The sequence below is a fragment of the Microbulbifer maximicatervae (SeqCode) genome (genome assembly GCF_052467065.1).
Map to the genome: position 1 here is coordinate 5,159,761 of NZ_CP174299.1, position 57,671 is coordinate 5,217,431.

Sequence of the window (57,671 nt, forward strand, 5' to 3'; positions counted from 1 at the left end):
TGCAGTAGTCCACAGGCCGGCCTCCAGAAACACGAGCGAGGCCGGCCATTTTGTTTGATCTATCGAGGCCTGTATCTCAAGAGAATGACTCCCGCCACCCTATTTAATAGCCGTCAAAATATTACATACTTATACGGCTCAAGCATAAATCCACTCGTAGAGTTAAAGTTGTATTTCAAGATTCAACTCTAAGGCCAGGGATACTTACCAGTACCCTCTTTCTCAAACTGCTCCAACTTCTCTTTAGCCTGAGGTAAAAGGTCATAGATTGGCGGATTATTGGATATAAAACCGATCTTGAATTGTGGGGGATACTTAATGAGTTCTTTCATATAGTCTCCCGCCGATGTCATCACTGGTACAAGCATTGGCAAATGACGCACACCGATACTGACATCTTCCTGAGGATTGGAATAAAGGTTAAATAATATTGCCCCGCCACTCTCAACAAAAATGGGACCACTGAACCCGCCCCAGTTTCCCCTCTGTACGACACCATTTTCGATTTCTGCCGTCCATACATATTTGAACTCATCAATACGCATGGCAGAAAAATACTGATTTATCGTATAGGGCCGACTACGGCGTGCAGACTGGCCATTATCCGCCAACAGCATTCCCGTTTGATCGATACCATCGATATATCGATCTTCATTAACAAAACTTGCCACCTCCCTACCGGGCTTGCCCGCTATTGAAATGGCTGTGTTAAAGAGATCAGCCAGATCAAACAACCCTTCAGTTCGGCGCGGCTTTATCATCCCCTTCCAATAGGCAAATGTCGGCACTCTTACTCCACCCTCCCAGCTCGTACCTTTACAACCCCGGAAAGGGGTTCGGCCATAAGGGGGAACCTCGCACTCGGGGCCATTATCCGAGGTGAAGAAAATCAGAGTGTTATCCAGCTGGTTTGTTTCCTGCAAAGCACTAAATAGCTGTGCAAGTACATAATCCATATGAACCATACAGTCGCTATATACTGTACGAGCCCTGGATTTTCCTGCCCACTTATCGGATGGGTAGTTGTCAAAGTGACAACCACGGGGAGCGTGATACAGGAAAAAGGGCCTTTCAGCGTCTTTCATCTGCCTAATGAAGTTTACGCTGTATTCCATCCATTGATCATCAAGCACTTTGATAGTGTCCAGGTCAATCAGATGGAGATCTTCACACCGCTCCGTGTCCTGCGGCGTGCAATGAACCTCACTATGACTAAATGGCTCCTTCTGCATCATGGCAAAGCGCTCTGGAGACAGCGCCACTTCTGGATTGAAATAAACGTCCCGCCATTCCGTATACATATCTGATACACCGAGAAACCCTCGGTAATCGTCATAACCAACATTCTGCGGTAGTGAGCCCTTATTCTCCCCCATATGCCATTTACCGACCCCCTGGGTCACGTAGCCTAACTTTTTGAGTACCGCCGGCATGGTTACTGCTCCGTCCAAGCCGCCAGCCTCACCGTACATTGGGGGGCGTAGGATTCCATGGTGTAGCGGATTTTGGCCGGTATGAATAGTAGCCCGTGTTGGCGAGCATGAAGGTGTTGAATAGGCAGAGGTTAAAATAAGCCCCTCATTCGCCAATTTATCCATGGTGGGTGTGGCATTGCCGACAGCAATTCCTCCTCCGTTAAAACCAACATCCATCCAGCCCACATCATCAAGTAAGAAAATCAATATGTTAGGCTTTTTGCCAAACTTCTCCTCCAGAAGAGCCAGCTTCTGTCTAGCTTGCTTTTCCTCTTGCGGATGCTGGATTACGGGATACATATTGTCAGCCAGCTTTACAGGCTTTAAATGCAGAAATTGATCCGGATGGCTGTATCCTGGTGCAGAAGTTGGCCCCGTGGTACTTCCCCGTAAATTCTCTGCCAGAGCAATGGGGCCTGACACCATCAAGATTACAGCAAGAGATACAACAAGAGAATTATCAGCCAAGAACCGCAACCAAGACAATTTCATATCCGAGATCCATTTCGTATAAATTTACTATTAGCAATCTCTAAGAACTCAGCCCTTCCTGAGCCGCCAATATTAAACGGCTAACAACCCATACGAGTTAACATCGCTAATACTTGTTGAAGGATAGCCCCGACCACTCGCCTTATCCCTTGCAGTCAACATTTAGAGAGAATGAAAATAGGAAACACGCTCCTAAAGACCGATAAGAAACCGTATTGCCTAAGAGGAATCTAAGCAGCGCGTCAATTACCTTCTCTGGGGCTCCTGAAAGAAGAAAATTGCAATCAAGAACCCTATAAGGACAATAAATCCATCTACCAGTAGTGCCCGGTTCACACCGGTGGCAATATCCGGCGCTGACGCCAATATGGCTGAATTGATCCCCAAACCCACAGCACCACCTAAAAAACGGAACATATAGACAACAGCACCAGATAAACTGGATTTACAGGCCTCCACAGAGGTAATTGCAGCGGTCACAGCGGCAGGGCTAAATATACCCAAGCCACTACCAATCAATAACATACCCGGTACAAAGACTGGGTAGACAATATGATTACCGTGAACCGAAAGCATGAAAAGCCCCAGACTCATCGCCAGGGCGCCTGAACAGAGCAGTAATTTGGGGCCAAACCGCTCATGAATTGCTCCAGAAACAAATGCAAAAATGCCAGAAGAGACCATAGCTGGCAACAAAGCCAATCCGGCCTGAAATGCAGAATACTGATGCACGCTAATAAAAAGCAAAGGGATATAGACAAGGGTTGCAAAGAAGGCGATAGCGACAAAAAACACACTAACTCCTGATGTCATAAACACACGATTTCTCACCAAGCTCTCTGGAATAAGAGCATCATCTGCCATTCTAGCTTCAACAAAAGCAAAAGTTATCGCAGCCAATAAAGATATTGCCAGAAGACAGAAAACCAAGAGTCGAGAAATACCTGTCTGAGTTATTAAATCAAGAGCCAATAAAAACAGGAAAAGGGATACGGAGAGAGTTAACACGCCCAAGTAATCAATTCGTTCGTCTTTTTTTTCAAACTGCTCTGACGGGTACTTCAATACGTAAAAAACGACCACAAAGATAGCAATGGGGATATTTATAAATAAAATCCAGCGCCAGCTCAAAAAATCTGACAACACTCCTCCAATAACAGGCCCGCAAGCAGTAGCCACACCTAATGCAGCCAAAACAAAGCCCCCAACAAATCCTGCGCGATCAGATGGCAACAGTGTGTAAGCCATCCCTAGCATTGCCGACCAGGCTAATGCACCTCCCAACCCCATCAATACCCTGGCGATTAACAGTACCCCTACCTCACTCGCAAGCCCTCCCAATAGCGATGAGCAAGAAAAAATACCAACACCAATTAAGAAAACAGTTTCACGCCCATAGATATCCGCCAAACGCCCACTGGTCACAATAATGACTCCATAGGCCAGGGCATAGGCATTCACTACCCAGTGAACGAATGATATGCGGACGGAAAAGTCTTTGGCGATAGCGGGGAGAGCTGGTGAAAAGGCGGTAAAATCGCTGGCGATTAAGAATACTGATAAAAATAGAACTGATAGCCCCCAGACCTGTCCCTCAGAGATACTCTTCACATTCATCATATTTACTATACATGCTCTATAAGCCAAACTACAATACAGTTTAGCCTGTAGCACAACATCATTCTTTTACCTATAAAATGGGACCAATAATCTATAGCACTATGCAACTCATTAAGAAGGCAACTATGAATACATCTACTTTCAGGCCTCTCCTAATGACACACATATCCAAGATTAGAAAACTAATTCGAAGGTAATACCTTTTAGAAAACTATCAGCATCTCATAATTATCTCCAACCTAAATAGACTCTACAATCTTACTCAATTGTATTGCTACCCATCTATTGGCAGCCCAGACTTTAACATCTAGATTTAAATGCCGAAATAATGGTAAAGTTTCGGACCAAGAAAATTAAAGCCAAGGTACGCAATGAAATTTTTGAAAACGGTATCTATTGGATTGTTGTTTATATCTGACCTGACAACTGCAGCAGAAGATCTAAACACCTCCACAATAGAAAAGATAGTATTCTTTTCAACCGCATCATCTCGAGACGGTGAAGTTGTTATTAAATTAGATAAAGAGACGGAAAACTGCCAACAGTACTGGTTAAGTGCAAAAGACAGCCTGGGCTATCGAAACACTATATCATCAGCATTATCTGCATATCACACGCAATCAGAAATATTAATAGGTGCCGATACAAGCAGCCTATGGACTGGCAGCAGTGTTTACGATACTTGCGAAATAATTCATTTTCGAGTGCTTTAATCAGGCTCTCTCAACTCAAACCTAAACTGCCTTAAAAAGGTGGGGGAGTATGAGTCGAACTGATAGTTGAGGCCTAATGTGGGAAAAAGGCCCAGCTTGCGCCGGGCCCCAAAATCACAGCTTACCAATTATATTAATAAACACCCCGTGACTGTCATAGTCCAGCTGGGTGAGGTCATCAGAGAAGTCGGTAAAGTTGTATCCCACCCCCAACTTAAGGTGGTCGCCAACATGGCGATACAAGCCGATTAAGGCGCCGCTCTTGCTATCCTGGGCATCGGGTAAATCGAGCAGACGTGCTTCCAAGAGGAGGTCCCAGCGCTTGATAAAATGCCAATCGGCACGCAGTACATAGAGACTCGCACGGCTATCGAAAAACTCTGGGTCTTCCGTATCCATGCTCAACTGGCCTAGACGATAGGCGTACTTGCCACCCAAAGTCCACTGTCGATTGAGGTCGTAACTGGCGTCTATCGAAAAGATATGACTCTTCTGGATAAATTCAGTGGAGGTATTTTCAACAGTAACCTGATCCTGAGTCGGCACATTATAGAAATAGGTGTACTTCATCAGGGTATTCAGGCGGTCATTGTTTATCGGGCGGTAGGCATAACCCATTACCGCTTCAGTGAATTTACCATCGTAGAATTCACCTTCCGAACTTTTGCTGTCTGAATAGTTGAGTTTGCCAACCAAGCGCCAGTCCGGAGTGAACTGGTAGTTGAAGGTATTTTTTAATAGCCAGGTATCGCGCTCAGTTTCCGATACAATATTTTCGCCCGATACCGTTTCCGATATATCCGTACGGTATTCCAGCGCGGATGCGATGCGTATAGCATCCAAACCATAGCCCACATTAAAGCCCATGGCATTGCGTTCGGTCTTGGCTCCTGTATCCGGGTCTTCGAGTGTGCCCGCCTCCAGGGTAGTGCCATAGGTCCAACGGTCATTGGGGGCCAGATCCATACCCAGGGCGTGGGTCAGGCCAGTGGAAACATCACCGTGACTGTAGCGCTCCTCACCGTAAATATTTAGCGTATCAGAATAGCGACTGCGGAAGCCGGTACTCATATTGCCCTTGCGTGCACGCACACCGGTATCGCTGCGCTCGTTATCCAGCGCATAATTCATATAGAGGCTGGTTCTGTCAGTCACCAGAAAGTCCGTACCGAGTCGGGCAGCTGTGCCAGTATCACCACCGGAAACTTCACTGTCCATTGTCAAACGGTCACTTACCCGATAAGCGCCACCAAGGCCGATGCGATTGTTCTCTTCGCGGGTACCGGTCACTTCCATCGTATTCTGAACAAAACCAAAGGCGCTCCAACTCTCACCGGAATCATAGCTCGCCTCGACAGCAACATCTGTGCGATCCCCTTCTGTCTGGGTAGCGGCGACAACTTCGGATTCATCTTCACGGCTATCATTGCGAACTGCGGAGGTGAGTCGCCAGTGATCATTGATACGGTAGCCGAACATCAAGTCCATGGCATTGGTTTGCAACCCCTGCTCTTCCTCTTTGGTATCGGCTTTGATTCTTACATCAAAACTTTCGCCGATCGGCAGGTTAACGCCACCGCCATATTGGATGGTATCGCCATCCACAAATTGGCCTGGACCGGAAAAACCCGCTTCACGCTCTTGATGGTAAAAACTACCAGAGCCACGCAAACTCTCGAAGAAATCTCCCAGCTGTAAAACGCCTTCCACTTTGGTTGCACTGGCAGCAACCGTGGAATCCAGGCTTTCATCATCAAAGGTGTAGCCGCCATCGAGCGAACTGACGCTATCGAGATTGCTACCCTCGCTATCGGCCATTTCAATTTTCACCCAACTACTGGCACTTTTACGCAAAGTCAGGTCAATACCCTGCAAGGAACTTTCATTTTCATCTTCGTCTTGCTGAATACTGCTGAAGCCCAATTTGACGTGATCGCCCAACCAGTAGTGGGCACGCCCACCAACAGCCAGGGTGTCCATTTCTTCAAAACCTGGGGTGTATTCGTAACGTGCTACCAGGTATTGGGGATTACCGTTGTAAGCACCATCTTCAATGAGCAGTTCATCATTTGCCAGGGAGGATAAGGGGCTGTTAAGCAGGATACGCCCTTGGATATAGTCGATGTCGTAATCAACTACTGCGGTAAGGGTCTTAACTGCGAGCACCAACCCGGAATCTTTATCCCGGACTTCTACCCGTAAACTTTCCGAGCCACTGGAAATGTCCTGGTGGCGGAGGTAATACAGGGAGCCGCCGGTTCCACGATACTCATCGCGCCCGGCAATGGTTCCCGGCTCTGCTCCAAAGGCATCTATTTGAAAGCGCTTCTCACCAAAGCTGGTCATCGCATCGGTTTCAAAGTGACCACTACCGCCGTAGAGCGTTCGGTCAATTTGAGCGAGCTCATTATCGGCGTAGTTGGCTTTGAAATTACCCCAGAGACCGTAGTCATCGTACTTGGACAATTTCACATAAAACTTGCCTGACGTGGGGGCGTCTTCAACTACGGTGGAGTCATCGCCAAACGTCGGGTAATACAAATCACTATCCAGGCGGCGGAACAAGGCATCGGGAGACTTTTCCATAAAGTTGGAAAACAGATCCTCTACCGGGCCCTCTTCGGTATCGGCACTGGCCGACAGGCGCCAGCCTTCCCCGAAACCGCCGTTGGTGTAAAACGCCAGACGGCCATCGTAGCTTACTGAGTTGTCATAGTGAGTTTCATCACCGGTAACCAGGGCTGCTGGGCCATTGGTTTTATCGTAACCCACAGTAAGGTCGGCAATACCTACAGTAAACCAGTCGTTTTTGGCAAAATCCAAATCCCGCAGGAAAAGTTCACCATTACCCTCATTATCAAGTATCGCCACTTCAACCGTATGCATACCCGGCTCAAAAATTTGCTCGGCGATAAACTGGCCTTGACTGTCGACCGGTACCGGATTGCCCGCTAACCACACGGTGTGCCCGGACGGCACCTGAGTGCCATTAACCAATACACTGTTACCATCCAGAGGGATGTTCCGCTGTGCTAAGCGGTTCTCGCCGTAGCCTACTAATAATTCCCTACCGATATCTTCATTTTCTGCAGACTCTTCAATTTGATCTACCAACCACAGGGTCTGTTCCGTGGTCTCGTCATAGCGGCCCTTGTTGTCATAGGCACGCAGTACATAGTGTAATTTTTTTAAAGGCGCCTGGAATTCAGAAAATTCTGCATGCCATTCCCCTTTGCCAAAGTGATCCAGCGGTACAATTGCCAGAGGTGTATCGCGCAGAGACTGTCCCTCTTCGAACAATCGCACTTCGGTGCTTTTAATAAAAGAGGGATAGTTGGTATAGCTACTGAAAAATACCCGGTTCTCTGCCAGGTCGGTATCCGGGTTATCTGCGTAACGGATGGTATTGGGCCACGCAGTCACATTCAGGCGCGGTTGCATTTTTTTATTGTCGAAGCGAAATTGAATATTCGCTTCTTGCAAGGCCACATCAGTACAGCGCTGTAAGTCCGCCGAGTTTTTATAGGGGTCGTATTCCGGGCTGCCGTCGACAGTAATACGCATCAAGTTAAGTGCGTAGGGATTATTGGCTATGGCTTCACGATTAATGCGCTCGATTTCCAAGCGATCACTTTCAGTGAGAATTGCCAATTCATCGTACAGGATTTCGACCTCAACCCTGGCGCCATCCCGCTGCTCAAAGCCATTGCTCACAACATCCGCAGATTGGACGTAGCCGCGCCCCTCAAACTCCACCTGGGTGTCTTCGAGATTCAATAATTCCTGTACCTGTGCCATAGCGCGCTGAGCGCGGGCACCGGACAGTCCCTGGTCATCGCCGTAAACCATCGCTTCGCGGCGATCCATACGCTGGTTATCGCTGTAGCCAATAAAGCTCAGACGAACATTCGCTTTATTGGAAATTTCAGCCATGGCCGCGCGTATCTGTGTCAGCTGTGCCTGACTGATAATCGGATCGCCATTATCAAAACGAATCGGCGACAGTTTTCCACCCGCAGATTCATAGGCAATGGTGAGAGTTTCCGCAGCGGCAGCTTCCGGACAGGCCTGAACAGAATCTGTAGCGACTTCCAATGGGTCGTCATACCAAAATTCCACTTCTACCCGACGGTTGAGTGCTCGGCCTTTCGGCGTATCGTTGGCCGCTATTGGTTGACTTGCCCCCTTGCCACTGCTGGTGACCATGGCCGCAGGCAAATTCAGTGCAGAACCCAGGGCCTGAGCGACACGGCGGGCTTCGCTATAGGATCGCTCCTGATAAGCACTCTGTTGGGCTTCCGGATTTTCACTCACGTCCAGGGGGCGGGCGTCGGTATGACCAATAAAGTGAATAACCAGATTGTTTTTATCCGCAAGGTTGGATCGAACCTCGCGGATACGGCGAATAAAGGCTTCCGGCAATTCTGTTTGCCCGGGCTCCATCCTCAGTGGCGTCACCAGGTTTCTAAGGCGTGCCCGCTGTTCACTGCCTGCGGCATAAGTAAGCCTGCATACCGTTTCCTGGCGGCATACTTTCACCCGGTTGAGCAACAATGCTTCCGCACGGGCACGGTCCGCCATGGCTTTTTCATCCAGGGCGTCATAGGTTACTTTTACCTGTACCCGGCGATTCTCTTCACGACCTGCGGTAGTAATATTATCCGCTGTGGGTTCTATATCCCCTCGCCCTTCAACAACAATCATTTGCTCAGGCAGTTCAAGGGCCTCTTGAAGGAAGTCCGCCACGAACTGGGCCCGCGCCAAAGTAAATTCTTCTTTGCTGGCAAAGTCTGCTACCTGTTCCCCGGTAAGGGGATCGGAATCTGTATGGCCAATAAAGTGCAATTTAAAATTGGGCGTCTCACCCAAGTCATTCAAACTCTGGCGCAGTAACTCCACTGCCTCCAGAGGAATTTCATCCTCAACGCCATAGAACAGGATTGGGTCGATAAAATCTTCCACCACAATCGGGTCCAGCGGTGCAACAAATTGAGTCGCATCCTGCAACCATTGATTTGTAGGTGCGCGCAGCAGCATACCTTCAGTATTACTACCTATCGACTGCTCTTCGAGTTCAGATTGGGTTTCACTTTCTTCAGAACTCAGGCTTGGAATGTTTTGCCAGACCTGCCACCAACTAGGCTCATCTACTTGCGCTCTCGCTTCCTGGGCCTGCGCTGGAAGTGTCAATGCCAACGCGATCGCGGTGGCGAGACGGCAGTCCCGCCGGGGGAAAAAGCGGGTCGTCTTCGCGGCAGTATTTATCGAGCAAGCTCGCTGATCACGATTCCGTTTTGCAAAGGACATCACTCCAAACCTCCTTTACCAGGAGGCGCTCCACGGCGCCAGAAAACTTCAGTTTCTATGGTCAAATCGTAGTCACCTTCACGGCTCTCCCAGTCCTGGGCGACCTGATCTTTAATTGCCTGCAGACGCTCGTCCACCAGATCCGGATCTTCATTCTCCCCAAGATAGGCAAGGCGTAAAACAGAGGGAGCTTCACTGAGTTTTTCCAACAATAAATCCATTCGGGAATGCCATTGCGGGCGCAATTCTGTTGTGCCCGGTTCAAATACCGCTTCGGCAATATCCAGGCGCACTACCCGGTGCAAGCTGGCTCCAAAGTTGAACTTCAGCATCTTGCCTCGGGTGGCTCGCAGCACACGCGGGTTTTCAGTGGTGAGACGATACCCGCTTGGCAAGCTGCGATCGTCGAGCTTGAGCACAAAATTGGAACCTCGATCCCCATTCGGCACCACTGCGCAGGTAATATGGAATCGACCGTGGGAGTCCGCTGTAGCATTCAGGCCGGTAGCAGTCACCACTCGAGCACCCGGTAAACCACCCTCTCCTTCATCCTGGTAGCCATTCATATTTTTATCGTCAAACACTTTGCCGATAACATCGGTACAGTCGAAGGTGGGATCGGGCACCACGCGCACAGTGGCTGAGGCCTCACCAGAGGCTGCCTGTCCAGAGAGCTGATTAAACATACGGGCGCGGTTCACATATTTGCCCTCGCCCACACCGGAACCCACAACCAATAGCAGTTTCAATACACGGGTTTCTTCCGCTTCCACGCGCAGATCTGACCACCTCAATTGCAGGCCTTCGCTTTCAGGCTCAACCGCCTCTCCATCAAGGCGCGCCGAGCCCGCGACATATTTGAAGCCTGCCGGGAAGTAATCGACTAGCTGTAGATCTGTCAGTGGAATTGGCAGCGTATTGCCAAAAGTAATGGTGTAAGGAACCAACTGACTGCGGGTTACGTTGAGCATGGCCGCGGTTTTGGTGATGGACAGCGCCCCTTCCAACTCCGGGTCCATGGCGACATGGTTGTTGAACAGCTGGCTTTCCCCTGGAATCTGACCATCATCCAAAGTCATTCGCAGGTAGTAGTCCGTTGCCGCATCCCGCGCCTCGACATCAAGAGAGGGATGAGAGAACGATTCTTGCACCTCACAATGATTTGCGGTCGCAGGAACCATATCGGCGTTGCTGCCCAGGCAACCGGCCACATCAAAACCGGCAGTTTCGCTGTTTGTCTGAGAAGGAATTACCAGTGATTCACCACCCACATAATCCTCATCCGCGATATCCACCTGAATCAGGTAGTCCGCGTTGGATGGACAGGCTGCATCGCTGAAGTTGATATCAAACTTGTAGTAACCCCCAGACTGGGTTACCTGCCCTTGTTGTTTCTCATCATCAAAACAACGCGCAGGCAATTCCTGACCGGAACTCACCCTCAACATAGTGAGGGTGGCACCCTCAATGGCGGAGCGGGTTACTGAATCGTAAACCACGCCATTGGGTGTTAGAGGCAAATTCAAATCCTGCGGGTTCGCTCCCGAATCTACATAAATTTCACTAATGGACTGCGGGCCGTTGGTGAAATCAGAAATAGAGTTACCCAATGAAGCCGTACTTTCCGTAGCATCTGGTGCGGTGTAACGCATTTCATAGCTAAGGCCACCATAGCTGTTCGGTACCAGCCCCTGGAACTGGAAGTAACCATTTTCATCAGACTGAGCTGTTTCCATCAATTCGTCATTGAAATACAGGTCTACCGCCCAATTAAGCAACAGGCTCTCATCCGTATCCAAGGCATTATTGAAATTCACATCGTGCCACAGATAACCAGCCAGGTTGGCAATGCCCGGGGTACCGCCAACGTCAATGGCAACACTGGCCTGAGCGCTGGAAGCCGGATCATTCCACTGTACTTCTGCGGTATTTAATACAGTAAAACCATAATCCAGGTTTTCTGACATCTGCGCCTGGAATCGCAGAGTAACCATCTCTCCCGGTTCCAAGTCACCGTAAGTTGTGGCGTAGTCTGCTGTGATTAGCGTGTCGACAACCGTTATTCCATCGGTCTGCCCGTTGAGCATGGCCGAATCGGCGATATAGGTAAGAACTCCATCTCCAGCTATAGCCAGGTCATCGGTGATCTCAATATAAGTTGCTGGGACACCGCTGATATTTTCGACGGTTACCAGGTATTCCAATACCGCACCCGCTTCTGCGGCACCGCCACCGACAACAGCAACCTCTTTCACAATGGAGAGCAACTGGGCATCACCCACGACAACGTCAGTTGGCTGTGCACCATTGGCTGGGTTGCCATCTGCGTCGGTCAGGGTAAGTGCCAACTCATCTGCTTCAACACTACCCTGGTTACTGATAACTGTGCCTGTCGGAGTGCCAGCATTCACCATTACCTCAAATGTGACAGTGGCAGTTTGACCCGAGGTAATAATGCCTTCATTGGCTCCTGGTAGCGGCGGTGTCAGGTCATCGGATGAAACCGGTAGGGCAGAATCCAACTGTGAATTACCACCACCGTTATCCGCGACTACTTCACCATTTAAAGTGGTGGAGCCGGCAACATAAGTAGTGTCATTTGGTACCTGATCGGTAAGCGCTACTTCGAGAGCATCTACACCACCCATATTGGTGATTGCGATGGTATAGCGAAGTACATCACCCGGATCGACAATCCCTGCGGAAATATAGTCTTCGGCAATCTCCACAGTCTTGTGGGCAATTAACAGGGGTACATCGCCAACAATATCGACCGTGGGATCATTGGGAGCATCGGTATTCGGGTCATCAGAGGGCACTTCATCAAAAGTACCGCTACCCGCACCTTCACCATTTACAAACGCTTGGTTTGAAATAACGGTGCCATCATTAACATCATTAATGGTGACATCAAAGGTGATGACCACTGCGGCTGCACCATTGGCCGTTGCGCCGATAAAACCATCGGCTTCGCCATCGGTGTTAATGCTCATACCTGCAGCCAGAGGAGAGGTGCCGCTGACATCAGACAATGTGGAGCCATTCAGGGTGGTAGAGCCACTGACATAAGTTGTATTAGATGGGATCTGATCCAATATCAGGGCATTGATCGCATTCTCATTACCGGCATTTTCCGCGGTAATGGTATATCGCAGGGTATCCCCAACCATCAGCAGATCTGCATCATCAGTCATATCTGCCGACGTTTTTTCTACCACCAGTAATGGCTCTGACTCAATCAGTACTTCTGTGGGATCTTCATCACCCGCCGTATCCGGATCATCGGTGCCGTTGATGTTGGGATCATCACTGTCTTGCAGTAATTGCCCGGGAAGCTGAACCTGGGCCTGGTTGAAGACTTGGGTCCCACTATCAATAACTGCTGCCAGGGTAACTTCATAAACAATCTGGATAGAATCTCCCGTGGTACCGCTCGCCGTAAGATCCAGATTACTGACTTCCAGATAGCCACTATTCCAGGTACCGGCAGAAGCATCGATAGCACTGCTGTCACTGCCAGTCGGAGCACTTACCAACTGTAAAGTGCCCGATTCAAACAGTGCAGAATTATTTAATCGACCCAGGTCATCGGTAATCTCGACTCCGCTCACATCAACACCACTCGTATTGGTCAGAGTCAATGTGTAACGTAAAACTTCCGTGGGGCTGGCGGCAGTGGCCGGGTTTTCTCCTCGGCTGATATTTTCCACTGCTTTGTAGAAAGTCACTGTCGGTACGGAGGCGCTAACCGAATAAGCATCCTCATGATCCAGCACACCGGGAGTGCCATCGGTGGGCGCCGCACGGGTGTACTGGCGAACTTCAGTGAGGCTGCTATCCCAGCTGTGCCACTGAGTAACACCAGCAATATTCGTCAGCGTATCCCCATCGACGGTGTCGGCATCCAAATAGGCATCGTAACCAATCAGCAGATGGTAATCCGCATCCAGCATTGCCACTGAACCAATGGAGGTGATTGTGAGGGTACAAGTCGCGTTATCGAATACCGCGCTAAAGTCGGAACCCTCTGCCAGGGTGGCCGTCGTGGTGCCGGCGCTGTCAGTAATTTGCGCGGTGAAATTGGCCGGGGCCGTTTCACACATTCCACCGGGATTATTATCCGGCAAAATATCGGTAACACTAATATCCCAGGCCTGGCCCGTACCGGTATTGTGCAAATCTAAAGTAAAGGTACCGCCTACACCGGACTGGACACTGGTGGGGCCAGTTTTAGTCAGGGTAATAGCCGTGGGCTCTACTACCGTCATGTCCGCCGTAGTATTGCCGCTACCCGCACCCTGCCCTGCAGAGGAATTATCATTATCGTAGTTGTAGCTGTAGCTGGCACTGGCGGCAAAATTCAAACCGTCCACATTCGGCGGGTCCATATCCAGCAGTCGCAGTGTTACATCAATAACGACTTGCTCGCCGGCGGGCACATCAATTCCGTTAGTGCTATCTGCAATACTGAGACTGGTGGAGCTGCCGTTATTTTCCGGAGTGAAAGATGCACTGCCAGATACTTTACTGGCACTGACAAATTCCAGATCCGCAGCAGACGCAGTCAGATCCATCAGCACAGTGACATCGTGAAGCGCCGTGGTCTGCACCGTTTCCGGGATGGTAATGCGATAGTTAAACGGCTCGCCAATGGAAGCTGTTAATTGGGTAACTTCAATCAACAGTGGCGCGGCATTGGGAGTATTAAATTGGACACTCACCGGAGAAGTCGGGCCATAATCCTCACGTAAATCGTCAGTGACCGCCACGGAATTCAGAGACGGCAAATCGTTATCATCAAGCGAATAATAAACTTCAACGTAGGCCGCATTTTGCAGGCTAAGTCCAGCCCCTAAATTAGAATCCGCTTCAACGCGATATACCATTTCCATGGATTCACCGGCGTTGATTCCGTAGCCCGTACCTGCGGCAAAATCCCAAACGGCTTCGCCATTACTACTATCGAAAGTAGGCGCAACCACTGTTGCTGCGGCACCATTTACCGTGAGGGACTGGACACTGACTCCCCCTTGGCGCAGACCTAAAGGAATCACATCGCGGAATACCGGATCATAGGCTGGTGAAGAACCGTTGTTGGTAATCGTAACGGTATATTCAATGGTATCGCCGGCGGAAAGCGTACTGCCATCTGCGGGAGTTGAGCTAATAGCTACGGCGAGGTCCGGCTGTAACAGGTCCAATGTTTCGCTATCACTGCGGGTTTCAGCTCCTGTGGCAGCATCAAAACCAAACTCTGCGGTATTGATCAGCGCGGTGTTCGTTGCCGGCCAGGGGTGGGAATCCTCATTGAGAACCCGCACAAGGTAACGCACAACAAATTCATCGTTGCTGGTATCGTTATCACCCGTGTTGACCAGGTCGGGAATGCTCCAGGTAACCGTAGTGGCACCAGTAGAAGGATCACCGGACTGCACTGGTTCTGCGATATCGGTGTGGGTAAAGGGCGCCGCAGCAGTAAATGGTGCTGAAGTCTGGCCATTAATTGAAAGAGTGCTTACAAACACCAATCCCTGGGGCAAAGTATCGACAATAAGCCCATTGGAGGCCGTGCCCTCTGGTAGGGAGAGGGTAATCTGGTATTCAACCAAGTCGCCCACTCGCAATTGCTCATCAGCGCTACCATAACTGTCATCTGAACGAATTTTGCTAATTGTGCTGTCATTGGCAGCATCTAGCTGAGCAGCAATATTTTCCAGTAAGTAATCATTCAGGCCACCGCTACCATCAGCACCGTTACGTTCATAAATACTGCTGTTATCTTCATCGAGACTGGTCCATTCCACACTGGCAGTTGCGGACAGCGCAGCTGCTGGCTGTACGCTGTCGAGTACCACCACATCGAAGACCAGTTCACTGTTATCACCTGCGGCGATATCCAGATCACTATTAGCCCGATCCCAAACCAGGTTTTGCGCAGTAGTAATTCCGTCACCAGTTACGGTGGGATCTGCCTGGGAGGCTCCGGAAAAAGTCACGGTGCCCGGTACAAACTCAAGCCCCAGGGATAACAACTCATTAACCGAAAGATCGTAAGCTGCAGAATTTTCCGCATTACCCGCAGCACTGAGGTCCAAGGTAAAACGCAGTACATCGCCCGCATCCGGATCGTTACCGGGGTTGGTTTGATTTGCGACAGAGGCAATTGCACTTATTTCTGGCTCGACGATGGTGAGTGTCGCTGCAGTGCCGGTGCCTCCGGACTGAGAAGTGCCGCCATCAGTCGCGGCATAAGAATAAGTCACCTCATTTTCAAAGCTGTGACCAGCCTGGGCTGTGGCATTGTTGGCAACCCGGGCGCGAACTTCAAAAATTGCCACGGTACCGGCTGGGATAATATCGACTGCCAGATCGATATTATTGCCACTGGTATTATCGGTGTAGGTAAGCCCATTAATTTCCTGCAATTGCACCAGCTCTAAGCTGGGGTCTAATACATCGGAAATTTCAATATCGTAAATGGCCGAGGTGGTGCCGCTACCGGGGACCTGTATCTGGTATACAACTTCGTCACCGACAGCGGCAGTAGTCGCTGTTTGCAGTGTTTTTTGTGGAGCAGTCACACTGGTCGCAACAGTGCCCATCGGATAGGGAGTGCCCAAAGTAACTGCGGAGTACTGTTCACCATTACTAGCTTCCAGCGACCAGAATTCATCGACGGTAAAAGTGTTAACCCAGCTTTCACCGCCACTAATATCTGTATAGAAACCGATCTGGTAACTGATTTCCAAGCAGGTACCCGCTTCGACCGGTACCAGGAAATCGAAGCCCATATCATCACCGCGTGTTGCCGGCGCACTATAGGTGTAATCTGCTCCCTGTGTCAGTACAGCGCCGTCGAGGCTCACCTGGAGATTGGCAATGGAACTCTCGTCCATTTGCGTCGCTAAATCGTCAGTTAGCAATAGGTTGTAGGCGGGGGCAAGACCCGAGTTACAGGCCTGCAGGGTAAACTGCATAATATCGTTGGCCGGGTCCACATTCATATGGGAACTGGGCCAGGTAGCATCGGTCTTGTTGAGATTGTCGATCACCGGTTGCAGTACAGTAATATCGGCGCTGTCCTGCAAGGTACTGGCGGCACCGGTGTAATTTAGCTGGGCCGTATTGGTCACGGTTGCGGTAGGCGCGGTGATTCCCGAACCCGCCACTACTTTAGCGGTGTACTCAATAACAAAGTTATTGGTATTACCGAAATTACTGGTGATATCTCCCAGATCCCAGGTCACCGTGCCAGTATCACCGGCACTGGGAACCGAAATCGCTGAATAGGTAAAGTCATTCAGGCTATCGTCGTAGGGAGCAGTGGTATCCCCGTTCACGCTGACAACAGTGTCAAATTCCAAACCACTGGGCAGCGCATCATCAATAGTTACCGCTGGTGTTGTTCCCGCCTGTAAATTCAGGGTGAGCTGGTAAGTGACAGTATCGCCAACACGCAGGGTACCCACTGCAGTTGCGGTATCTGTGTCGGCAATTACTGCTTTTGTAATGCTGGTATTGTCTACCGTATTAATACTGGCTTCTGCAGGACCAACACAGTAATCATCAGGTGCGGAAATACTGGGGCATCCAGCACCGTCGCGCTCATAGGCCTGGTCATTGATACTGCCATCGTCCAGGGAGGTCCAGTCCAGCATCACACTGTTGCTGATAGGCGAACCAAAAACGCCTGTAACCTGGGTTCGGTAGGTGAGCACCAGAGTTTGACCCAGCGCTAAATCCAGACTGTTATCGCCATTGTCACGACCCCATACGAGTGGACCTGCTGGAGCTGCCGCTGGTGTGGCAACAAAGCCGGATACTGCGGTACCGCCTATTTCTGCGGTAGGTGTAAAGCTGCTATCAAAGGTCAACTCTGAAGGCAGCGTATCGACTAAATTCAGCTCATAAGCTGCGGCACTGGAGCCCGCATCATGCTCCACGGTAATAACATATTCCAGCACATCACCACCCACCGGCAGATTGCCGGGGTTGGTGGCATTACTCACTGTCTTATTAATCTCGAGTAACGGCTCTACTACCGTTACACTGGTTGTGCTGTCGTTGATATTTTCTGTGCTGCCACTTTCCCCATTGCTGTAAGTAAGCGCGGCACTATTTTGGCGATTGTCACCATCATTAGTGGCGAGATCATTTTCGATGCGGGCAAAATAGGTAATTCGAATCAGCGGAGCAATTGTGCTTCCGGCCGTGTCATTTTCACTGCTGGTATCGACGGTGCCGATATCCCAGGTAGCATTTCCGGAAGTATTATCCCCCGGAAAACTGTTAAAGGCCGATTCAGATGGCGCGCTGCCATTAATAGTTTCAATACCGACAAAATCGTAAGTGATATCGTAGTCAGTATTATGAGAGAGCACATAACCCTCAGGGCTACCCAGCTGATCAGTGATAACTACATTTTCACTGATACCTTCCGGTAAACTAATCTCCAGTTGGAATTGTTTATGGGCACCGATGGTGGGAACTACCGAGGTGTCCAAATCCGTTTTAGTCAACGCTAATGAAGGTACTTCGGTCTGGGCACTGGCAGTGGTTTCATAATCATTGATAGGATCGCCGACATTGGGCAAAACACCAATACGCATACCGTCAGCGGCACCATCAATGCCAATAGAATTGCCACTGTTAAGTGCAACATCCGAGCCCGGTAGGGACTGCCAGCGGGCTTCAACGGTGTTGTCCAGGATTTCATGGGGCTCAACGCCCTGCTCTACCTGGACTTCAAAAGTGAATGTTTTTGTATTGCCAACCGCAATAGTGTAATCGCTATTGCTGCGATTCCAGCTAAAGATGGGGGCATTGGTGCCCACCGTAGTGACATCAACATTATTGGGAGGATCGTTGCCGCCCACATTGCCCAGGTAAATAAGATTGCTACCGGTGAGATCGTCGAGCACCTGCAAGTTGTAGGCATCGGCACTGCCAATATTTTCTGCTGTAACCGTGACTGTCAAAATATCGTCAGCATCACTATTGGTAACAGCAAAGGATTTGGTCAGCTGTATTTGTGGCTCGAGTACTGTTATTTCATGGGCATCAAATGGCACCGCCACCGCCGCACCGGACTCATCCACATAGGTAACTTGCGCAGTGGTATAGCTGCCGCCATTACCCAAAACATCACCGTCATTGGTGTTACTGCTGTTTTCAATACGGGCAATAAACTCTACCGGAAAATCAAACAGGCTACCGGATACGGTGGTGAGTTCCTGATCACCAAAATCCCACTCAACGTAATCTGCAGTACCCGTGCTGGTACAGGTAGCATTAAAAGTACCTCCCGGTACAAAGCCAGCGGCATTGTAAGGGGAGGCACTTAAATCGATGGTCTCCCCTTCGATACAGCGCATACCTGCCGGCAATTCATCACGAATCACAAAGTCTCGCAGTTTCGCTGCCGGAATCTGTGCTGTCAGTTCGTAACGTACCTCTTCACCGACAACCGCTGTGTCACTGCTGGTTCCACTGGCCGTGCCGTTGGAGAACTCAAGGGCTTCCTTCGGCTCTGCCTGTACTTCAATAATCCTCATCTGTGCTTCGGCATCGTCGGACTGGTAGTGGCGCGCCCGACCGGCTGCAGGAGTGCCGTCACCGACACCATCATTGTCCGTGTCACTGTCAATTTGCGGAGAAGTCTGATTACCAAAATCGCCTTCCAAACTGTCATAGCGAGCGAAGAAAGTATTGGTAAACAGCTGCAGTGGTGCCACTGACTGATGTGGTTTCACACGGTAATACAGGGTTACGGAGTCACCCGGGTTAATTCGCTCAAGGGCAGTGGAATGCTCATAGGAAAAAGTGATAATAGCCGGGGTACCACCATCACTGCAGTGGGTAGCTTCTGAATAGTTATTTGCACCGGAGGTAATTCCCACCAAGCCATCGTCGCCACTGACAGTTTCCGAACTGCCATCAGCATCGTTATCCAGGCTATCGGAATCCATTGCCTGCACACACATCTGGCCGGAAGAATCCAGGGTATCAGTTACGACAACATCGTATGCGGGAGCGCGATCAACACCTCTATCCGCAGCCCGGTTAGTCACCGTGAGACGGAAGATATAAGTCTGGTCCCGGTGCCCTTCATCGGTAAAATCCACAAAATTGCTACAGCTTGTTCCAGTGCCGTAGAGATTTTCATTACAGACTTTTTTATCGACTTCTATCGAGGGTTCAGTAACAGTGACAGATTCCGACCATTCAGTAATATCTGGGAAACCGGGGACCGTGGTTGGAACACCATCAATATTGGTCAGGGTTCCACTGGTATTGTAGTTATCTACGATAATCGTTTCAGTATCAAAAACCGCCGTAAACTGGGCGCGGGCGTAATCGATACTGTCATTTGCATGTTGGTTCGGATCAGTATTTTCTGTATCCACTGGGTCATTCAACAAGCGGGTTGTCATATCCGCAAGGAACCAGCGATCTTTCGCTGTAATATTGGTAGTAATATCCCACTGTAAATCTGTCTCACTCAGAGAGTTATTCAGACCACCGCCCTCAACAATATCACTGCTCGAAATAACCACACAATTTGCCTGTGAGGTGGGATCAGGAAGGCTGACGTCTGAACAATTTAGCGGTGAATCCGCAATATAGCCCTGGCCGTCGGGAAGGTCATCGATAACATCAATGTCCTTCACTTCTATCAAAGTAAATCCCGGTGTATCGAACCCAAACCAACCACCGGCTTGAATTTCAAAACTACACTCTTCACCAATCAATACACTGCTATTTGGGAAAGCAGTTTCACTGGTCAGCTCGGTACATTCATCGGAACGGTCCTTGACCAGGTTAAAACCCATTACCCGCGCGCGCATACCATCAAGGGTGTAATTATTAGCCAATTGCTGGTTTGGTGTCGTATCCGTTAGAGATGCAGGACTGGGGAAACTTAGCGCGGTACCATCATATAAGGTGATTTCACCTACGACATCTGCACGGAACGTCAGGTCGTCATCAGTGGCCGAGTGATTCTTTTCAACCACAAAAACCACTCGCTCTGTATCACCAGGTCCAATTTCACCCCCCAAATCACCACTATCACACAGGTACACCCTGGAGGAACCTGGCAAATAATCAGGCTGGTTCCAAAGTGGGTGTCCTGGCACTGTGCCCAGATTGGGATTTCCCAGGGCCGTACAGCTGCGGTCATTGGACAGGACCGTCATCGCCTCACCGAAGGTGACATACACGGAATAATCATCCGCGTCGTGGCCACCGTTATTGGTGATATCCACCGTCAATTCTGAAGTGCCACTATCGCGAACAATATAAAGTGGATGAACCGTGCTGACGTCCAGATCTTCGGGGTCGGGAGTAACCGACTGGGCTTCTACCTGAGTAGCAGGAGTGGTTGAAGAACAGAAATCCTCGTAATCAATAGTGAGGACATTGTTTGCAAGGGCGATATTGCTATTTGGATCGGTACCGGTAGTGGAAGACTCTTCCTCTATATCCAGGTCAGCATCCAAGTCATAGAAGTCCGGCTCGATCGTAACGATGCGGAAACGAATTTGAATTTCATCTCCATGTCGCATCATGTGCTCTTGGTCTGAGTATACCGAGTGAACTGTACTACTCAACAAGCGGAATTCCGGTTGGTTGTTATTAAGTGGATTTGTATCCCATTGATTCCAGTTAGAACCCACACGCCATTCCAGCGTATCGACTTTGCCATCGTAGGTTGAGCTATAGTTAGCGCCGTGGCTATCAATACCGCGACGCTCGCGGGTAATTTCCGGTGTAAAGGTGGTATCAACCACATATTCGTCGGGCAGATCGCTGACAAACTGGATATCTCTTACCGAGCCACCTGTCCGGTTATTTACGGTTATAGTAACGTAACCGGAAGCACCGAGCGGTTGATTCAAGTTGGTACCAGTAATCTCCTGGGTAATAGTGAGGTCTGATAAAACCTCAACACGCATTGCCGAAGTATCAGAGCCCGGAGCTGAGGCTTCTGCGGGACTGGAAATACCGCCAACACCCGTATCACCATCAATCTCACAACCCCATTGTAAATCTGACACTGTATTGGTGCCATTGGTACAGGAAGTATTTACTTTACCTACCAAGTAGATATCCAGGTTGCCACCAGACGGAACGTCAGTGCGCCCTGAGCCATTGGAAAAGTTACCATCCAGCTCAAAGTTATTAATAGAATTACTTGCGGAAACGCAGCTACTGCCACCGGGCGCAACACCATTATTATTGGCAACAGCTTCAGCGGCACTTTCACTCGGACAAGCGTAATTGATATCCATATTGGGGTTGGACATCAAATCATCAAAACGCGCATCCTGCATATCCGCGTCACCATCATTGGAGATACGAATACGCCAGATCACATCATCTTCAATATTGCCATAGACATTATTGGTGTAGTTCGTTTGCGCCGCATCAATATTACGGCCGCGCTTGTCCATGGAGGGTTCTGGCTCACGGATAGACAGCTCCATACTGTGAGTATCTGTAGTGGTCGGGTAACTGCAGTAATCGAAAGTTGCGGTCGCATTTAAGGTGCGATTATTAACAACCAGCTCTTCCTCTTCTTCATCCTGGCTGCGCACGTTGAAGGTGATAGTCAGGGTCGTATTTTCGTCACGCTCTGCAAGTGCTGACAGGTCATTTTGATCCCAGGTAATCGTGGTGCCACTGATAGTGGGCTCACCCAGAACAAATCCAGAACTCACTGAAGTAGAGCCAGTCACATACTCGAGACCGGAGGACCCGAAGTTCTCCGTAATAACGATATCCTGAATAGACTGGGTACCCGATAGGCCACTGAAAATACTGGGTACATCAACTTCGATGGTTACCTGTCCATCACCACATAAAACGCACCAACTTTGGCCTGAGCGGTGACTGAGAATATTGAACCCTGCAGGATCATCGGTAATAGAAGGACAGTTGGATTGAGCAAGTGCCTGCGGTGCAGTTAGCAGGACCACCGCACAGACCAATAAAAATCCAATAATCACAGACTTGCAGGATTTTTGCTCAACAAATTCCGACTTCATTATCACTTAACGGCCGCCACTTTCTAATACAGATGTTTGGAGATAAATCGGGCATTTACACCAGACACTCCACGGTGGGCGAACTTTAATTACAACCCACTTAGGTAGCCGTGAAACAAGTCATAATTAGCCAGCTGACAAGTGGAACTTTTGTAGGGATTGCCAAGTGGTTCTCAGGCGGGCCCTCAGTGAGGGAAAATTTTTGTCCAGAACGGACAAAAAATAATTGAACAGGTATGACGAAAATTTCATCACCATGAAACGGCCGGAACCCACTATTCAGTGGGCTCCGGCCAATTATCAGCCTAGGTTGGCGGGAAGAAGTCAATCGGATAAAGAATGGTAATGGTCGGCACTCCGGCCTTTTCACCAAAGTTAAATCGTTTGACCCTAGCCACAATTTTTGCATTGAGCGACGGCGAATCCACATCACTGGAATCTACACTCACGGCAGAAACCGATCCGCTGGGTTCAATAGTAATCTTCAACACCATCTTACCTTGCAGCGCGGGATTATTACGCAGCTCACGATTGTAGATACGGTACAAGGTGGCCTTGTAGCGATCGAAAACAATCTGGATTTCCTCATCTGTCCGCGACGGACCAGCACCATCACTGAGAGGACGGTCCTCACCAGCAAAGTCACCTTCAGTACCGATAGAACTCTCAACTCGTGCAAAGGCAACGCCACCCAAGTCCGAACCAGATCCACCCACATTGCGACTCAGCTCTGCCGTATTGATACCACCACTACCCGCGGTAGATGCTGCAGTGATCAGTGAGCGCTGACTGCGGTTCTCTTTTTTACCGGCCGTGCTCAGCTGGGTTTGCTGGCCGAGGCGGTTATCCAGATCATCTTGTATCAGGTCCTGGAAGTTATCCTTAAAGGCGAGAACACCGGATCGCTCAGCTTTTTTACGCGCCTGCTTTTTCTCCGCCTTGGAGGGTTTCGGGTCCTGCTTGGCCACCTTCTGCTCAGGCTTCTTCTCTGGCTTTTTCTCCTCTTTCTTAGGCTTGGCCTTTTCTGGCTCCGGCGGTGGCTTGGGCTTGGTTTTCTTCTCAATAACCAGCTTGGCCAAACGCTCGGGAATTTCCACTATTTGAGACTCGGGCTGGGGCACCGTATACAGAGGAATCAGGTAGCCCAGCAAGGCAGCGACAAACAATGAGGCAAAGACACAGCGGCGAAAACGCTTCTCGTCCTCGCCCTGCTTGTGCCATGGCATCACCATAGGGCGGAACTTAGGCTGTTCGAATTCCCGTGTTATCTCGAACTCGAACTTTGACTCTTCCTCCTCGCGGCGCAGCTCATCCGCGCGCTCATCCAGCGCAAAGACCTCTTCCTGGCACTCGCTTATGCTGTTCTGTATAGCACTGCGCTCATCGCGCAGCTGCTCCAGGCTCTGGTTGAAACTGCGCGTCGACTGGCCGATCCGCTCGATAACCTGCGCAGAAGCATTCTCCCGATAATCTTCCGCCCAGAACATTTCTCCCGCGCCCGCTTCTTCAAGCTTGCGCAGGCGTTCGGAAATCTCGTCGAGCAACTGGTACTTGGACCCCTGGTCCTGCAATCCAGCCAGCTTCTCTTCGATCTGGTGCCGCTCATCCTCGAGCAGCTGCATGCGATGGTGAACCGCCTCAAGCGCCTCACCTACCGCCCGCTGTTGTTGAAGAAAATTACTCACAAACTTCCATTAACCCTGAGATGCTTTCTGAATAACCGCCAGTGAAACTTTGGTATAGCCAGCGTCTGTACAGCTGGACATCACCTTTTTCAGCAAACTGAACGGAATGCCTCTGTCCGCGAGAATATTGACCTCCGGTGGTTCTGGATCCTGGCCTCCCTCGACGCCGCCCTCACCTGAGTCTGCCGAGGCCTGGGCAACACCAATTGCCTTGGCCAGCTCCGCAACCATCGCTTCCTTAATGGCCGCAATAATGGTTTCCTCACTTTCCAACACTTCGGAAGTGGCAATTACCGAGTTGGATTCCACCAGGATTTCATCATTGGTCACCATCAAGGTCACCGTTTCCCGGGGCTTGGTCTCCACCACTGAGTCCGGCAAGGTAATCACCTTGGGGGGCTCCAGGGCTTCATTGCTGGAGGTATTAGTCAGCAGGAAAAACACCAGGATCGTAAAAACATCCATCAGGGAAGTCAGGTTCATACCTGAGGTTTTCTTGCGCTTATGGCTTCGCGCCATACGCTTCATGCGTCGGCTTTCATTTCTCATGGCGCATCTCCTATGGAAATATCAGGAAATAAAACCACCTTTTCCACCGCATCCAGATCACTGGGATCACTCCCCTCAACCCGCACTTCAGCTCCGCGCACAGTATCCATAATGCCCACCAAATGCTCATAGGCGATTGTGGGCTCCATCAGGATGATGGAATCAGTTTTTTCCGGATAACTGGCCTTAACTTCCAACAAAAACTGCGTGAGCTTCTTTAGGTCATACACCTCTGCTGTGGGCAGCACAGCGAGAATCTCAGTCTGTTCAGTATCTGCTCCAACGGGAGCCTCAATAGGAGCATTTTCACCCTCGCCATCGATATTCAGGTTGGGGAAACGTGCGATAACCTTTTCACCATCACTGATTTCCACGGCCTGTTCTCGCACAACTACCTCCACCGTAACTGTGGGATCATCCGGTGCTCCACCACCGGCACCACTCGGCATATTCAGTTCGAGAATTGTCACCCGCGAAAATACCGCCGATACCAATAGAAAAGGCACCAATACCACCATCAAATTCAAGAAAGCAGTGATATCCAGCTCAGGAGCTTCTTTATCCCGCCCGTGGCGCCGCCTTCTCATTACGCAGTTTCCGCTTGCTGTGCTACTGGATTGGTTTTTGCTGGGGCAGTTTTTTCACTAGACGGCTTGGATTTTGCGGGCTCCACTTCAAAGCGGCGACGGGTGGCACCATCAATCAGGTTGGATGCTTTTACAGAGACCATCTCCAGGCTATCGATAATTTCACCGGTGAGTGAGTTCAGCAGTGCGTGGACGATCAACAACGGGATACCAGTCATCAGACCGAAGGCGGTGGTGTTCATCGCCACGGAAATACTGGCGGAGAGCAGGTCTGCCTTTTCTGCCGGGTTAGCATTGGCTACCGCTGTAAAGGCTTCGATCAGACCCATAATGGTTCCCAGAAGCCCGAGCAAAGTTGCGATATTGGAAAACAAAGCGACGTAAGGGGTGCGCTTTTCCAGCTGTGGAGTGATCTCCATCATGCTCTCTTCCATCGCGATTTCGATATCTTCACGACGGCGAACAGCCCCCTGCCGGGCCAGCCCCATAGACAGTAATTTACTCACACTGGACTCGTCCTGTTTTACCAGGTTGCGAGCGCGATCGAAGTCTCCCGAAGCTAATACCGGCTGCAGCTTATCCCACATATTGCGGTTGCTGCGGCGCTCCAAATGCAGGCGGATAAAGCGCTCGATAGCCACAGCACCACCCAGTGCGGCAACCACGAGAATCGGGTACATGAAAGTACCGCCCGTCTGGAAAAACTCGATGACGTTATTGAAAAAGTCCATTACAAACCCTCTTGAGAAATACAGCTAAAACTTGGTGCTACTCCGGCGACAGCCAGAATCAATATGGCGTTAATCGCCGGACAGGCTGAGTTGATAGAACTCCAACTCACGCATGAAAACTTCCTTGTCAAGCGGTTTGAGTTTGTCGTCCATCAAGCTGGAGACAAGGTCGCTTTCGACACCCACTTCGGAACTTTTCCAGGGGACAATATAGAGAGACTTAGGGGCTTCCTTGTTACCGATAATAGAAATACCCGACAACTCCTTAATTTTTGAATCCACCTTTTTATCGGTGGATTCTTTTTTCTCCTCTCCCTCAGACTGAGCCAAGGCATAAGGAAAAACCATAAAGCTGGCCACGAATGGCAAAGCCCAACGAAGTTTGATCATTTACCAGCCCTCCGTTGAATATCAGCTAACCAGATAGTGACATCCCGGTCCTCTGGTTCCAATTGAACATATTGTTCGAATTGTGCCAGAGCACACTGGAGATCTTGCAGATACAGATCACACAATATGCCCAGATTTTTTATCAAAGGTAGATATTCTGGATTTTCTGCCAAAGCATTCACATATATTTTTCGCGCCTCGGCAAAGCGCCCTTGCTTTCGGTAGAGAACGGCCAGTTCATTAGTTGCCACCGGATGCTTTTCGTCCAGCGCCAATGCCTTTAAAAAAGCCTCTTCCGCTTTTGCCTCATTGCCACTTTTGTAGTGGGCAATACCCAGATTGATATAGGGTGCCGGAAGGCGCTGCTCGCGCTCCACCACTGACTGCAGAAGTTCAATAGCACTCGCATAATCCTGCTCGGCAAGATATTCCAGGGATCGCTCAAAGTCCCGACTCACACTGCCCGATACCCGCACCGAAGAATAATCAGAGATTTTTCCAGACTTGGTTTGGGTACTGGCGCAAGCTGCTAACAACAAGGCTAAGCCCACCAGAAAAAACAAACGCATTTGTTTTTGCATAACTTTCCACTCCAAAAGGCAAATGCCTGTTATTACTGACCCGAAACTGCTGATCCCGCTGAAGGCAATTCCGGCTCTGGCGGCAGGGGTACAATAGTCTGGAGATACTCACCAGCCTCTTCCGCCCGTGCATAGCGAGCGGGCATTAAATTGGCAAGCTTGCCAATACTTTTATCAACCCAGGGGTTATAAATACCGACGCCCAGCAACTCGACATTCTTCTGGTGAACAGAAATGGCTTTTTCCTCGAAGGGATAAATCTGCTCCTCCAATGCCAACTCATACTCTTCCAGCTCCAGGGCATTCAGGTTAGTTGGACGTTCAGAGTCCTTCAGGGCCACGCTAAAGTGGAGATAAATTTCAGCCAGGTAAAAGGTTGCCGCAGCGGTCACATCGGCCACCTGATAATCAATCAGGTCAGTAAATGCACGGGTGGCTGCTTTCATACGCTTGCGCTTGAGGTTGAGGCTTTTCTCGATAGGCGCAACCAAATCCACCTGGGTGAAAGCCTCAAAGCTGGGTTCAGCCAATAGCAGGGCCGCATTACCTGCGAGATAACGGGTGCGGTCGCTGCGCTGGGAACCACCGCGGGACTCAACTTTCACCAGTTCACGAAGCTCTGCCATGTAAAGCTTTTGATTCCCGGACACTTTGTAGATATCGGCAATTTTCTGGCGAGTCTCCAGCGCCGGCTCCATGGGTTCGGGGAAATAATCGACGTAGCGACGCAAAACAGACAGCGCTTTAGCGCTATCTTCTGCCGCTGCGTAAAGATCTGCCGCCTGGGTTAAGGCCTCACGGCGTATTTCATCGTCCTCGGATTCCCGCTCAATACGCTCAAATTCCGCAGCTGCCAACAACAGCTCACCGCTCTCCTGGTAAACTACTGCCAACTTCTTGGTGACATCTTTTGCCAGCTCATGCTCCGGGAAGTGACTGCGGAAGTTATTTAATACCGTTGCCGCTTGTACCCAATCCTTAAGCACAATCAATGATGCGGCAGCATCGTACTCCGCCGTAGCCAAAATGGTCGCACCGGGTGCAGCGCCTCGAATACGCAGGAAATGGCTCGCTGCGGTTGCATGATCCTCCTGCTTACGGGCCATATCACCCTGCTGGTAGATAGAAGCCGCCAGGTTATCTACCAGACCCGCCCTATCCTTTGCATCTTGGGCAGTCAGCGTCAAAGTTTCACCGTAAGCGATTTCTGCATCCGCAAAGGCCGCAGTATCGAAAGAAGCGTGAGCCACCAGCAGCCAGGCAGAACGTCTAATCTCCTGCTCCGCAGTGGGGAACTGCTCCAACAGTGAACGACCATTGGCGATTGTCGGGGCATAGTCTTTTAACCCGTAGAGATCCTCCACCGCTCCGAGCATGATCTGAGGGGCTTTGGCATGCTCAGGGAATGTAGCTGCAAAAGTCAGCGATGAACGGATAATTTCCCGCAATAGTGGTGCACGCTGCTCATCCGTTGCATCTTTTAAGTTATTGGCCAGATGTTCGCGATAAGCGTAAACCGCTGCGTAGCCTGCTTCGCTGGAATCCTTATGCGCAGGATATTCATAGGCCGTGCGCTCGTATTCCAGAGCTGCACCATGGAAATCCCGGTTTTCCAACATCAATCCGGCAAGCTGATAATTGATTTCCGGTGCGCGCTCAGTTTCCCGGAAGGAATCGAGATAGCTGCGATACCAGTGAATCGCCTCGCGATAATTCTCGGCCTTCTTATCTTTTAACTTCTTGTTCTGGTAAGCCGCATGGTAGTGCCCGGCGAGGTCGATCAGGTTGGTCTGCAGGAAGGCAACCACCTCTCCGTATTCATTAATATCGAAGACAGTCCAGTAATCGGCATTAAGTGCATAAGTAGTGGCAAAATCCTTCTTCGCTTCCAGCACCAGCTTGGGGAAGCCGCCTTTACTGTAGATTTCAATAACACGAATTGAGAAATCCGCAGATACTCTGTGCAACTGGTTTCGATCAACAAACGCAATATAGGATTTTGCCGCATCCTGGTAGCGACGCTTCTCCAAATAATATTCACCCAGCTGGCTGTATACCCGGAACTCGTAATCTCTATTGCCCTTGCGGGTGAAGTAATCGACAACCGAATCAGGGCCTTCCAGGTAAGAAAAGCTCAAGCTGACCACGCGGAAAGTATCGTCAATATGCTTGCGCTCGCCCTTATTGTTTTGCTGGTCGAAGTCATATCCCTGGGAGACTTTGTAATCCAGCATGGCGATATAGTCATCCAGGGCCATTTCATACATATCCTGCTTAAACAGCGCCCAACCGCGTTTATACAGGGCAAGCTCGTAAAAACTGGATATCACACCAATATCAATAACTTTTCCGTAGGACTCTTCCGCATCGAGAAACTTCTTGCGGGTAAAATAGTATTCGCCCAGCCGGAACCAGGATTCATCGATATGTCGCGAATCCGGATAGTTAGCCACCAGCTGGCGCAATACATCCACCGCTGCATCAATCTCTCCCGCCTCTTCATAAGCCCGGGATAACTGATACATCACCTGGTCGTTGCGGTGGTATAGGGGGTACTTTTGCAGCAATTTAATATAGAGATCGATGGCCTCGCGGGCATTGGCTGACATCATCTCTTCAGAATCAACGCCCGGCGCTTCAAGCGGGGTTTCATCTGCAGCTATTTCTATGCTGCCACTAGCCCGGGTTTCAAACTCCTCGTCGGACTCGACAACCCCAGGATCCTGCACTTCAGTCACTACCGGCTCTACCTTGGCCACCGGCGCTGCCGTCTCTGGAGCATCCAGGGTATTTTCAGCCATAGCTTCTGACGCATCGACAGAGATCACCGCCCCGCTTCCAGCAGCTACTCCAGCAAGGTTATCGAATTCTGCATCTTCAGCGCGGTGTGCCTGCTTGATTTTCAGGTCGGCAATCCTGCGCATCGCCTCGGGGGTCAGCTTGGATTCAGGGGTTTCCTGCAAGTACTTCTGGTAGCTGGCCAGTGCCTTCTCCAGGCTGCCATCAATATGCTCTTCCTTAATTTCTACTTCGACATTTTGAAGACTGCCGATGGTCTTGCCGCTATTTCCCGCACAACCCCCTAGCACTATAAGTGCAGAGAGAAGACCGGCGGCGCGATTGAGAGATTTACCAGCTCGAGATTTAGATTTGAGCAACTTACTCACGAATCACCTCCCTCTGCTGATTCTTCTTCCTCCACCGGCTTCATCTCCGGCGGATTGTCCTCAGGGATTTGCTCTTCCAACAGTGCTTTGTGCTGCTCTACCTTGAATTCATCTTCACGCTGCTCCTGCAGCTCATTAGCGCGGTCGTAGCTGTCTGCCAGGGCGAAGCGGGCTTTAATTTGATAACTTTCCAACTGTGCGCGACGGCGTTCCAACTCAGCAATTGCCAATGCCTCAAGCATGGTGCCCTGGCGCGCCATCAGGGTTTTCAGTCGCCGCTGGGTTTGCTGGATACGCGCGCGCAAACGAGTAATATCGCGGTCGTAACCGGTATAGCTGTGAGTTGCCGCCTGGCGACTGCGCACAAAGGAATCGTAAACAGACTGGAGACTTTCGATCTCCTGGTTTAATTCCGCCAGGTGTTTGTAGGCCTCGGTCAAACGCTGGTCGTACTCAAAGGAAAGACGCAGGTCCAAAACACCTTTGAGCCGCTGTACCCGCTCCAAAGTAGTTTCAGTAAAGCCCTGGGGATGCTCAGCAATTTTTCCGCTAAGTTCCAGGAGCTTCAATCGCGCTTCCTGCTCTTCGGCCGTTGCCAGGTATTCTGGTCGGCGGGAGACCAGCATCTGCTCTATACGATTGGCAAATTGGTCACGCTGCTCCATCCGCAGTTGGATACGGGCATCGAGTTCACGGAATTGCCTGTCCAGCTCCGGCAACAGGGGTTCGTAATAGTTGCGGCGAATACGAATAATATCTTCGTAGGCTGTCAGGCTTTTTAGCCACTCTTCATTGCGCTCATATAAATCGTTGAGGTCGCGATAATTCCGCAGAAACTCCTGGTAGTCATTGGACGCCATCAGGTCGAGTAAGTAATGGGTCTCGGGGGCTTCCGGTAAATTGCGCAAGGCCACTACCCAGTTCTGTACCTGGGTGGCCTCTTTACGACGCAGCGCCTCAAGAAACTTACCTTTGCGAATACTATGAATAGACTGTGTGAGGGTATCGATCTCACGTCCGAAAGCGTCTAAGGCGCGGCCGTAATTAATTGCAGCAGTACTGTGGACATCCAGTTTGCCGTAGGCATAGGGCACCGCCAACATGACCTCTTGCACTGGCTCATTGGTGCCTTTGCGGTCTTGCAACAGCTTCCAGGGCACCAGTGCCCGATCATAGCGACCCGCGCGGGCCTCTACCCAGCCAGCACCCAGCAGCGCCCTGTTTGAAAAAGGGCCATCGAGGTTTACACGATCAAAATAGGGGCGCGCCAGTTCCAGCTTGCCCAGCTCCATTAAATGGGAGCCCAATAAGAGGTTGGTTTTATCGTAAAGGGCCTGCAGGGCCGCCTCTGAACTGCGCTTTCTTCCCAGTGCAGTCAACTCCAGAACACCGCGCTCCTCTTCTCCCGCCTTCAGTTGGGCAATACCCAAATTGAAGGAAACAAAGCCCTCTAGCGACTCTTCACCCTTCAGGTCTTGCAGCAGTTCTACAGCCTCCTCGAATCGACCGAGCTGCATATAGACTCGAGCACGCAAAAACTGCTCATCTGCACGGACCCTCTCGGGAACCCGCCCGTCAATCATTTCCAGGGCGTGTAAGGCGTTGCGCGGCTGTTGTTTGTGATAGTGAATTTTTGCCAGTCGATACGCGGCTTCATTGCGCACCGGCTGGGAAACATTTCCCTGCAGTACAGCCTCAATAGCCCGCCCGGCCTCCCTGTGCATTCGGTAGGACAATTCCAAGTCACCCACCGAAAACTCAGCTTGCCCCAAGTGCGCACTGAAAGGATCGAGTTCGGGCTGATCTAAGCGGTGATACTGAGCAAGTTCTGTGTCCAGTGCCACAATCGCATCAAAATAACTTTCCTGATGGGCATGAAACATTGCCGCACCGAAAAACAGGTCTTTAAGTTCTTCCTGCGATTCAGTCGCCGCTGCAGCAGGGAGAGCAGCCAAAGAACAAAGGGATAGAGCACCAAGCATCACCCTGGTTTGACAGGACAACACATTTACCAGGGACCTGAGCATGATTACCAGTCCTTGAAGTTTATCGTGGACTCGGTTCCCAGAACCTTAATCTCGACAAATTTAGGACCCACTGCTTTCTCCACGGTGTAGGAAGCTGTAGCCCGATACTCTTTTCCTGATGGGGTTTTACCGAGAAAACTAACCTCTAATGGATGCCCACCCACTTGCACATTGCCAGTGTATATTTTTTGTACCCCACCTTTTTGCAGGGACTCAATTTCCCGGTAGGTATAGAGATGATGGGCAACTAATTTGCCATTCAGTGTGACCTCAACCGACTCCAGCTCGAAGGGCTTTTCATCAGCCACCGAGACAAAAAGAGCTACCTGCGTATTAGAGGGGAATAAGAGCTTTTCCTCCAGCTGTGACAATTCAGCAGTGAGATCAATTACATCTTTCTTAACATCCTGGATCTGCTCATCCAGGCCACGGATATCATCTCTATCAATAGTCTGAGCATGCCCAGTACTGGCCAACAGAAAGAAAAGTACAATCTGAAGAATTCTGAACATGTGGCCTACCTCCGACCCAACCCTAAACTATCAATTCCTGCCAGAGAACCTGGAACAGGACCACAATAAACCCAGGCACAACAGGGCCTTGAGCTGCGGCATTGTATTGAATAGAGGGCTAATCAGATGTGAGGAAATTCAAATCTCACAAAAACTCAAAGAATGGATAAATTTTGAAAAAAGCACTTCAATTAGATAAAAGAGATCTACGACACAAAAGAAGTGAGACGTGCTTCACTTGCAATCAAGAAAGCTCTCCACTTTGGCTCTCTGGCCTACCGATCACAAAAAACATACAGACAATCAAACCAACCAAGGCTAGGTAAGCATTTACTGTAAAAGCTCTATCTATACCCGAAGGTATATCTGGAGCAAAGGCGATAATTGTAGCATTCATACCCAAACCAACCGCACCCCCACCAATTTTAAACATATAGAGGATTGCGCCTGCCAAGCTGGCACGGTGAGGTTCCACCACCGTAATACCCGCAGTCGTACTGGATGGATTGAACAGCCCAATACCCACTCCCAACACGATCAAGCCCGGACACATATCCAGAAAGCCCGTGTCCGAAGTCAAGTTCGAGAGCATGAACATTCCAACACTCATCCCCAAAATACCTAATGAGACGAGTAATTTTGGCCCGGCTACCTCATAGAAACGACCGGAGATAATAGCAACCAGCCCCGATACAACCATTAAAGGGACCAAAGACAAACCGGCCTGAAATGCCGAGTAACCACGAAAATTCGCCAAAAACTGGGGGACATAGAGAATTGCCGATAGGAATACTACGGAGATTAGAAGTGTTGTAACGCCTACCGCTAGGAACTTCCGGTTCTTTGCAATATCAGGGGGAATCAGGGCATCTTTACCAACTCGATACTCCACGATGGTAAACAGACAGAGCAACACCAGGAACACAACGATCAGGCTGATAACCACAGGATGCTTGAAACCAATCTCCGCGGAGACATCCAGTGCAAAAAGCAAACAAAATAGCGAGGTGCATAGTAGTAGCACACCGAAGAAGTCTATTTTTTCCTCGGTGTCACGCGGTTTATCGGGGGGTACTGCCCACCAGCAAGCCAGCATTGTTGCCAGAGTGAGGAGAATATTAACGAAGAAAATCCATCGCCAACTGAAAAAATCTGCGAGCACCCCACCCAAAACTGGTCCAGCTGCATTCGCTAACCCACAGGTGGCCATCAGGATACCACCCGCCAACCCTGACCTTTCATAGGTCAACAAGTTAAAAGTCATTGCCAAAGTGGACGGCCACATCAATGCCGCACCCACTCCCATCAATGCGCGGGATATCAATAACATCCACATATCCATTGCCAGGCCACCCAGCACGGCAAAGAAAACGAATATTCCCGCTCCAATCATAAATACTCTGCGGCGGCCATAGATATCCGCCAAGCGGCCACCGGTTATGATGAAAACACCAAAAACCAAGGCGTAGCCGTTAATGATCCACTGGGAGCTAGTTATGTCTGCATTGAATTCTCTTTCGATGGCAGGTAGTGCGGGGGCAAAAGCGGTATAGTCATTACTAATAAGGAAGGCCGCGAGAACTAATGCAGCCAACCCCAAGTACTGATCTCGTGTAATTTTGCCGCTCTGTTTAGCCATACTGCGTAATTCACTCGACACCCGAGCCGCTCAGGTAATCCTTCAGAACCTAATTAGCTTGCGATATATTTTTAATACTCCCGCCTAGAGCCTAGACCACTCGCTAATTTACACGCCTTTTGACTAGTCAGTTTTCACTGTCGATACCGATCATCATCTGCCTTGTAACTGGCAGCTCATATCTTATGCTTAAAGGGCATCCAAGCGCCGGAAAATTGAATTAGTGATTGGATAGCCTACTGAGCCCCCTAAGATCACGCTAATAGATGAGATTAGTAAATGCATAAGTTCATTGTGCTTGTCTTGGTTCTGTTGACTTCTTCTACATTCGCCCAGGGATCTACGGTGAACGACCTAAAAGATTTCCAGTGGAAAAACCGCATTCTATTACTGAATATCCCGGAAGATCCCAATAGCACAATCAATGAATTACTCAAGTTAGCGCCGCAGTTTGCAGAGAGAAACTTAATATGGTTCCTGTTCTCTAACGGCACCCTTGAGACTAACTTCCCCGGTAAAGTCACAGACAATTTTGCTAAAAATGTACGGGAAAAATATCTGCAAGGACCAGCAATGCAAGTACTTCTTATAGGAAAGGATGGGGAAGTAAAGTATAAAGCCAATAAATTCTCAGCCGTCGAAGTTTTCCAACGTATCGACAGCATGCCCATGCGACGCAATGAGATGCAGCAAGGATCTGCACAGTGAACAATTATTGAACATCCACAATCTGATAGAGAATTTTTGTATCCCCCAGTATTACTGAGGAATCCCAGAGTTAGATTTCCCTCAATTAATTACGCTTCGGCCTTCTTTGCTCACCAGACACCCTTTCCAGCTGGCAACTTTTAACAAACATAGACATCTTTGCGCTAAAGTACGCTATTAGCCTTGCGAACTTATAATCAATGGAAATCGACCTCCAATGACCAAAAGAGCCATTATCCTCGGAGCTACGGGCCTTATCGGTGGCCATCTCACAGAGCAACTGGCTGGTGAAGAAGTCTTTGATGAAGTACTTACCCTCACTCGACGCCCCAAAGCCACTGCAAGTCAAAAAATACACAATCATATTGTCGATTTTGATCGATTGGAGGAGGCTGCCCCTCTTTTTCAGGGAAATACTCTATTTTCCTGCCTGGGAACCACTCGCAAGCAAGCCGGCAGCCTAGCCGCCCAGTATAAGGTTGACGTTGAATATCAATACAAAGCGGCCCAATTGGCAGCGGAGGCAGGGGTCAGCCATTACGTACTGGTTTCATCCAGCGGGGCCAATGCCAATAGCGCCAGTGCTTACTTACGTATGAAGGGTGAGCTGGAAGAGAAAATCAAGAAACTTCCATTTAAGCGCATCAGTATTCTGCAACCCTCCCTACTTCTCGGAGATCGTGCAAATGCCCGCCCCGGTGAGAAAACCGGAGGCATCCTCCTACCAGTAATTTGTATGCTGCCGGGGCTGAGACGTTATAGGCCCATTGAGGGGCGTGAAGTAGCCAAAAAAATGGTTTATTTAAGTCGACAAGAACGAACAGGGGTTGAGACCCTGCGTTTGGATGAGCTATTCAATACTTAAGGAGCCTCTGAATAATTCCGTAATGTCTCGGCGAATCTGGGAGGCTCCTTAAACCCCAAAGGTTAAATTCGGGAGCTTAAAACAAGTAAAACGCTCCCGAATATTGCGGTTATTCTTTTATTTTAATCCCTAGCCAATGCGGATATTGAGTCAAAACAATAAGGACAATTGCATCGTAGACTGCGTGCCAGATTATTACTCCCAATAAACTTCCGGACACTTGGTAAACCACACCTAAAACCACACCAATTCCCAAAGTCAGAAAGAAATTGGTCCACGATGAGAAATGAAGTAGCGCAAATGCAATTGCGGAAATTAGTAACCCCAACAATGGCGAGCTAAGTTCTGACAACCAGGACTGCAAAAACCCCCGAAACAAAAGCTCTTCACAAATTCCGACTACAACAGAAACCAACAGCAGTTGAAAGAAAGACAATCGTGAAAATAGTGGAATCAGGGCGATCGATTGACGCCGCATTGACATGCCGAGGGTCGTTTCTGAGCGAGTTAACGACAACATCACACCATAGGTAGCCATCGCTCCAATGATGCCAATTATTACTTGTAACCCTACGCTATCACCAATGATCACTACCTTGGGTGAAGCCAGATAAAAGCCCAGAAAGGCCAGCAACAAGCAAACAACCTGAGTGCCAATTAATAAAAGAAAAACTGGTGGATTCCCTTTTGTTTGGTCAACAGCTTCCATTTGTGACCGTCCTTTTTATTAGTAGTTTATCGAGGTAGTCGAGTGGCTCAGTACCTAAATAGACTGCCTTAGGATTCCGTATCAACTAGAAACCACATCGAAATTCAATCAGCCGAAATAAGCACACCCACCATCGGCAATAATCTAACAGAAAATGATGACAGGCATAATCCTCCGCCAACAACCTATCTCTATCCGTTTAGTTTGACGCCAGACAGCTTATCCCCTTTGAAAAACTGCCTGACTTTAGCCGAAAAGCCAGTCACAGTGCTATGCTCGACAATATCTCTGGAACCGGATAGCTCGTAGAGACTACCCGGTTTCCAGCCCTCTTATCAGTAGATTGTCTTGCAAAGAAACTACACAGCAACTAATTCCAACCATGACACAAGAAATCATAGGACTGGGCCAGCTGCTGAAGGATATTGAGGAGAAAAGTCAGGGGCAGGAGAAAATCTCCATCCAGCATGTTATTGAGGCTGTGGGGCTTCGATCCTTTGCCCCATTCCTTATCCTTATCGGGTTGATCCTGTTTTCCCCTCTAAGCGGTATTCCCGGAATGTCTACCGCGATGGGCGTATTGCTACTACTGTTTGCCCTACAACTGCTGATGAAGCGCAACTATATCTGGCTTCCTCAGTGGTTAATCAACCGCTCCATATCCAGCGAGAAGCTGATGGATGCCCTGCACTGGATGGAAAAGCCCGCCCGGTTTGCCGACCGCTGGATTCAGCCACGGATGGATTTTATCGTGCGCCGATATGGCACCTACGCTATTGCTGGAACCTGCATTTTTATTGCATTGACCCTGCCAATAATGGAAGTAATCCCCTTCTCTGCCTCAACTGCTGGTCTCGCTCTCACCATTTTTGGGCTATCGCTGGCAGCTCGAGACGGACTCTTAGCGCTTATTGCTTTTATCCTAACGGCCTCCCTAGTACTAGTGGTGATCGTTGCCGTGATCTAGGGAGCCTCTGAATAACTCCGTGATACCTCTGGCTTGCAGAGCAGTTCACAATCAAGGCGCGGCTTCGCAGGAATGTCTAGACCTTTCAAGAAGTCGCAACGCCTAGGGGCCCGCGAGTAACTCCATAATATCTCTGCGGGTCTCCAGACCAAAGCTGGCTACTTACCCTCGCTTTAAGACTTGATTTTTTAATCCGAGCAAATGGGGAAAGTGCACTATGGCGAAAATTGCCAAAAGGTCGTATACCGCATGCCAAACAATCGCTCCCACCAAGCCCCCGGACATTTGGTAGAAAATGCCTAAAATGAGCCCAATCATAAAGGTAAGGAAGAAGTACACCCAGGAAACACAGTGCAGTAATGCGAATATCAGTGATGCACCCAATAAACCGAGGAATGGCGTACTGAGCTGGGAAAGCCAAGACTGTAGAAAACCACGAAACAACAGCTCCTCACAAACACCTGCAGCTAAAGCAACCCATACCATTTGTGATGGGGACAACTTGGAAAATAGCGGAGTCAATTGAGTACAGTGGAGCCGCAGCATTTTCCCAAATAGCGTCTCAGAACGAGCCAATGTCAGTACTACCGCAAATGTGACAATAGCGCCTAACAATCCCAACAGCAGTTGCAGCCAAACCGTATCACCAATAAATGAAACTTCCATTGGCACAAGGTAGAGACCCAGAGCCGCAAGCAATAGACAGCCCAGTTGAATATCCATTAAAAAAAAGAAAACCGGCAGGCTGCGCCGTGCCGGACCAATCGCTTCCATTCCTGATTTTTCCCTTTGCCTATTGATTTCCTGAGCCTCTGACAACCTTCAAGCTCGCTCGCCCATCCGCAGAAATCATCAATTCAGCCACGCCACCATCCCGCAGTTGTTTTTCCAGATCCAGGGCTTTTTCCTTCGGAGCAAAGTAGGCTTCAATACCGTAGCGAATCCGGTAGCTATCTGATGAATTCCAAAAATTCTGGCCTGCTACCCGCCCTCGAATAAAGACTCCGCCCTGTGGTTGTTCAAGGCTGACAGAGGCGCGTTCATACAATCCGGATGGCCCTTTTTCTAAGCCTACATAAACCACCTCTCCCTGACGCAGCCGTCCCTGCCCTTTAAACAAGGCTTTATCTAAAGTGGAAAAGGGGTAATTTAATTGGGCATAGTTACCGCGAAACAATGAGCGCGGGTCTACAGGAACAGTTTTCACTGAAACAGGCTGGCCCGTCCACAGCGGCATTTGAGCCTTAATATACATTCCTAACAGTATAAAAAACTGCACGCCAATGGCGGCAACCAGGCTAATCACAACTCTACGTTTCATCGCAAACTTCCCCCCGCCTGGTGATATTTCCAATACTTGGCTGCTGCCAGCAATAAAACTGCGAAGAGAATAAACAGGAGAGCAGCTCCTATATAGTCGCCAATCAAGTCAATATAGCGCAGCAGAGCCGTCAACAGGACCGCCATAACTCCGAGGAAGAAGTAGTGCGAGATACCATCGTGAATACCCCTGAAGATCAACCAGATTCCACAGGCAATCAGGGCGAAGTTTGTGAAAATTTGTAACCAAACTGCGTAGTCACTGGAGCCGGCATTCGTTACAAACACAAGTACTGCCGCAAAAACACCGCACAACCCCAGTCCGAATAGCAACCTCTGAGACAGCAGCGCCAACACTATCGACACAGCAGACATAGTCCCCACTACCGCCCACATAGAGGGTAGGTGACTCCAGGGGGCTTCTATCATCTCCTCCCAGGGATATTCAAAGCTAAAAATCAGTAAGCCAATTAAAGTAAACCGAAGGCACCAAATAGAGATTACTGCTGCGTAGTCCTTGGCTACCGCCGACGGGCGAGTTGCCAACCAATGGGCAAAGCAATACATCAGGATAAAGAGCGAGACTGCAACAGCAAGGTTCTCTGGATAAATATCCGCACTAAATTTCCCATCCTGCAAACGCCAAAATTCTGATAGGGAAAATTCCAGCCAAAAACCTAAGCCAAAGATAAAGGTCAGCAAGAGAATCACGCTCGCACGACCACTTAACAGAATATAGAGAGCCCCCAGCAAGAAAATTGGGAACAGGGCGGGGTAAAAGCCTAAACTCGACTCCAGGAAGAACCAAAGCAAAGCCAAAAGCAAGGACTGCTCTGCAATCCATGGGCTGCGAGTAATTAAAGCAAATGGCAAACTACCCAGTGCCCACCAGAAAATACCATCTGGCATATGCTCGCCCAAGTGGTATACCTGTGCGATCAAAATAATCGCCGCACCAAAAAACAGGTTGCCCAACAAGAACAAGCCCTCTCCGGCCTTCCGGTCTCCAGACAGGTAAACCTTAAACGCCACTCCCTGGGTCACCAAGGTCAAAGCGATCAGTCCCCCCATTCGCAGCGCTCTGGGGATTTCCTCCCAATTGGCTCCAATCAATGTAATCACCGCCAGCCCGATAAAGAGATAGGCCAACCCAATCAAAATACGATATCCAAGTGTTCTTTCTTGCGCCCGGTGGTAATCCACTTCATAGCGGGCACAGATCTGCTCAGCCTGAGCTTCACTGATCACACCGTCTTCAACCCAATCTCCGGCTTCGCGGGCCAGGTCATGCTTAAGCAACCGAATCAATCGCATAGATGCGCCTTGTGAAAAATTACCCATACCCGATGGATGGGTATTAATACTTTGGTCCCGAGTATCCCCGATGTAACCAGCGACCTCAAATTGGTACGGATTGAAGACTAAATTATCGCCAGGCTGCCTAGATAGCAGAAAACTATCTCAGATATTTAAATTGTTAATTTCTATTATTGATTGCCATTCAATAGCATAAACAGCATCAAAGTTAAGAGCCAGGCACCCAATAAGGAGCTAACCATGTCCCGCTATATCGAATCCGAACTCAAGCCGTTTAACGCCAAAGCCTACCAAAATGGCGAATTTCACGATGTAAGTGACTCTGACGTCAAAGGTAAATGGGCCGTATTCTTCTTTTACCCCGCCGACTTCACCTTCGTATGCCCCACTGAATTAGGCGATCTGGCAGACAACTATGAGGAGTTTAAGAAGCTGGGTGTAGAGATCTACTCAGTCTCCACAGACACTCACTTCACCCACAAGGCCTGGCACGATTCCTCTGACACCATCGGTAAGATCCAGTACCCGATGATCGGTGATCCTACCGGTACCATTACCCGCAACTTCGGTGTAATGATTGAGGAAGAAGGCATTGCCGACCGTGGTACTTTCGTAATCGACCCGGAAGGCCGTGTTCAAATTGTGGAAATTACTGCTGGCGGTATCGGCCGCGATGCCAGTGAGCTGCTGCGCAAGATCAAAGCTGCTCAGTACATCGCTGCTCACCCGGGTGAAGTTTGCCCAGCGAAATGGAAGGAAGGTGAGGAAACCCTGGCCCCCTCTCTCGATCTGGTAGGCAAAATTTAAGTCTTCCCAAGCCCTCACAGGATTGGAACTGGCCTTGCCCGCCCTTTTGGCGGGCATTGTCGTTTTTACTACCTGCCCCCCCCCTTAATTCCCAACAGCTATCAGCAAAATAATCCGTTGAGGGAGGCTTACGGCGTCACAGCTCAGTGTATCTACCACCCACGCCTCTCAACTCACTCACAAATAAAAAGCTATCTAAGTATAAGCTTTAATTGCCAAATACTATCAAATGTATAGCTATTGATAATTTCTATTAAAAAACATTAGTCGATAGTATAAATCCCGTTCCCAAACAACGACCGACAAGACAGTGATAAATAAGGAGCTATCCATGTCACGTTACATCGAATCCCAGCTGAAACCCTTTAACGCCAAGGCTTATCAAAACGGCGACTTCTTCGATATCAGCGACGCCGACGTTAAAGGCAAGTGGGCCGTATTCTTCTTCTACCCCGCAGACTTCACCTTTGTCTGCCCCACTGAGCTGGGCGATCTCGCCGACAACTATGAAGAGTTCAAGAAGTTGGGCGTTGAGATCTACTCCGTATCCACCGATACCCACTTCACCCACAAAGCCTGGCACGACTCTTCCGACACCATCGGCAAAATCCAATACCCGATGATCGGCGACCCCACCGGCACCATCACCCGCAACTTCGGTGTGATGATCGAAGAGGAAGGCATCGCCGATCGCGGCACCTTTGTAATCGACCCGGAAGGCCGCATCCAAATTGTCAAGATCACTGCCGGCGGAATCGGCCGCGATGCCAGCGAGCTGTTGCGCAAGATCAAAGCTGCCCAGTACATCGCCGCTCATCCCGGTGAAGTCTGCCCGGCCAAGTGGAAAGAAGGCGAAGAGACCTTAGCCCCCTCCCTCGATCTGGTAGGAAAGATTTAACCCAAATACCTCTGACCCGGCCCATCAAAAGGTGGGCCACAACCAAGCCTTAATATTGTTAGAGAAAGGACACACCGATGTTGGACGCAAACCTGAAAAAACAACTGGACACTTACCTGCAGAATATCGTCAAGCCGATCGAGATTCGTGTGTCTACAGATAACAGTGAAAAATCCAAAGAGCTGGAAGCCCTGGTAGATGAAATCTCTGGGCTCACCAACAGAATTACTGCACAGCAGAGCCAAGCCAAGCGCACGCCGAGTATGGCCATTGCTCCTGCCGGAGAGGAACCCCGGGTCAGCTTTGCCGGAATTCCCCTTGGGCATGAATTTACCTCACTCGTACTGGCCCTGTTGCAAGCGGGGGGCCATCCCTCAAAAGCAGACCCGGAACTGCTGGAGCAGGTTCGAAGCCTCAAGGGTGAATTCCACTTTGAAACCTATATCTCGCTCTCTTGCCAAAACTGCCCGGATGTTGTCCAAGCGCTGAACCTGATGGCAACCCTCAACCCAAACATCACCCACGAAATGATCGATGGAGGCCTGTTCCAAGAGGAAGTTGAAAAGCGCAATGTTATGGCTGTACCTGCGGTTTACCTCAATGGTGAACACTTCGGCCAAGGCAGGATGTCCCTCGAAGAGATTGTTGGAAAACTGGATACCGGCGCAGCCGAGCGGAAAGCCGAAGAGCTGAATGAAAAAGCACCCTACGATCTTTTAGTTGTAGGGGGTGGCCCAGCGGGCGCAGCGGCTGCTATTTATGCCGCTCGCAAAGGCATTCGCACTGGCATAGTGGCAGAACGCTTCGGCGGCCAGGTAATGGATACCGTAGGCATCGAGAACTTTATCTCTGTACCTTATACCGAAGGCCCCAAGCTTGCAGCCAGCCTTGAGCAACATGTTAAAGAGTATGGTGTCGATATCATTACCGACCAACGCGCAGCCAACTTGCGACGCAATGAAATGGTAGATATCAAGCTACAAAGCGGTGCGACCCTATCCAGCCGCTCAGTAGTATTGGCTACCGGTGCCCGCTGGAGGGAACTGGGGGTTCCCGGCGAAGCCGAATACCGCACCAAGGGCGTAGCCTACTGCCCCCATTGCGACGGCCCCTTCTTTAAAGGTAAGCGCGTAGCCGTTATCGGTGGCGGCAACTCGGGCATCGAAGCAGCTATCGACCTCGCCGGAATCGTCGAGCACGTCACTGTACTGGAGTTCGCGGATAAACTGCGCGCTGACGAAGTACTGGTACGGAAAGCACAGCTGACAGATAACATCGATATTATCGTCAATGCGCAAACCACCGAAGTCCTCGGCGATGGCAACAAAGTGAACGGCCTGGCCTATACCGATCGAGAGAGTGGTGAAAATAAACAGGTCGAACTGGCTGGTGTTTTCGTACAGATTGGCCTGGTACCCAATACGGAATTCCTTAAAGAAACCGATGTGGAGATGAATCGCATGGGCGAAATTGTGATCGACGAGCGCGGCGCAACTTCAGTCCCCGGCGTCTACGCCGCCGGCGATGCGACCACTGTCCCCTACAAACAGATAGTGATCTCTATGGGTGCAGGTGCAACTGCTGCGCTGGGCGCATTTGACTACTTGATTAGGTCTTCGGTTGAATAACACCAAAGCGTTAAAAAGGGCCAGTCATTGACTGGCCCTTTTTTATATTAACTTTAAGCATGGACAATATAGGAGAACAGACTTCAAGCTAAGACCTGAGCCCACATAAAATATCATGCGCCATTTATAAACCTATATTTATAATAGACACTAAATCTGCACCTTTAATTTATATATATTATTAACAAACCAAAAACAAACTGGTTAAACCCTTTAAAATACCACTTGGCATCACCTATCAATTACCAGTCGAAAGAAAACTTTAGAGTAAATAATAGACTCATTATCTTGGGAGCCCCCCATGAAGAAGCCAAGCCTAACGCTATTTTTATCCCTGCTACCAACCTTTGGATTACCTTTAGCCTCAAACAGTTTTGCTGTGAGCTGTGGCGACACGATTACTACCCAGGAATCCCTCACAGAAGATCTCTCTTGCGAAACCAATCCAGCCCTCACAATCGACGGCCCCGGTGGCGGGCTGAACTTAAATGGATTTACTGTTACCTGTATAGAACCATTACATGAGGGCATCTATCTAACAGGCCTGGCTGCAAGCCTGTTTAATGGTGTAATAGACAATTGCAATGACTCAATAGCACTTACGGAAGATGGTGTTCATTTTGTCAGTGATATTGAGATTAATAATCTTGTAGGTGTGGGCGTACGTATTGAAAGTAACAGTAATTTTGTTACCGGCATCGTGATACCTTTTAATGGTACGCAATATGCAATAGGCATAGAAACAGCTAATCCCGCAAGTCTCAATCAGATCACTGGAAATTTTCTAGAGTTCCCGGGATTTTCAGGAATATATATAGAGGGGCGAAGCAATACAGTCACCGGAAATGAAATTCTTAACCCTGGTGATTTTGGCATAGCTCTTGATTCCGATGGAGGGAACAACTTAATCCTACTTAACACTATAACCAGTGACAGTAAAGCGAGAATATTCAACACTCTCAATGGCGATGGAGATGTGGGAATATCTGTAAGTTCAGATTCAAATCTCATTTCTCAAAATAGTATATCGAACAGCACCACTGGAATCAGAATCAACAATAGTGACAGCAATACCGTAAGCAGCAATGAAGCTGACAATAACATTGACTATGGCATAGTGATCGAGGGAACTAGCGCAGAATTCAATAACATTTTATCTAATACAGCCAATGACAATGGTATATTCGACCTTTACTCCCCTGATGATCCGAACTGCACATCTTCGAACAACTGGATTGGCAACATCTCTACAACCAACGATCCCAACTGTCTGGACTAAATATTCACTCGATTACATTCACACTCCCTAATGTACAAGCAATAGCTGAGTAGTATATCGCTGGCTGACAAATAGCATAAATAATCAGGGAGCCTCTGAATAGCTCCGTGATGCCTCTTGCCATGCAGAGCGGTCAACAATCAAGGCGTTGTTGCGTAGGGATGTCTAGACCTTTCAAGAAGTCGCAACGCGAAGTGTGAATCGCTTTGTATGTCAAGAGATAAAAACTTCAACCATCCTGCCTGTCTATACCTAAACAACCCCAACAATAAATAGCGCCCTAGAACAGACAAACATCCCACTTAAATGCGTAATAATAAATTCATTATTAGAAATAGCCCTTAAGCCCTCCTCTATCATTTAAATTAAGTATTATTAAAAATCATTAAAACAACTAAATATTACAGGGGGAACACTGATCTATCCTCACGAGATTCACCCGGACTAAAAAACTGCCTATCTAAGGTATCCGCAATAATTACTGACATGGTACAAACCCTATGAGAAAACTAACAATAGCCCTTTGTTACATCCTTTTAACAACCGCCGCAATATCAACCTCTCTTAATAGCTATGCCGTTACCTGCGGAGGCGTTATCACTACACAGGAAACACTAACTGAAGATTTAAATTGCACTACAAATTTTGCATTCCTAATTGAGGGCCCATTAGGCGGCCTTAATATGAATGGCTTTACCGTTACATGCCCACTCACAGCAAATAATGGCATACAACTTCGTGGCTTTTCTGCAAGCATAAGCTCTGGGACTGTTGAAAATTGTAATAATAGCATTACATTATTAGGGGATGGATCCCACCAGGTTATCGACATTGATATTGTTAACCCTACCTCAACTGCATTATTTGTTAGAAGCGATCACAATTTTATCTCCGGTGTTCAGATACAGTCGAACGTCCCAGACTCTAACTTTGGTATACGAATTGAAAACAATGATTTCAACCAGGTTTTCGGAAATACTGTTGATGGTATGGATAACGTTGGCGTGCAAATAGAGGGGTCTTCAAATAGTGTTTCTGGCAATATAATCACCAACACCTCTGACACTAATGGCTCTGGTGTTGGTATATCTATTGAACCTCCTGGCAGCTCCAACATAGTTACATCAAACATTATCGATCAGAGTGCAGGTGAAGGCATATTAACATTTGAATCAGATTCAAACCTTATATCTCAAAATGTAGTAACAAACAGTCTAACCGGCATCGCGATTGATAATGCAGATAGCAATACAGTCACTATAAATAGCGTTAGCGATAATACGGATTATGGAATATCTATTGAGGATGCAAATGCTAGTGGCAATAACATTTTATCTAACTCATCGCTAAACAATGGGATTTTTGACCTTTACTCCCCCGATGATCCAAGCTGCACCGCCAATACTTGGTTAGGTAATACTTTTGTTACCAGCGACCCTTCATGCCTGAATTGAGCGAAAAGATTACTCAATCGAAGGTTTAGTTTGAAGACGATAATAAAGCTCCATATCGTCTTCTTACATAATTACCAACGCAACTTTAGGATTTACATTGAATTGGAATGCTACGCCTTTATCAACAGCATCACTATTTATTTATCAGTTTTTTAACAAAAATAAGTAAAACCTCCCATTAAACTAATGTCCCACTAAATCAGCACTTACCTCTCATAGCGCCTATCTAGGCCATCTATCAAACTCATACTTGTATCAACCCCATTCACAAGGAGTACGTGCCAGATTGTCGGCCAAGTTCCGACGATCAGGCTAGTGAACGGTGATTGATACGACCTCAACCTTGAAAATGCAATGGAAAACGACATTGGTCGTACAGTCTCATCACTAAAGGAGTTTATGATGAAGAATATTGCACCTCTAGCCGCCAGTATTGCCCTGGCAATCATTAGCCAGGGCGCTATCGCCGACACCAATACTGCAACGGTTTACCAAGAAGGTCTTGGGAACACTGCAACAGCTGATCAAAGTGATCCAACCGCCACAAACAATACCATCGATCAAACTCAGATCGGTGATAACAACACCAGCTATGCGGAGCAATCCGCTAACAGTGATGGTGGCACGATTATTCATAACCAAACTGGCGATATGAATACCGCCGAGTCCTATCAGGATAACTCTGTAGGCGCCTATATCGAGATCAATCAAGGAGACAACAATCAGTACGTCTTCACTCTCCAGTCATTTGTTGACGGTAGCACCATGTCCATTACCCAAGATGGGGATGGCCACAGTGCAACCTTAACTCAAACCAATAGTACCGATGATGTTATTGTGGTGACTCAAGCTGGGGTAAACCAAACTGCATTTGTTACCCAAACACTGACGTCAAACAGTGAAGTCTATGTAGATCAGCTCGGCGACTCCAACCTGGCGACCCACAATCAAGTCAATGGAGACTCCAACTACTCCTCCTCATATCAGGACGGTACTACCAATACCCTTAATGTGATTCAAACCAACGATGATCACGAGAGCAGTCTCTGGCAAATTGGCGACAACAATGTGGCCATTCATAACCAGACGGGTTCAGATCACTACGCACTGACTGAGCAGCTCGGGACTTCTAACTTTGCCAACATTACGGCTACAGGTATTGGTTCTTCCGCTCAAACTTACCAAAATGGTGTGGGTAACGCCCAAACAACAACACAAATTGGCGATGCGCAATCTGCTTTTGCCAATCAAACCGGAAACGCAAACGTAGGTGTGATTCTACAGTAAACGCTTCATCTCGCTGTGCTGCCCATAAATGGGCAGCACCCATGGACTCATTGGCACCGAAAGACCATCTTCCAAAGAGTTATTTCCGAAATAACTCATCCCTTACATCCACATACCTAGCAATAACCCAAGTTCTTTACCAACTTATATAGGCGATTTCATGTTCGTCATAGGTACAATCCGCACCGTTAGTTAGTCTCTCCGTCCCATCTATCAGGATAAGTCGCCTCTATCTTATAACGTACCCCCACGCCTAACTAGACAAAGGATAGCCAAGACTTCCTCGCCGTTCAGCAGCCCTATTCGCCACTTATCCTAATTTTTATCCAGAAGAAAAAGATAGCTCTAAGATGGCAAGCATTCAGCAGGTGAACACAGAGAGAATAGTTATGCGATATATTCAAACTAGATATTCAAAGACCAACGCAAAGTTAAAGGCGCTCTTCGTAGCCGCCGGCCTGTTTTCTACTACAGCAAGTGCTAGTGGCATCGATGGGGAATGGAAGGCCACTATTCAAACAGAGAGTGACAAGGTGCTTCCGATTGTCCTCCATATTGATCAGGACAACGGCAAATGGACGGGGGTACTGGATAGCCCCTCACAAAAGGCCTATGGCATAGAGATGTCATCACTGGAAGTTATCGGCAACAATATATCCTTCGAAATTGAGGACTTAGGACTCAGTTACGAGGGGGCGTACAACCCAGTAGTTGAGCTTATGTTCGGTTCATTTACTCAAGGGAAGTCACTGTCTCTTAACTTCAGAAAGATAAATACTGTTCAGCCGGAGAATCGTCCACAGACACCAACAGGCCCCTACCCCTATACTATTGAAGAGGTAAGTTTTAAAAGTACAATCACAAATAATATAATCTCTGGGACACTAACCAAACCAAACTCAAGGATAAAAGCCACCGCGATCCTGATTAGTGGTTCGGGGCCGCAAGACCGGGATGAAACCGCATTTGGCCATAAAGCATTTGCGGTAATTGCCGACTATTTAACTCGGCAAGGGTACGCGGTATTGCGTTATGATGAACGAGGAATTGGTGACTCTACCGGGAGTTTCTCCACGGCAACTACCGAAGATTTTGCCAATGATACCAGTGCAATTGTGGATTACCTGAACAGTCGTAACGATCTCCCCAAAGGTAAAACGGGCTTAATTGGGCACAGCGAGGGGGGGATGATAGCTCCCATGGTAGCCAGCAATCGTGATGATATTGCGTTTACAATTTTTCTCGGCGGCCCAGGGGTTAAAATGCAAGAGCTTTTTCTCGACCAGTGGTACAGGGATAGAAAACACAGCGGCATGACTGAGAAAAACCTACTGGAGCTACGCAAACTTGATAAAATTGTTTTTGAACAATTTGCTCGTCTTCCCATAGGGGGAACTATCAGTGATGGCTTACATCAAGCTCTTCATAAGAGTGTTAAACTCGAAGGCTTGGAAGGAGGCAAACTGGAAGCTCAAGTTGAGGTACTTAAGAAACAGTATTCCACCCCTTGGTTTCGTTATGCATTGAACTTCAACCCTGAGCCCTATTTAGAGGGTACAAAATGTCCTATTTTGGCTCTTAATGGCTCACTGGATTTTCAAGTTGATGCGGAAATGAACTTAGGCAATATAGAAAAGGTGTTGAGTAAATCCAATCATAAGGATTATGAAATTATTGAACTCGATAAAATGAATCATCTCTTTCAAACAGCCGAAACCGGCAGCTATGCCGAGTATGCGGAAATAGAGGAAACCTTTTCCCCTATTGCCCTCGAGATGATGTCAACCTGGCTGAACGAGAGATTCTGATTTTAACTAAACTCTGTGGCCCCAGAACAAGGGGCCATTTTATTAACATGTATTAATTTATGAAGTTACTGAAGTCCCCCGCACCTACGACAAAGTTCTTAGCGTATCATTTTGGCGGCTGGCTAATATTCGCCCTAGTGAACTCCATTTCTCGGGGCTTACTTACCGATGAAAATTTCGAGCAGCTCGCCATACATGCACTCACCCTGATATTAACCTGCGGAGCTTTAACGCTAATTATCCGAGAAGTGATTTATCGCTTTGACCTCTTAGATAAAAACTGGAGGCAACAGTGGCCCTACTTCTTTCTATCTTCAATATCACTTGCATTTGCATGTGCCTATATTTCAGTTATCTTTCTATTCTCATATTATAATTTAATGGGGTATGCCATTCCCGAATCAACTTGGCACAACGTTCTTGGCAACTGGCTTATCATGACTATTTTATTAGTAAGCTGGACCCTGATTTATGTTACAGCAGTTAATCAAGACCGTTTACTCAAAGCTGAACAGGAAGCCATTCAACTTAACCTACAGCTCAATGAGGTTAAAATGGCAGCACTTATGGGGCAGCTTAACCCACATTTCCTTTTCAATGGACTAAACAATATCCGGGCCTTAATTCTCGAGGATGCTACTAAATCAAGAACGATGCTGACAAACCTCTCTGATCTACTGAGATATACATTGATGACACATAAACAGAAAACCGTGCCACTCAGAGATGAGCTGGAAATTGTTTGTCAATATATCGACCTCCTCAAAATACAATATGAAGATCGTTTGACTTTCAAGTTGATAACTGATCCAGAATTGATGGGAGAACGAATCCCTCCTCTTATTATCCAACTGCTTACAGAAAATGCGATACGCCACGGAATTGAAAAGTCCAAGCATGGCGGTGAAGTAACCATCAAAGTATCCCACGAAGAGGAACACCTAGTCATCACGGTAGCTAACCCAGGGACCTTAGAACTAAACGCACCTATAGAAACAAAGCCCAGCAAAAAGAAAAATGAAAATACCGGATTGGGGCTAGCAAATATACAAAAACGATTGACTCTTCAATATGGCAACAACACATCCTTCCAGATAAAGCAACAAGGGCAGCAAGTTATTGCCCAATGCCATATTCCTACTTCATCTCTACAGTTGGCGGTATAATAAGTGAAAGCCATTATTATTGAAGATTCCAGACTCGCTCGCAATGAATTGAGAGAGCTGTTAAAGCCTCACAATAATATAAATTTAGTTGCAGAGGCAAAAGATTGTGAGCAGGCAGTTTCTCTGATTCTAAAAGAACAACCAGACTTACTTTTTTTAGACATTAATCTACCGGACGGGACTGGCTTCGATATACTAGAACAGCTTGAAGCTGCACCCCAGGTTATTTTCACAACGGCTTATGACGAATACGCCATACAAGCATTCGAAGTCAACGCATTAGACTACCTCCTCAAACCAATCAACCCGGAAAAATTAAAGCGAGCGCTTAACAAAACACTAAGTGATTCTCCTTTACAGGATGATAATCACTTATCGAACTACCTAGACACCAATAACAAGATCTTTATCAAGGACGGAGAGCGCTGCTGGCTAATAGAAATAGGAAATATCCGTTATTTTGAAAACTGTGGAAATCATGCCCAAGTATTCTTTGATAACAACAAGCCGTTTATTTATAAATCATTATCTAAAATTGAACAGCGTTTAAATCCTGAGGTTTTCTTTCGCGCCAACCGCCAGCAAATCATAAACTTGAATTTTATTCAGGATATTCAACCATGGGTCAATAGTGGGCTACTAATAACAATGACCGATGGAAAAGAAATAGAGGCTGCAAGACGCCCCGCTACTCGCTTACGGGAAATGCTAAGTTTGTAGGTCGGCCGTATAACCTGCTGCCAGGTACCATGCTGGCAGCAGCATCTCTATTACTCACCTCGTATAAATACTCTGCTGCTAATCTGAAACATCAATTTTAGCGGCATACTTTTAATCCAGTAAAGTCTAAAGATGGACAGCTTGCCAAACTACCTGAATATCGATTCACCTTATGAAATATGTGTCCATAATAGGAGATGACACAATTCTTTACTCATTTTTAATGTCGTTTACAAGACGTCCTGAAACACACCCTAATTTATGTAGAAAGGAATCTATCAAATGTTCAAACGAGCTTCCTGTTTGGTTTTAACAGCCCTTTTATTCAGTATCACCAATTTGGTGGCGGCACAGCCAAATAACTTAGAAGAGAATAAAAAACTCGCAATGCAAGCTGTGGGGTTGTGGCTAAGCGGCAATAAGATAGATCCCAAGACAATTTTATCTCCTAACTATATAAACAACCTGGATTCTGCGACAACGGATAGCGCAGGCCCACAAAAGCGTAACCTCAAACAATTTGAAGAAGAGGTGGCTAAGTTTCACAAGTCTTTCAAAGACATCAAGGCGGTCAGTACCAAGCAAGTAGCTGAAGGAGATTTAGTCGCAACCCATGTTACAGTCAGCGCTAATCATGTCGGCTCGTTTATGGGGGAATCTCCAACCAAAAAAACAATCACCTGGGATGCCGTAGAATTCTCCAAGATTCAGGACGGCAAAATAGTCGAAGCTTGGGTCACTTGGGATAAATATGGATTCCTAAAGCAGCTTGGTGCACTGAAGTAGTCAATTGCGGAGTAATACTATCCTTGACAGAAAGTCAGGATACATTCCCGAATACGGCATTCATGCTGCTCTGACCCCAAATAATCAAGATCGTCGATATTTTGATCGGTGTCTTTTATGAGTTTAGAAACTCCATCTCGAGAACTTGGCCCACAAGAGGCCTTATTTATAGAGATGACAAGACTCTCCTATGGTGGCTTACAATTTGTTTCTTTCATTAGAGTCTGCAAATCGTTAAGTGTTGACACTTTACGCACAGGATTAGAGTACCTACACAAACGCCACCCTCTTCTACGCGCTCGTATCCAAAGAGGGGAAAAACTTCGCTGGATTTGCGACGTTGACTTCAATGATATTCCATTAAATATATGCCAAGTTGGTGATACTCTCAATTTAGAGGATGAGTTTAGAGTTCACGGCATAAACTGCCTGGACAGTGAAAAATATGTATACAGCATAAAGCTCTACCTCAATAAAGAAGGTCTCGTAGAGTGGATTTCTGTCATCAATATTCATGCGGCATTTGATGGCAGGTCAGTAATGACTATATTTTCAGATTTAGACAAATTTCTGCGATCTAACGAAACACTTGAACAGGCCAAGTCACTACCACTACAAGAAAGCATTGCGAGCCAGCTAGAGTCAGCTGGATATTTTGGAGAAAAGGGAGTTGAACATAAGAACATTGACGATTTCATCTGGCTGGTAGAAAAGCAAGCCGCTCCCAATGAGCGCAAGTCCTGTGCAATTTCATATCTTATGTCGCCAGAAAGAACTAAAAAACTCGCTAATTGGGGCAAGAGTAACGGCATAAAAATTACTGCAATCTACTGTGCCATTGCATCTATTGCTGCACGAGCAGTACCTATTGACAAAAAATTAACAGAAATAATTTTATCGATGGATGCCAGAGGGCTATGCTCCCCGAACATTCCCATAGGGCATATTGGAGCCTTTTCCGAAACCGCTAGCTTGAAGCTCCCCCCAAATATAGAGTCTGCCAATGTTATTGATGTTGCCAAAATGCTACAAAAGCAAATCTTTTCGGTACTGCTCAAGCAGAGGCCTATGACAAAAAATCTCAGCTCAGACTATACGATGAGCGATATAACTCATATGGCTTCAGAGATAACAGCCCAACAAAAGTCCTTTCCAGCAGGGATTATTGTATCCAACGCAGGCAGCATACCTCTTTTAGCCGATGAAATGGAGTATTTTGAAATTCAGATGCCGATGATCACTCTAACTAACGGTATTAACCCATTAATGGCTGCTACCTTTACCACTTACCGTAATTCGGTCTTTGTTTTTGGCTATTGTGAACCATTGATTAGCAGACATAGTATTGATTTATTTGTTAATGAATATATGCGTATATTAAATGGCCTTATTTCGGAATAGCATTCCATGCAAGCAAATACTTTAAGCAAACAACCCTAAAATGGAAACCCTGAAAGCAGCCATTAAAAATTAACTCTTATACAAATAAGCACCTCACAAACCCGCTAAAAATCAACTTGCTCTTTGAAGTGCCAAGCAATTATTTATATTAGCAAAGCTACTTAATCTAGAACATATTGCTCACCCCATAAGCTGAATAAATTTCTTGCATCGGCTCTTCTGTGGCCTTGTTAATTTTCCCAATCATGGAATTTAATCCTGTACCATCAACAGTTGTTCTAAATGAATGTTTATCAGGCTGAACAATCAGAGACTGAATGCCAAATTGAGCCAGCTCCACGCGGTAGTTTTCTGCGATTCGCTCTATTGCGTGCTTGGTAGTATTATATGAGCCAAGAAAAGGTAATACGAATTCCCCCAAAATACTTGATATCTGGACAATAGCTCCACTACCACGCTGTTTCATTTGCTGCAAGACCGCATGAATTAGTTGTTACAATCCAAACACATTAATTTCAAAAACCAAGATACATAATCTAGCTGCATTACTTCCGCTAGATATCATTGCATATGCTATATCAATAGAAAGGCGGAGCTTACCAGCGTCGGATTTCGAGACAAGTCACCACCACCTAGAACAATTACACTTTCTACTTAAGCTCCGCGTAAACTCCTTACTATATTTCTTATAGATTTTGTTTTATTACCATTCAGTCTTTGAAGATATAAAATAAAAGTTAATATACCTTTGGGAGTTTGTCTTTAAAAAGGCAAAACCCATAAGGAATAGATGGTTTTGGGTACAACATGGCAAGTAAGTTCAACGCCTCTTTCAAAAAGACTATTATTGCACTTGTGTATCTTGCTGTTGGTTATGCTTTTTTCGCCTACGTTTATAACAATTTTTTTACGCAAACAACCACATTCCCCCGAGAGTCGGTCACGTATGATCTTACTCACAATACCGATTATCTCAAGCAAAAAGACACGATTAATATCCTCGTCGTAGCAGGCGGAGGAGTCAGAGGCTTAATTCCTCTACATGTACTGCAGTATATTGAAGACAAATTAGGGAGGCCCCTTGATCAGGTGTTCGACGTTTTTTCAGGGGTTTCCACTGGAGCAATTATCGCAACAGGCCTCAATATTCCCGATGAAGCTATTCCCACCAGAAACGGGCAAAAGCTTTCCCATCTCGACTATCTGGTTGATATCTATGAGAACGAAGTAAACTACCTTTTCTCTCCCCCTTGGTATCACAAGTTCCTAACCGCAGGCGGTCTGTTTTCACCCTCCTACTTCGGCAGCCGATTACATGAAGTAATGGAAAAACATTATACTAAAGACCTTAATTTTACTGAACTTGAGAACTACGTAATCATTCCTTCTTTAAACTTAAAGGATGGAGAGATTCATCTTTTCAAGAACAAAGGTGAGACGGTTAATTATCTCCCCACCGATCGGCTTTATCAATTAATGACAGCCGCAGTAAGTGCTGAAACTGCTTTTCCGCCTGTCGTATTCAATTATTCGGAAGATGAAGATATCCAGTATTGCGAGCCTGAATCTGCAGAATCGGAAAACGAATCCCAATGTGTGTTTGCAGATGCAGCTATAGCTATGAACAACCCGGCCAGTATGATTCTTCGAGATGTTATCAACGAATTTCCCGATAAAAATTACTACATTCTGGTATTAGGTGCTGGAAGCCCTCGACTCCTTAGTTCAACAACAAACTATGACACACTGAAAAACTGGGGACAAATAAACTGGTTTCGAGATGCGTTAACAAATATGCAGCGCTCAATGGATACACACCAGCTCCACACACTGGAAATTGCAAAGTCTTTATCTGAAGAAGGGAGGATAGAATACGACTATCTAAATATCGAAATTCGAGAGCCTTTTATCGGCATATTTGAGCACAAGAAACTCCCAAAGTTAAAGGACTATTCAGACCAACTAATCAAAGATAATCAAGCCCAAATCGATCTAATTGTCGACCATTTAAAAAGTGAGAGCATTAAAAATTCAAGTGATAAGTCTTGACAGGTGACTCTTAAATCAACATGGGGAAACCTAGAAGGTTTCCAGGTATCTATGTGTTACCTCCTTGCCCTACCTGTATATTTACAAATGCCTGGTACTGACTTAAAAATACTTCGCCAGAGAGCTTTTGTAAAAAGCTACTTTTCTCCAAACGATCCATCACCGGACCTTTAACTTCAGAAAGATGAAGTCGAACATCTCTATTAAGTAAGATACTGTTTATACTTTCCAGTACTTCCAAGGCACTCCAATCAATTTCATTAACGGCACTACACATCAGGATCACATGCCTGACCTGGGAATTGCCTCCTAGACGGCTATAAATACGCTCTTCCAATGTACTTATATTAGAGAACATCAGACGGCCATCTACTCTAAAAGTAAGAATCTCAGAAGCAGTTTTAACTGGGTGTCGATCTATATTGCGGAAATGCTCAGTGCCTTCGATTAATCCTACCTCTGCAATATGAGGCTTTGATGCGCGCCAAACGAATAATAATAGCGATGCACCCACTCCACAGAGCACGCCCGACTCAACGCCAAATAATAGAGTAACGAAGATTGTCACCGCTACAGCAAGAAAATCCGCCTTGGAAAATTGCCAAGTTTTGCGCAAGATAGAAAAATCTACCAGTGAAAGTACTGCAACAATAATAGTGGCAGCGAGAGTAGCTTTCGGAAGAAAATATAGTGGTGACGTTAGAAAAAGAGCCGTGAATCCAATGCCTATTGCGGCAAATAGGCTGGCAAACTGTGTTTGTGCTCCCGCGTCAGCATTTACAACTGAGCGTGAGAAGCCACCACTTACCGGAAATCCACCAGAAAAACCTGCCCCAACATTCGCCAACCCTAAAGCCACCAGTTCTTGGTTGGAATCAATTCTTTGTCTACGTTTTGCGGCTAAAGTCTTTGCCACGGATATCGATTCTACATAGCCGATGATAGCAATCATTAGCGCAGGTAACGCAAGTGACTCAAATAGGGAAACCGACAGCTTTGGCAAGCTAAATTGAGGCAGCCCCGAAGGAACACTGCCAACAAGGGCTACTCCCCATGCTTCAAGATTAAAAGTATATGAGAAGTACACGGTTATCAGCACTGCTACTGCGGGGGCTGACTTAGACAGAAGATTAGCGGTATCAGCTGTGATTCCTAATCTTTGCAATAGTTTTGCCGCACAAGCTCTAGATAGGTATAGAAATAGCACCACCCCCAAACCGACTAACAAGGTCAACTGATTATAGCCACCCAAGTTTTCGAACAAGCCAGGCAACAGCTCTAATATTGTATCTCCATGGACCGATAGCCCCAGCAATTGGGTAACCTGATTAAGTGCAATTAATAACGCAGAAGCAGTTATAAAGCCGGAGATTACCGGGTGTGATAAAAAGTTAGCGAGAAAACCTAACTTTAATATACCTAATACAATGAGAATTCCCCCGGACAAGAGCGCCAATACCGCTGCTGCAGTGAGGTAGTCTACCTCACCGCTCGCTGTTACCTTTCCAAGAGTAGCGGCGCTCATTAAGGAGATTACCGCTACAGGTCCTACGGATAGTGTTCGACTGCTGCCTAACAAGCCATAGACTAGCAGCGGAACAATACTCGCATAGAGGCCCACCTCAGGTGGCAATCCGGCAAGCAAAGCGTAAGCAAGGGACTGGGGAATAAGGAGCACGGTAACAATTGAGGCCGCCAGTAGGTCCTGGGTTAGCAGCTGCCGATTATAGGAGTGAATAGTAGCCAGAATGGGAAACCATCTGGTGAGATGCTGCATCGCCATGATCTGTTTTCCGCTCTGGCCTTACGGCCTGAGTTCTATCGCCTTAGAAGAAGGGTTTGAATTGCAGCACCGAAAGTGCTGCACTTTAGAGCTAGGGTTCAATCGATATCAGCACAGCGCCAATATCAAATCCTGCGGCCTGGGCCTGGGAATTGAGCTGCTTTTTATCTGCCCCCATCAGGATCTTGGCACCGG

The 57,671-nt window shown here is 47.9% G+C and carries 38 protein-coding genes (2 of these 38 only partly in view); 17 read left to right on the forward strand and 21 right to left on the reverse strand.

Features of this window, described 5'->3' with window-relative positions; translation table 11 throughout:
- Nucleotides 1-8 carry the 3' portion of a hypothetical protein gene (locus ACJJI1_RS22815; RefSeq protein ID WP_444958145.1) on the forward strand. The gene continues 1,219 nt to the left of window position 1, outside the view, so only the last 8 of its 1,227 coding nucleotides appear in the window; its start codon lies off the left edge, out of view; the stop codon is at nucleotides 6-8.
- A 180-nt stretch (nucleotides 9-188) separates the two neighbouring features.
- Here the strand turns inward: ACJJI1_RS22815 and ACJJI1_RS22820 are convergent, their stop codons facing one another.
- Both ACJJI1_RS22820 and ACJJI1_RS22825 read right to left on the reverse strand, forming a co-directional pair.
- Nucleotides 189-1,967, reverse strand: a complete 1,779-nt coding sequence (locus tag ACJJI1_RS22820) for a sulfatase-like hydrolase/transferase (RefSeq protein WP_444958146.1) — start codon at nucleotides 1,965-1,967, stop codon at nucleotides 189-191.
- Between the two features lie 246 nt (nucleotides 1,968-2,213).
- On the reverse strand, nucleotides 2,214-3,587 hold the full coding sequence (locus ACJJI1_RS22825; protein ID WP_444958147.1) for an MFS transporter: 1,374 nt from the start codon (nucleotides 3,585-3,587) through the stop codon (nucleotides 2,214-2,216).
- A 371-nt stretch (nucleotides 3,588-3,958) separates the two neighbouring features.
- On the opposite strand from ACJJI1_RS22825, the gene ACJJI1_RS22830 reads away from it, so the two are divergent.
- Nucleotides 3,959-4,300, forward strand: a complete 342-nt coding sequence (locus ACJJI1_RS22830; RefSeq protein WP_444958148.1) for a hypothetical protein — start codon at nucleotides 3,959-3,961, stop codon at nucleotides 4,298-4,300.
- A 114-nt stretch (nucleotides 4,301-4,414) separates the two neighbouring features.
- Here the strand turns inward: ACJJI1_RS22830 and ACJJI1_RS22835 are convergent, their stop codons facing one another.
- The 12 genes from ACJJI1_RS22835 to ACJJI1_RS22890 all read right to left on the reverse strand — a co-directional run bounded on the left by ACJJI1_RS22835 (nucleotide 4,415) and on the right by ACJJI1_RS22890 (nucleotide 34,524).
- Nucleotides 4,415-9,607, reverse strand: a complete 5,193-nt coding sequence (locus tag ACJJI1_RS22835) for an OmpA family protein (RefSeq protein ID WP_444958149.1) — start codon at nucleotides 9,605-9,607, stop codon at nucleotides 4,415-4,417.
- Entirely contained in the window at nucleotides 9,607-22,656 is a 13,050-nt protein-coding gene (locus tag ACJJI1_RS22840) for an isopeptide-forming domain-containing fimbrial protein (RefSeq protein ID WP_444958150.1), read from the reverse strand. The genes ACJJI1_RS22835 and ACJJI1_RS22840 overlap by 1 nt, the downstream gene beginning before the upstream one ends.
- Nucleotides 22,657-22,961: 305 nt before the next feature.
- Nucleotides 22,962-24,341, reverse strand: a complete 1,380-nt coding sequence (locus ACJJI1_RS22845) for an AgmX/PglI C-terminal domain-containing protein (protein WP_444958151.1) — start codon at nucleotides 24,339-24,341, stop codon at nucleotides 22,962-22,964.
- A 9-nt stretch (nucleotides 24,342-24,350) separates the two neighbouring features.
- The gene (locus tag ACJJI1_RS22850) at nucleotides 24,351-24,890 is read right to left on the reverse strand and encodes an ExbD/TolR family protein (protein WP_413662565.1); all 540 of its coding nucleotides are present in this window, start codon (nucleotides 24,888-24,890) and stop codon (nucleotides 24,351-24,353) included.
- On the reverse strand, nucleotides 24,887-25,477 hold the full coding sequence (locus tag ACJJI1_RS22855; protein ID WP_282932156.1) for an ExbD/TolR family protein: 591 nt from the start codon (nucleotides 25,475-25,477) through the stop codon (nucleotides 24,887-24,889). Before ACJJI1_RS22855 ends, ACJJI1_RS22850 begins: the two co-directional genes overlap by 4 nt.
- A complete protein-coding gene (locus tag ACJJI1_RS22860; RefSeq protein ID WP_413662566.1) occupies nucleotides 25,477-26,208 on the reverse strand; it encodes a MotA/TolQ/ExbB proton channel family protein in 732 nt (243 codons plus the stop codon). Before ACJJI1_RS22860 ends, ACJJI1_RS22855 begins: the two co-directional genes overlap by 1 nt.
- A gap of 69 nt (nucleotides 26,209-26,277) precedes the next feature.
- Entirely contained in the window at nucleotides 26,278-26,598 is a 321-nt protein-coding gene (locus ACJJI1_RS22865; protein ID WP_238152012.1) for a hypothetical protein, read from the reverse strand.
- On the reverse strand, nucleotides 26,595-27,179 hold the full coding sequence (locus ACJJI1_RS22870; RefSeq protein WP_413662567.1) for a tetratricopeptide repeat protein: 585 nt from the start codon (nucleotides 27,177-27,179) through the stop codon (nucleotides 26,595-26,597). The genes ACJJI1_RS22865 and ACJJI1_RS22870 overlap by 4 nt, the downstream gene beginning before the upstream one ends.
- Nucleotides 27,180-27,211: 32 nt before the next feature.
- Nucleotides 27,212-30,346 (reverse strand): tetratricopeptide repeat protein, encoded by a 3,135-nt coding sequence (locus ACJJI1_RS22875; protein ID WP_444958152.1) that lies wholly within the window; start codon nucleotides 30,344-30,346, stop codon nucleotides 27,212-27,214.
- Nucleotides 30,343-32,373: a tetratricopeptide repeat protein gene (locus ACJJI1_RS22880; RefSeq protein ID WP_444958153.1), complete on the reverse strand. Its 2,031-nt coding sequence runs from the start codon at nucleotides 32,371-32,373 to the stop codon at nucleotides 30,343-30,345. The genes ACJJI1_RS22875 and ACJJI1_RS22880 overlap by 4 nt, the downstream gene beginning before the upstream one ends.
- A 2-nt stretch (nucleotides 32,374-32,375) precedes the next feature.
- On the reverse strand, nucleotides 32,376-32,885 hold the full coding sequence (locus tag ACJJI1_RS22885; protein ID WP_282932151.1) for a hypothetical protein: 510 nt from the start codon (nucleotides 32,883-32,885) through the stop codon (nucleotides 32,376-32,378).
- A 244-nt stretch (nucleotides 32,886-33,129) separates the two neighbouring features.
- Entirely contained in the window at nucleotides 33,130-34,524 is a 1,395-nt protein-coding gene (locus ACJJI1_RS22890; RefSeq protein ID WP_444958154.1) for an MFS transporter, read from the reverse strand.
- Nucleotides 34,525-34,803: 279 nt separating this feature from the next.
- On the opposite strand from ACJJI1_RS22890, the gene ACJJI1_RS22895 reads away from it, so the two are divergent.
- Nucleotides 34,804-35,232, forward strand: a complete 429-nt coding sequence (locus ACJJI1_RS22895; protein ID WP_444916751.1) for a DUF4174 domain-containing protein — start codon at nucleotides 34,804-34,806, stop codon at nucleotides 35,230-35,232.
- Between the two features lie 217 nt (nucleotides 35,233-35,449).
- Nucleotides 35,450-36,097: an NAD(P)H-binding protein gene (locus tag ACJJI1_RS22900; RefSeq protein WP_444958155.1), complete on the forward strand. Its 648-nt coding sequence runs from the start codon at nucleotides 35,450-35,452 to the stop codon at nucleotides 36,095-36,097.
- A gap of 109 nt (nucleotides 36,098-36,206) precedes the next feature.
- Here the strand turns inward: ACJJI1_RS22900 and ACJJI1_RS22905 are convergent, their stop codons facing one another.
- Complete coding sequence (locus ACJJI1_RS22905; RefSeq protein ID WP_444897823.1) at nucleotides 36,207-36,806, reverse strand: CPBP family intramembrane glutamic endopeptidase; 600 nt, start codon at nucleotides 36,804-36,806, stop codon at nucleotides 36,207-36,209.
- Nucleotides 36,807-37,188: 382 nt separating this feature from the next.
- Here ACJJI1_RS22905 and ACJJI1_RS22910 point away from each other — a divergent pair, with 382 nt between their 5' ends.
- Nucleotides 37,189-37,773 carry an exopolysaccharide biosynthesis protein gene (locus ACJJI1_RS22910; RefSeq protein ID WP_282932146.1) on the forward strand — a complete coding sequence of 195 codons (585 nt, stop codon included), beginning with the start codon at nucleotides 37,189-37,191 and terminating at the stop codon, nucleotides 37,771-37,773.
- A 162-nt stretch (nucleotides 37,774-37,935) separates the two neighbouring features.
- On the opposite strand, the gene ACJJI1_RS22915 is transcribed toward ACJJI1_RS22910, so the two are convergent.
- Genes ACJJI1_RS22915 through ACJJI1_RS22925 form a run of 3 tightly spaced genes read right to left on the reverse strand, consistent with a single transcriptional unit; the run spans nucleotide 37,936 to nucleotide 40,407 of the window.
- The gene (locus ACJJI1_RS22915) at nucleotides 37,936-38,547 is read right to left on the reverse strand and encodes a CPBP family intramembrane glutamic endopeptidase (RefSeq protein ID WP_444893359.1); all 612 of its coding nucleotides are present in this window, start codon (nucleotides 38,545-38,547) and stop codon (nucleotides 37,936-37,938) included.
- Between the two features lie 19 nt (nucleotides 38,548-38,566).
- Nucleotides 38,567-39,094 (reverse strand): GDYXXLXY domain-containing protein, encoded by a 528-nt coding sequence (locus tag ACJJI1_RS22920; RefSeq protein WP_444958156.1) that lies wholly within the window; start codon nucleotides 39,092-39,094, stop codon nucleotides 38,567-38,569.
- The gene (locus ACJJI1_RS22925) at nucleotides 39,091-40,407 is read right to left on the reverse strand and encodes a DUF2157 domain-containing protein (RefSeq protein ID WP_444958157.1); all 1,317 of its coding nucleotides are present in this window, start codon (nucleotides 40,405-40,407) and stop codon (nucleotides 39,091-39,093) included. Before ACJJI1_RS22925 ends, ACJJI1_RS22920 begins: the two co-directional genes overlap by 4 nt.
- A 243-nt stretch (nucleotides 40,408-40,650) precedes the next feature.
- On the opposite strand from ACJJI1_RS22925, the gene ahpC (ACJJI1_RS22930) reads away from it, so the two are divergent.
- From ahpC (ACJJI1_RS22930) to ACJJI1_RS22980, 11 genes are all read left to right on the forward strand, one after another.
- Nucleotides 40,651-41,217, forward strand: a complete 567-nt coding sequence (ahpC, locus tag ACJJI1_RS22930; RefSeq protein WP_413662577.1) for an alkyl hydroperoxide reductase subunit C — start codon at nucleotides 40,651-40,653, stop codon at nucleotides 41,215-41,217.
- Nucleotides 41,218-41,548: 331 nt separating this feature from the next.
- Complete coding sequence (gene ahpC / locus ACJJI1_RS22935; protein ID WP_444959414.1) at nucleotides 41,549-42,115, forward strand: alkyl hydroperoxide reductase subunit C; 567 nt, start codon at nucleotides 41,549-41,551, stop codon at nucleotides 42,113-42,115.
- Between the two features lie 77 nt (nucleotides 42,116-42,192).
- A complete protein-coding gene (gene ahpF, locus ACJJI1_RS22940) occupies nucleotides 42,193-43,743 on the forward strand; it encodes an alkyl hydroperoxide reductase subunit F (RefSeq protein WP_444958158.1) in 1,551 nt (516 codons plus the stop codon).
- A gap of 301 nt (nucleotides 43,744-44,044) precedes the next feature.
- Nucleotides 44,045-45,022 (forward strand): right-handed parallel beta-helix repeat-containing protein, encoded by a 978-nt coding sequence (locus ACJJI1_RS22945; protein ID WP_444958159.1) that lies wholly within the window; start codon nucleotides 44,045-44,047, stop codon nucleotides 45,020-45,022.
- A 500-nt stretch (nucleotides 45,023-45,522) separates the two neighbouring features.
- Nucleotides 45,523-46,476 carry a right-handed parallel beta-helix repeat-containing protein gene (locus ACJJI1_RS22950; protein ID WP_444941319.1) on the forward strand — a complete coding sequence of 318 codons (954 nt, stop codon included), beginning with the start codon at nucleotides 45,523-45,525 and terminating at the stop codon, nucleotides 46,474-46,476.
- 399 nt (nucleotides 46,477-46,875) lie between these two features.
- Nucleotides 46,876-47,763 carry a hypothetical protein gene (locus tag ACJJI1_RS22955; RefSeq protein ID WP_444958160.1) on the forward strand — a complete coding sequence of 296 codons (888 nt, stop codon included), beginning with the start codon at nucleotides 46,876-46,878 and terminating at the stop codon, nucleotides 47,761-47,763.
- 350 nt (nucleotides 47,764-48,113) lie between these two features.
- Nucleotides 48,114-49,571 carry an alpha/beta hydrolase family protein gene (locus tag ACJJI1_RS22960; RefSeq protein ID WP_444958161.1) on the forward strand — a complete coding sequence of 486 codons (1,458 nt, stop codon included), beginning with the start codon at nucleotides 48,114-48,116 and terminating at the stop codon, nucleotides 49,569-49,571.
- A gap of 59 nt (nucleotides 49,572-49,630) precedes the next feature.
- The gene (locus ACJJI1_RS22965; RefSeq protein WP_444958162.1) at nucleotides 49,631-50,737 is read left to right on the forward strand and encodes a sensor histidine kinase; all 1,107 of its coding nucleotides are present in this window, start codon (nucleotides 49,631-49,633) and stop codon (nucleotides 50,735-50,737) included.
- Between the two features lie 3 nt (nucleotides 50,738-50,740).
- On the forward strand, nucleotides 50,741-51,457 hold the full coding sequence (locus ACJJI1_RS22970; RefSeq protein WP_413662587.1) for a LytR/AlgR family response regulator transcription factor: 717 nt from the start codon (nucleotides 50,741-50,743) through the stop codon (nucleotides 51,455-51,457).
- A 282-nt stretch (nucleotides 51,458-51,739) separates the two neighbouring features.
- The gene (locus tag ACJJI1_RS22975; protein ID WP_444958163.1) at nucleotides 51,740-52,243 is read left to right on the forward strand and encodes an ester cyclase; all 504 of its coding nucleotides are present in this window, start codon (nucleotides 51,740-51,742) and stop codon (nucleotides 52,241-52,243) included.
- A 117-nt stretch (nucleotides 52,244-52,360) separates the two neighbouring features.
- The gene (locus ACJJI1_RS22980; protein ID WP_444958164.1) at nucleotides 52,361-53,644 is read left to right on the forward strand and encodes a condensation domain-containing protein; all 1,284 of its coding nucleotides are present in this window, start codon (nucleotides 52,361-52,363) and stop codon (nucleotides 53,642-53,644) included.
- Between the two features lie 166 nt (nucleotides 53,645-53,810).
- Here the strand turns inward: ACJJI1_RS22980 and ACJJI1_RS22985 are convergent, their stop codons facing one another.
- The gene (locus ACJJI1_RS22985) at nucleotides 53,811-54,110 is read right to left on the reverse strand and encodes an SDR family NAD(P)-dependent oxidoreductase (protein WP_444958165.1); all 300 of its coding nucleotides are present in this window, start codon (nucleotides 54,108-54,110) and stop codon (nucleotides 53,811-53,813) included.
- Between the two features lie 341 nt (nucleotides 54,111-54,451).
- Between ACJJI1_RS22985 and ACJJI1_RS22990 the strand changes: the two genes are divergently transcribed.
- Nucleotides 54,452-55,693, forward strand: coding sequence for a patatin-like phospholipase family protein (locus ACJJI1_RS22990; protein WP_444958166.1), 1,242 nt, complete (start codon nucleotides 54,452-54,454; stop codon nucleotides 55,691-55,693).
- A gap of 49 nt (nucleotides 55,694-55,742) precedes the next feature.
- On the opposite strand, the gene ACJJI1_RS22995 is transcribed toward ACJJI1_RS22990, so the two are convergent.
- Entirely contained in the window at nucleotides 55,743-57,476 is a 1,734-nt protein-coding gene (locus ACJJI1_RS22995; protein ID WP_444958167.1) for a SulP family inorganic anion transporter, read from the reverse strand.
- A 91-nt stretch (nucleotides 57,477-57,567) separates the two neighbouring features.
- A protein-coding gene (locus tag ACJJI1_RS23000; RefSeq protein ID WP_444958168.1) for a protein tyrosine phosphatase family protein crosses the window boundary here: on the reverse strand, nucleotides 57,568-57,671 show its end. It continues 310 nt past the right edge of the window; only the last 104 of its 414 coding nucleotides appear in the window; its start codon lies beyond the right edge, outside the window; its stop codon occupies nucleotides 57,568-57,570.

What these genes read in the sequence shown, in the direction of transcription:
- ACJJI1_RS22820 (WP_444958146.1), bottom strand. Translation starts at nt 1,967, where the DNA reads ATGAAATTGTCTTGGTTGCGGTTCTTGGCTGATAATTCTCTTGTTGTA.
- ACJJI1_RS22825 (WP_444958147.1), bottom strand. Translation starts at nt 3,587, where the DNA reads ATGATGAATGTGAAGAGTATCTCTGAGGGACAGGTCTGGGGGCTATCA.
- ACJJI1_RS22830 (WP_444958148.1), top strand. Translation starts at nt 3,959, where the DNA reads ATGAAATTTTTGAAAACGGTATCTATTGGATTGTTGTTTATATCTGAC.
- ACJJI1_RS22835 (WP_444958149.1), bottom strand. Translation starts at nt 9,607, where the DNA reads ATGTCCTTTGCAAAACGGAATCGTGATCAGCGAGCTTGCTCGATAAAT.
- ACJJI1_RS22840 (WP_444958150.1), bottom strand. Translation starts at nt 22,656, where the DNA reads ATGAAGTCGGAATTTGTTGAGCAAAAATCCTGCAAGTCTGTGATTATT.
- ACJJI1_RS22850 (WP_413662565.1), bottom strand. Translation starts at nt 24,890, where the DNA reads ATGAGAAATGAAAGCCGACGCATGAAGCGTATGGCGCGAAGCCATAAG.
- ACJJI1_RS22855 (WP_282932156.1), bottom strand. Translation starts at nt 25,477, where the DNA reads ATGAGAAGGCGGCGCCACGGGCGGGATAAAGAAGCTCCTGAGCTGGAT.
- ACJJI1_RS22860 (WP_413662566.1), bottom strand. Translation starts at nt 26,208, where the DNA reads ATGGACTTTTTCAATAACGTCATCGAGTTTTTCCAGACGGGCGGTACT.
- ACJJI1_RS22865 (WP_238152012.1), bottom strand. Translation starts at nt 26,598, where the DNA reads ATGATCAAACTTCGTTGGGCTTTGCCATTCGTGGCCAGCTTTATGGTT.
- ACJJI1_RS22870 (WP_413662567.1), bottom strand. Translation starts at nt 27,179, where the DNA reads ATGCAAAAACAAATGCGTTTGTTTTTTCTGGTGGGCTTAGCCTTGTTG.
- ACJJI1_RS22880 (WP_444958153.1), bottom strand. Translation starts at nt 32,373, where the DNA reads ATGCTCAGGTCCCTGGTAAATGTGTTGTCCTGTCAAACCAGGGTGATG.
- ACJJI1_RS22885 (WP_282932151.1), bottom strand. Translation starts at nt 32,885, where the DNA reads ATGTTCAGAATTCTTCAGATTGTACTTTTCTTTCTGTTGGCCAGTACT.
- ACJJI1_RS22890 (WP_444958154.1), bottom strand. Translation starts at nt 34,524, where the DNA reads ATGGCTAAACAGAGCGGCAAAATTACACGAGATCAGTACTTGGGGTTG.
- ACJJI1_RS22895 (WP_444916751.1), top strand. Translation starts at nt 34,804, where the DNA reads ATGCATAAGTTCATTGTGCTTGTCTTGGTTCTGTTGACTTCTTCTACA.
- ACJJI1_RS22900 (WP_444958155.1), top strand. Translation starts at nt 35,450, where the DNA reads ATGACCAAAAGAGCCATTATCCTCGGAGCTACGGGCCTTATCGGTGGC.
- ACJJI1_RS22905 (WP_444897823.1), bottom strand. Translation starts at nt 36,806, where the DNA reads ATGGAAGCTGTTGACCAAACAAAAGGGAATCCACCAGTTTTTCTTTTA.
- ACJJI1_RS22910 (WP_282932146.1), top strand. Translation starts at nt 37,189, where the DNA reads ATGACACAAGAAATCATAGGACTGGGCCAGCTGCTGAAGGATATTGAG.
- ACJJI1_RS22915 (WP_444893359.1), bottom strand. Translation starts at nt 38,547, where the DNA reads ATGGAAGCGATTGGTCCGGCACGGCGCAGCCTGCCGGTTTTCTTTTTT.
- ACJJI1_RS22920 (WP_444958156.1), bottom strand. Translation starts at nt 39,094, where the DNA reads ATGAAACGTAGAGTTGTGATTAGCCTGGTTGCCGCCATTGGCGTGCAG.
- ACJJI1_RS22925 (WP_444958157.1), bottom strand. Translation starts at nt 40,407, where the DNA reads ATGCGATTGATTCGGTTGCTTAAGCATGACCTGGCCCGCGAAGCCGGA.
- ahpC (WP_413662577.1), top strand. Translation starts at nt 40,651, where the DNA reads ATGTCCCGCTATATCGAATCCGAACTCAAGCCGTTTAACGCCAAAGCC.
- ahpC (WP_444959414.1), top strand. Translation starts at nt 41,549, where the DNA reads ATGTCACGTTACATCGAATCCCAGCTGAAACCCTTTAACGCCAAGGCT.
- ahpF (WP_444958158.1), top strand. Translation starts at nt 42,193, where the DNA reads ATGTTGGACGCAAACCTGAAAAAACAACTGGACACTTACCTGCAGAAT.
- ACJJI1_RS22945 (WP_444958159.1), top strand. Translation starts at nt 44,045, where the DNA reads ATGAAGAAGCCAAGCCTAACGCTATTTTTATCCCTGCTACCAACCTTT.
- ACJJI1_RS22950 (WP_444941319.1), top strand. Translation starts at nt 45,523, where the DNA reads ATGAGAAAACTAACAATAGCCCTTTGTTACATCCTTTTAACAACCGCC.
- ACJJI1_RS22955 (WP_444958160.1), top strand. Translation starts at nt 46,876, where the DNA reads ATGATGAAGAATATTGCACCTCTAGCCGCCAGTATTGCCCTGGCAATC.
- ACJJI1_RS22960 (WP_444958161.1), top strand. Translation starts at nt 48,114, where the DNA reads ATGGCAAGCATTCAGCAGGTGAACACAGAGAGAATAGTTATGCGATAT.
- ACJJI1_RS22965 (WP_444958162.1), top strand. Translation starts at nt 49,631, where the DNA reads ATGAAGTTACTGAAGTCCCCCGCACCTACGACAAAGTTCTTAGCGTAT.
- ACJJI1_RS22975 (WP_444958163.1), top strand. Translation starts at nt 51,740, where the DNA reads ATGTTCAAACGAGCTTCCTGTTTGGTTTTAACAGCCCTTTTATTCAGT.
- ACJJI1_RS22980 (WP_444958164.1), top strand. Translation starts at nt 52,361, where the DNA reads ATGAGTTTAGAAACTCCATCTCGAGAACTTGGCCCACAAGAGGCCTTA.
- ACJJI1_RS22985 (WP_444958165.1), bottom strand. Translation starts at nt 54,110, where the DNA reads ATGAAACAGCGTGGTAGTGGAGCTATTGTCCAGATATCAAGTATTTTG.
- ACJJI1_RS22990 (WP_444958166.1), top strand. Translation starts at nt 54,452, where the DNA reads ATGGCAAGTAAGTTCAACGCCTCTTTCAAAAAGACTATTATTGCACTT.
- ACJJI1_RS22995 (WP_444958167.1), bottom strand. Translation starts at nt 57,476, where the DNA reads ATGGCGATGCAGCATCTCACCAGATGGTTTCCCATTCTGGCTACTATT.